At 66.3% G+C, this 55,073-nt stretch carries 62 protein-coding genes (1 of these 62 running past the window's edge); 35 read left to right on the top strand and 27 right to left on the bottom strand.

Annotated features, from left to right (window positions below; all coding sequences use genetic code 11):
- Both KXS11_RS18105 and lnt read left to right on the top strand, forming a co-directional pair.
- Window positions 1–250, top strand: the final stretch of a protein-coding gene (locus KXS11_RS18105) for a multicopper oxidase family protein (RefSeq protein WP_437387090.1). Its footprint begins 1,091 nt before the window's first position; 250 of the gene's 1,341 nt are visible here — the last part of the coding sequence; its start codon lies beyond the left edge, outside the window; it ends in the stop codon at window positions 248–250.
- Window positions 251–299: 49 nt separating this feature from the next.
- Window positions 300–1,772, top strand: coding sequence for an apolipoprotein N-acyltransferase (gene lnt, locus KXS11_RS18100; protein WP_437387089.1), 1,473 nt, complete (start codon window positions 300–302; stop codon window positions 1,770–1,772).
- Between the two features lie 27 nt (window positions 1,773–1,799).
- On the opposite strand, the gene KXS11_RS18095 is transcribed toward lnt, so the two are convergent.
- The 6 genes from KXS11_RS18095 to KXS11_RS18070 all read right to left on the bottom strand — a co-directional run bounded on the left by KXS11_RS18095 (window position 1,800) and on the right by KXS11_RS18070 (window position 6,910).
- Complete coding sequence (locus KXS11_RS18095; protein WP_437387088.1) at window positions 1,800–2,543, bottom strand: cytochrome c biogenesis CcdA family protein; 744 nt, start codon at window positions 2,541–2,543, stop codon at window positions 1,800–1,802.
- Window positions 2,544–2,567: 24 nt separating this feature from the next.
- On the bottom strand, window positions 2,568–3,170 hold the full coding sequence (locus tag KXS11_RS18090) for a TlpA family protein disulfide reductase (protein WP_437387086.1): 603 nt from the start codon (window positions 3,168–3,170) through the stop codon (window positions 2,568–2,570).
- Entirely contained in the window at window positions 3,167–4,066 is a 900-nt protein-coding gene (locus KXS11_RS18085) for a F510_1955 family glycosylhydrolase (RefSeq protein ID WP_437387085.1), read from the bottom strand. Before KXS11_RS18085 ends, KXS11_RS18090 begins: the two co-directional genes overlap by 4 nt.
- 40 nt (window positions 4,067–4,106) lie before the next feature.
- Window positions 4,107–5,333 (bottom strand): M23 family metallopeptidase, encoded by a 1,227-nt coding sequence (locus tag KXS11_RS18080; protein ID WP_437387084.1) that lies wholly within the window; start codon window positions 5,331–5,333, stop codon window positions 4,107–4,109.
- A complete protein-coding gene (locus tag KXS11_RS18075) occupies window positions 5,330–5,983 on the bottom strand; it encodes a M23 family metallopeptidase (RefSeq protein ID WP_437387082.1) in 654 nt (217 codons plus the stop codon). Before KXS11_RS18075 ends, KXS11_RS18080 begins: the two co-directional genes overlap by 4 nt.
- Before the next feature lie 333 nt (window positions 5,984–6,316).
- Window positions 6,317–6,910, bottom strand: a complete 594-nt coding sequence (locus tag KXS11_RS18070) for a DUF305 domain-containing protein (RefSeq protein ID WP_236555604.1) — start codon at window positions 6,908–6,910, stop codon at window positions 6,317–6,319.
- Window positions 6,911–7,557: 647 nt separating this feature from the next.
- Between KXS11_RS18070 and KXS11_RS18065 the strand changes: the two genes are divergently transcribed.
- The 4 genes from KXS11_RS18065 (at window position 7,558) to KXS11_RS18050 (ending at window position 11,099) form a co-directional block, all read left to right on the top strand.
- Window positions 7,558–8,835 carry an integrase core domain-containing protein gene (locus KXS11_RS18065; protein ID WP_437387081.1) on the top strand — a complete coding sequence of 426 codons (1,278 nt, stop codon included), beginning with the start codon at window positions 7,558–7,560 and terminating at the stop codon, window positions 8,833–8,835.
- Between the two features lie 441 nt (window positions 8,836–9,276).
- Window positions 9,277–9,486, top strand: a complete 210-nt coding sequence (locus KXS11_RS18060) for a type II toxin-antitoxin system HicA family toxin (RefSeq protein ID WP_437387080.1) — start codon at window positions 9,277–9,279, stop codon at window positions 9,484–9,486.
- Window positions 9,487–9,497: 11 nt separating this feature from the next.
- Window positions 9,498–9,935, top strand: a complete 438-nt coding sequence (locus tag KXS11_RS18055; RefSeq protein WP_437387079.1) for a hypothetical protein — start codon at window positions 9,498–9,500, stop codon at window positions 9,933–9,935.
- Window positions 9,936–10,001: 66 nt separating this feature from the next.
- Window positions 10,002–11,099 carry a hypothetical protein gene (locus KXS11_RS18050; RefSeq protein ID WP_437387078.1) on the top strand — a complete coding sequence of 366 codons (1,098 nt, stop codon included), beginning with the start codon at window positions 10,002–10,004 and terminating at the stop codon, window positions 11,097–11,099.
- Between the two features lie 46 nt (window positions 11,100–11,145).
- Here the strand turns inward: KXS11_RS18050 and KXS11_RS18045 are convergent, their stop codons facing one another.
- From KXS11_RS18045 to KXS11_RS18035, 3 genes are read right to left on the bottom strand one after another with little or no spacing between them, the layout of a single operon-like run.
- Window positions 11,146–12,270 (bottom strand): hypothetical protein, encoded by a 1,125-nt coding sequence (locus tag KXS11_RS18045; protein ID WP_437387076.1) that lies wholly within the window; start codon window positions 12,268–12,270, stop codon window positions 11,146–11,148.
- On the bottom strand, window positions 12,267–12,791 hold the full coding sequence (locus KXS11_RS18040; RefSeq protein WP_437387075.1) for a hypothetical protein: 525 nt from the start codon (window positions 12,789–12,791) through the stop codon (window positions 12,267–12,269). Before KXS11_RS18040 ends, KXS11_RS18045 begins: the two co-directional genes overlap by 4 nt.
- Window positions 12,788–13,060, bottom strand: a complete 273-nt coding sequence (locus KXS11_RS18035; RefSeq protein WP_430894025.1) for a hypothetical protein — start codon at window positions 13,058–13,060, stop codon at window positions 12,788–12,790. The genes KXS11_RS18040 and KXS11_RS18035 overlap by 4 nt, the downstream gene beginning before the upstream one ends.
- Window positions 13,061–13,205: 145 nt before the next feature.
- On the opposite strand from KXS11_RS18035, the gene mobF reads away from it, so the two are divergent.
- On the top strand, window positions 13,206–16,550 hold the full coding sequence (gene mobF / locus KXS11_RS18030) for a MobF family relaxase (protein WP_437387074.1): 3,345 nt from the start codon (window positions 13,206–13,208) through the stop codon (window positions 16,548–16,550).
- On the opposite strand, the gene KXS11_RS18025 is transcribed toward mobF, so the two are convergent.
- The 11 genes from KXS11_RS18025 to KXS11_RS17975 form a co-directional block, all read right to left on the bottom strand.
- Complete coding sequence (locus KXS11_RS18025) at window positions 16,547–17,821, bottom strand: hypothetical protein (RefSeq protein WP_437387073.1); 1,275 nt, start codon at window positions 17,819–17,821, stop codon at window positions 16,547–16,549. The two genes, mobF and KXS11_RS18025, sit on opposite strands and share 4 nt — an antisense overlap.
- A 61-nt stretch (window positions 17,822–17,882) precedes the next feature.
- On the bottom strand, window positions 17,883–18,221 hold the full coding sequence (locus tag KXS11_RS18020; RefSeq protein WP_437387072.1) for a DUF4913 domain-containing protein: 339 nt from the start codon (window positions 18,219–18,221) through the stop codon (window positions 17,883–17,885).
- Entirely contained in the window at window positions 18,211–18,450 is a 240-nt protein-coding gene (locus KXS11_RS18015) for a hypothetical protein (protein ID WP_437387071.1), read from the bottom strand. The genes KXS11_RS18020 and KXS11_RS18015 overlap by 11 nt, the downstream gene beginning before the upstream one ends.
- Complete coding sequence (locus tag KXS11_RS18010; RefSeq protein WP_437387070.1) at window positions 18,447–20,150, bottom strand: type IV secretory system conjugative DNA transfer family protein; 1,704 nt, start codon at window positions 20,148–20,150, stop codon at window positions 18,447–18,449. The genes KXS11_RS18015 and KXS11_RS18010 overlap by 4 nt, the downstream gene beginning before the upstream one ends.
- A gap of 2 nt (window positions 20,151–20,152) precedes the next feature.
- A complete protein-coding gene (locus KXS11_RS18005) occupies window positions 20,153–21,715 on the bottom strand; it encodes an ATP-binding protein (protein WP_437387068.1) in 1,563 nt (520 codons plus the stop codon).
- Window positions 21,712–23,229: an SCO6880 family protein gene (locus KXS11_RS18000; RefSeq protein ID WP_437387067.1), complete on the bottom strand. Its 1,518-nt coding sequence runs from the start codon at window positions 23,227–23,229 to the stop codon at window positions 21,712–21,714. Before KXS11_RS18000 ends, KXS11_RS18005 begins: the two co-directional genes overlap by 4 nt.
- Window positions 23,222–24,187 (bottom strand): hypothetical protein, encoded by a 966-nt coding sequence (locus KXS11_RS17995; RefSeq protein WP_437387066.1) that lies wholly within the window; start codon window positions 24,185–24,187, stop codon window positions 23,222–23,224. Before KXS11_RS17995 ends, KXS11_RS18000 begins: the two co-directional genes overlap by 8 nt.
- A gap of 223 nt (window positions 24,188–24,410) precedes the next feature.
- Window positions 24,411–25,082, bottom strand: coding sequence for a hypothetical protein (locus KXS11_RS17990; RefSeq protein WP_437387065.1), 672 nt, complete (start codon window positions 25,080–25,082; stop codon window positions 24,411–24,413).
- Between the two features lie 59 nt (window positions 25,083–25,141).
- Window positions 25,142–25,447, bottom strand: a complete 306-nt coding sequence (locus tag KXS11_RS17985) for a hypothetical protein (RefSeq protein WP_437387064.1) — start codon at window positions 25,445–25,447, stop codon at window positions 25,142–25,144.
- Window positions 25,444–26,100: a hypothetical protein gene (locus tag KXS11_RS17980; RefSeq protein ID WP_437387063.1), complete on the bottom strand. Its 657-nt coding sequence runs from the start codon at window positions 26,098–26,100 to the stop codon at window positions 25,444–25,446. The genes KXS11_RS17985 and KXS11_RS17980 overlap by 4 nt, the downstream gene beginning before the upstream one ends.
- Before the next feature lies 1 nt (window position 26,101).
- Window positions 26,102–27,229, bottom strand: coding sequence for a MinD/ParA family ATP-binding protein (locus KXS11_RS17975; RefSeq protein ID WP_437387062.1), 1,128 nt, complete (start codon window positions 27,227–27,229; stop codon window positions 26,102–26,104).
- A gap of 399 nt (window positions 27,230–27,628) precedes the next feature.
- Here KXS11_RS17975 and KXS11_RS17970 point away from each other — a divergent pair, with 399 nt between their 5' ends.
- Window positions 27,629–27,937: a helix-turn-helix domain-containing protein gene (locus tag KXS11_RS17970; protein ID WP_159880474.1), complete on the top strand. Its 309-nt coding sequence runs from the start codon at window positions 27,629–27,631 to the stop codon at window positions 27,935–27,937.
- Window positions 27,938–28,114: 177 nt separating this feature from the next.
- Entirely contained in the window at window positions 28,115–28,570 is a 456-nt protein-coding gene (locus KXS11_RS17965; RefSeq protein ID WP_437387060.1) for a phosphatase PAP2 family protein, read from the top strand.
- Here the strand turns inward: KXS11_RS17965 and KXS11_RS17960 are convergent.
- The gene (locus tag KXS11_RS17960; protein ID WP_437387058.1) at window positions 28,499–29,242 is read right to left on the bottom strand and encodes a hypothetical protein; all 744 of its coding nucleotides are present in this window, start codon (window positions 29,240–29,242) and stop codon (window positions 28,499–28,501) included. The two genes, KXS11_RS17965 and KXS11_RS17960, sit on opposite strands and share 72 nt — an antisense overlap.
- 276 nt (window positions 29,243–29,518) lie before the next feature.
- On the opposite strand from KXS11_RS17960, the gene KXS11_RS17955 reads away from it, so the two are divergent.
- The 10 genes from KXS11_RS17955 to KXS11_RS17910 all read left to right on the top strand — a co-directional run bounded on the left by KXS11_RS17955 (window position 29,519) and on the right by KXS11_RS17910 (window position 36,734).
- A complete protein-coding gene (locus tag KXS11_RS17955; protein WP_159880480.1) occupies window positions 29,519–29,770 on the top strand; it encodes a hypothetical protein in 252 nt (83 codons plus the stop codon).
- Window positions 29,771–30,001: 231 nt separating this feature from the next.
- Window positions 30,002–32,032 (top strand): hypothetical protein, encoded by a 2,031-nt coding sequence (locus tag KXS11_RS17950; protein ID WP_437387057.1) that lies wholly within the window; start codon window positions 30,002–30,004, stop codon window positions 32,030–32,032.
- A gap of 216 nt (window positions 32,033–32,248) precedes the next feature.
- Window positions 32,249–32,746: a hypothetical protein gene (locus KXS11_RS17945; protein WP_437387056.1), complete on the top strand. Its 498-nt coding sequence runs from the start codon at window positions 32,249–32,251 to the stop codon at window positions 32,744–32,746.
- A 331-nt stretch (window positions 32,747–33,077) separates the two neighbouring features.
- Complete coding sequence (locus tag KXS11_RS17940; RefSeq protein WP_437387055.1) at window positions 33,078–33,965, top strand: ArdC-like ssDNA-binding domain-containing protein; 888 nt, start codon at window positions 33,078–33,080, stop codon at window positions 33,963–33,965.
- A gap of 76 nt (window positions 33,966–34,041) precedes the next feature.
- Window positions 34,042–34,254, top strand: coding sequence for a hypothetical protein (locus KXS11_RS17935; protein ID WP_437387054.1), 213 nt, complete (start codon window positions 34,042–34,044; stop codon window positions 34,252–34,254).
- A gap of 86 nt (window positions 34,255–34,340) precedes the next feature.
- The gene (gene nrdH / locus KXS11_RS17930; RefSeq protein WP_437387053.1) at window positions 34,341–34,589 is read left to right on the top strand and encodes a glutaredoxin-like protein NrdH; all 249 of its coding nucleotides are present in this window, start codon (window positions 34,341–34,343) and stop codon (window positions 34,587–34,589) included.
- A gap of 54 nt (window positions 34,590–34,643) precedes the next feature.
- Window positions 34,644–35,084 (top strand): hypothetical protein, encoded by a 441-nt coding sequence (locus tag KXS11_RS17925; RefSeq protein WP_437387052.1) that lies wholly within the window; start codon window positions 34,644–34,646, stop codon window positions 35,082–35,084.
- A 75-nt stretch (window positions 35,085–35,159) separates the two neighbouring features.
- Window positions 35,160–35,957, top strand: a complete 798-nt coding sequence (locus KXS11_RS17920; RefSeq protein ID WP_437387051.1) for a ParA family protein — start codon at window positions 35,160–35,162, stop codon at window positions 35,955–35,957.
- Entirely contained in the window at window positions 35,954–36,349 is a 396-nt protein-coding gene (locus tag KXS11_RS17915) for a ParB family protein (RefSeq protein WP_437387049.1), read from the top strand. Before KXS11_RS17920 ends, KXS11_RS17915 begins: the two co-directional genes overlap by 4 nt.
- A gap of 172 nt (window positions 36,350–36,521) precedes the next feature.
- Window positions 36,522–36,734 carry a histone-like nucleoid-structuring protein Lsr2 gene (locus KXS11_RS17910; RefSeq protein WP_437387048.1) on the top strand — a complete coding sequence of 71 codons (213 nt, stop codon included), beginning with the start codon at window positions 36,522–36,524 and terminating at the stop codon, window positions 36,732–36,734.
- 84 nt (window positions 36,735–36,818) lie between these two features.
- On the opposite strand, the gene KXS11_RS17905 is transcribed toward KXS11_RS17910, so the two are convergent.
- From KXS11_RS17905 to KXS11_RS17890, 4 genes are all read right to left on the bottom strand, one after another.
- On the bottom strand, window positions 36,819–36,956 hold the full coding sequence (locus KXS11_RS17905; protein WP_201299446.1) for a hypothetical protein: 138 nt from the start codon (window positions 36,954–36,956) through the stop codon (window positions 36,819–36,821).
- Between the two features lie 485 nt (window positions 36,957–37,441).
- Entirely contained in the window at window positions 37,442–37,891 is a 450-nt protein-coding gene (locus KXS11_RS17900) for a hypothetical protein (RefSeq protein WP_437387047.1), read from the bottom strand.
- Between the two features lie 116 nt (window positions 37,892–38,007).
- Window positions 38,008–38,628, bottom strand: coding sequence for a recombinase family protein (locus KXS11_RS17895; RefSeq protein ID WP_437387046.1), 621 nt, complete (start codon window positions 38,626–38,628; stop codon window positions 38,008–38,010).
- A gap of 132 nt (window positions 38,629–38,760) precedes the next feature.
- Window positions 38,761–39,495, bottom strand: coding sequence for a VIT1/CCC1 transporter family protein (locus tag KXS11_RS17890; RefSeq protein ID WP_437387045.1), 735 nt, complete (start codon window positions 39,493–39,495; stop codon window positions 38,761–38,763).
- Window positions 39,496–39,669: 174 nt separating this feature from the next.
- Here KXS11_RS17890 and KXS11_RS17885 point away from each other — a divergent pair, with 174 nt between their 5' ends.
- The 11 genes from KXS11_RS17885 (at window position 39,670) to KXS11_RS17835 (ending at window position 48,005) form a co-directional block, all read left to right on the top strand.
- Window positions 39,670–41,076, top strand: a complete 1,407-nt coding sequence (locus KXS11_RS17885; protein WP_437387043.1) for an MBL fold metallo-hydrolase — start codon at window positions 39,670–39,672, stop codon at window positions 41,074–41,076.
- Between the two features lie 231 nt (window positions 41,077–41,307).
- Entirely contained in the window at window positions 41,308–41,901 is a 594-nt protein-coding gene (locus KXS11_RS17880; RefSeq protein ID WP_437387042.1) for a rhodanese-like domain-containing protein, read from the top strand.
- Window positions 41,901–42,233, top strand: coding sequence for a rhodanese-like domain-containing protein (locus tag KXS11_RS17875; protein WP_437387041.1), 333 nt, complete (start codon window positions 41,901–41,903; stop codon window positions 42,231–42,233). Before KXS11_RS17880 ends, KXS11_RS17875 begins: the two co-directional genes overlap by 1 nt.
- 47 nt (window positions 42,234–42,280) lie before the next feature.
- On the top strand, window positions 42,281–42,577 hold the full coding sequence (locus tag KXS11_RS17870; protein ID WP_159880508.1) for a rhodanese-like domain-containing protein: 297 nt from the start codon (window positions 42,281–42,283) through the stop codon (window positions 42,575–42,577).
- Between the two features lie 10 nt (window positions 42,578–42,587).
- Window positions 42,588–42,929, top strand: coding sequence for a thioredoxin family protein (locus KXS11_RS17865; RefSeq protein ID WP_437387040.1), 342 nt, complete (start codon window positions 42,588–42,590; stop codon window positions 42,927–42,929).
- On the top strand, window positions 42,926–43,678 hold the full coding sequence (locus tag KXS11_RS17860; RefSeq protein WP_437387039.1) for a sulfite exporter TauE/SafE family protein: 753 nt from the start codon (window positions 42,926–42,928) through the stop codon (window positions 43,676–43,678). The genes KXS11_RS17865 and KXS11_RS17860 overlap by 4 nt, the downstream gene beginning before the upstream one ends.
- Before the next feature lie 151 nt (window positions 43,679–43,829).
- On the top strand, window positions 43,830–44,144 hold the full coding sequence (locus KXS11_RS17855; protein ID WP_437387038.1) for a metal-sensitive transcriptional regulator: 315 nt from the start codon (window positions 43,830–43,832) through the stop codon (window positions 44,142–44,144).
- Between the two features lie 669 nt (window positions 44,145–44,813).
- Entirely contained in the window at window positions 44,814–45,005 is a 192-nt protein-coding gene (locus tag KXS11_RS17850; RefSeq protein ID WP_437387037.1) for a hypothetical protein, read from the top strand.
- 205 nt (window positions 45,006–45,210) lie between these two features.
- Window positions 45,211–45,807 (top strand): recombinase family protein, encoded by a 597-nt coding sequence (locus KXS11_RS17845; protein WP_056865942.1) that lies wholly within the window; start codon window positions 45,211–45,213, stop codon window positions 45,805–45,807.
- A gap of 6 nt (window positions 45,808–45,813) precedes the next feature.
- Window positions 45,814–47,196, top strand: coding sequence for a Mu transposase C-terminal domain-containing protein (locus KXS11_RS17840; RefSeq protein WP_437387036.1), 1,383 nt, complete (start codon window positions 45,814–45,816; stop codon window positions 47,194–47,196).
- On the top strand, window positions 47,196–48,005 hold the full coding sequence (locus KXS11_RS17835; protein WP_437387035.1) for an AAA family ATPase: 810 nt from the start codon (window positions 47,196–47,198) through the stop codon (window positions 48,003–48,005). The genes KXS11_RS17840 and KXS11_RS17835 overlap by 1 nt, the downstream gene beginning before the upstream one ends.
- Window positions 48,006–48,129: 124 nt before the next feature.
- On the opposite strand, the gene KXS11_RS17830 is transcribed toward KXS11_RS17835, so the two are convergent.
- Window positions 48,130–48,516, bottom strand: a complete 387-nt coding sequence (locus KXS11_RS17830) for a hypothetical protein (protein WP_437387034.1) — start codon at window positions 48,514–48,516, stop codon at window positions 48,130–48,132.
- Entirely contained in the window at window positions 48,516–48,815 is a 300-nt protein-coding gene (locus tag KXS11_RS17825) for a hypothetical protein (protein ID WP_437387032.1), read from the bottom strand. Before KXS11_RS17825 ends, KXS11_RS17830 begins: the two co-directional genes overlap by 1 nt.
- 278 nt (window positions 48,816–49,093) lie before the next feature.
- Here KXS11_RS17825 and KXS11_RS17820 point away from each other — a divergent pair, with 278 nt between their 5' ends.
- From KXS11_RS17820 to KXS11_RS17800, 5 genes are all read left to right on the top strand, one after another.
- Window positions 49,094–49,303 (top strand): heavy-metal-associated domain-containing protein, encoded by a 210-nt coding sequence (locus KXS11_RS17820; protein WP_437387030.1) that lies wholly within the window; start codon window positions 49,094–49,096, stop codon window positions 49,301–49,303.
- Between the two features lie 32 nt (window positions 49,304–49,335).
- Window positions 49,336–51,639, top strand: a complete 2,304-nt coding sequence (locus KXS11_RS17815) for a heavy metal translocating P-type ATPase (protein ID WP_437387028.1) — start codon at window positions 49,336–49,338, stop codon at window positions 51,637–51,639.
- Window positions 51,640–51,761: 122 nt separating this feature from the next.
- Window positions 51,762–51,887, top strand: coding sequence for a hypothetical protein (locus tag KXS11_RS17810; RefSeq protein ID WP_437387026.1), 126 nt, complete (start codon window positions 51,762–51,764; stop codon window positions 51,885–51,887).
- A 72-nt stretch (window positions 51,888–51,959) separates the two neighbouring features.
- Window positions 51,960–54,128 (top strand): heavy metal translocating P-type ATPase, encoded by a 2,169-nt coding sequence (locus tag KXS11_RS17805; RefSeq protein ID WP_437387025.1) that lies wholly within the window; start codon window positions 51,960–51,962, stop codon window positions 54,126–54,128.
- A 16-nt stretch (window positions 54,129–54,144) separates the two neighbouring features.
- Complete coding sequence (locus KXS11_RS17800) at window positions 54,145–54,489, top strand: metal-sensitive transcriptional regulator (protein ID WP_437387024.1); 345 nt, start codon at window positions 54,145–54,147, stop codon at window positions 54,487–54,489.
- Window positions 54,490–55,073: the final 584 nt, after the last annotated feature.

Here is a 55,073-nt window from a genome sequence, read left to right as displayed (position 1 = left end):
CGTATCGAGCGGCGAACGGGTGGCTGTGAAGTTTGTGAACACGACCACGATGTGGCATCCCATGCACCTCCACGGGCACACATTCCAGCTCGCTCGCGGCGGTGCCCGAAAAGACACCTCGATTGTGCTCCCCAACCGCACACTCACAGTGCATTTCGATGCCAACAATCCAGGACGATGGCTGACCCACTGCCACAACCTGTACCACGGCGAAGCCGGAATGATGGGTGTCCTTGCATACCTCGACTAAGCGCTCGCTACCCCTGCACTGGGCTGTCCCGGTAACGCTGCTGGGTGGGATGCTCAACGCACTAGCGTTCCCCTCGCTCGGATGGTGGCCCTTGGCGTGGATCGGCACACCGCTGATTCTGCTTTCACTCGTCGGACGTTCAGTGAAAAGCGCACTCCTCGTGGGGGCCGGTGCAGGGGCCGTGTTCTGGGGAATGCATATCTTCTGGCTGACGGTATACCTCGGGCCCGCGCCGTGGGCTGCGCTCGTGATGTTGCAGACCCTGTTTTTCGGTCTCTTCTGCACCCTGATCGCACTCGCCTGGCGATTCACCGACCGGGCGGGCAACCACTGGTGGTTGCGCTACCTCATTGCACCAGCCATCATCGGTGGGCTCTGGGTCGCCCGCGAGACGGTCACGAGCACATGGCCCTACGGCGGCTTCTCCTGGGGTCGTCTCGCATTCTCGCAATCGGAAAGTCCGTTCGGGGACCTTGCCTCCTGGGTCGGAGCGACCGGGCTGTCATTCATCATGGCCGCCATGAGCGCGATGTTCGCTCAGTTTGCCCGACACACGCGGCCGGTGTCGCTACCGCGCAATGTGGGGATAGCGGCCGTGGCATTGACGGTCGTTGTCAGCGTGCCCAGCTTCCCGGTAGTCACCAACGGGACGCTGCGCGTTGGCGCCGTACAAGGCAATGCCGACGCCGGCCTGTTTTCCAGACCAGCGCCGGGCGAGATACTCGACAACCACATTGCCGCCTCCGAACCACTTGTCGGCCAGGACGCGGATGTGGTTGTTTGGCCGGAAAACGCATCGGACATCGATCCACTCCGCAACAACCCTGCAGCTCGTGCGCTCACTCGCATCAGCGAACAACTCGGAGCTCCGCTGATCACCGGAACATTGACCCAATCTGGCACCGACGACTTCAACAGCCTGCTGCTGTGGGACGGCGAAGGTGGTGCTGTCGACCAGTATGACAAGCTGCACCCGGTCCCGTTCGCTGAATACCTGCCGGACCGGGAATTCTGGACCCCTTTAGCACCAGAACTGTTCTCTCTCATTCCCCGGGACTTCACCAGAGGCAGCCGCGACAACATCTTCACCGTCGCGAATCTGCGAGCCGGCCTCGCGATCTGTTTCGACATCGTCGACGATGCGCTGATCCGGCAGATGATGGCGGACGGGGCTCAGATCATCATTTCTCCCACGAACAACGCCGATTTCGGACGTTCGGATCAGAGCATCCAACAGCTCGCGATCGCTCGAATCCGAGCGATCGAGACGGGACGTAGCGTGGTGAATGTTTCGACGGTCGGCGTCTCCGCGATCATCGATCCCTCGGGCCGTACAATGACGCAACTGCCGACATTTCAGCCAGGCACCATGCTCGCGAACGTTCCATTGAGCGACACCGTCACCCCCGCGACGGCAGCCGGCGGACGATTCGATGCGATTCCCACTCTGATCGGGTTGGCTGGGCTTGTGCTCACCGGCGTGATCACACGACTACGCCGCACACCGTCCATGAGCGAGTAGGCGTAAATCGTCCGCGCTGCCATGCCGTCAGATGGGGAGCACGAATCCTCCGATGAGGGCCTGCAGGGAGTAGATCCACGCGGTCCACAGGCCGGAGATCATCAGCACGCCGATCACGATCAGCATCACCCCGCCGGCGATGTTGATGGCTTGGATGTGGCGTCGGAGAAACGCCACGGCAGCGGTCATCCAGTTCAGCCCGAGTGCGATGAGGAGGAACGGGATACCAAGCCCGGCGCAGTAGATCAGTCCTAGGAGCGCACCGCGCAGCACCGATCCACTGTTCAGGCTGAGGAGCGAGATCGCGGTGAGGGTCGGACCGAGGCAGGGTGTCCAGCCGAGCCCGAAGACGATGCCGAGTAACGGTGCTCCGGCCAGGCCGACGGTCGGGCTGGTGGGGAGTTTGAGGGTGCGCTGGAGGAAGGGGATCCCTCCGATGAACGCGAGACCCATCAGCACGACGAGGATGCCGAGCAGGCGGGTGACCAGGTCCTGCCAGCGGATCAGCCAGGAACCAGCGGCCCCGAACAGCGCACCGTAGGTGACAAAGATCACGGCGAACCCGAGGACGAACAGTCCCACGCCGAGGAGCAACCGAGTCCGTGGTCTGGCACTGTTCTGGCTGGTCATGCCGCCGATGTAGCCGAGATATCCGGGGACCAACGGCAGCACGCACGGGGATGCGAACGAGACGATTCCGGCCGCGAGAGCGATCGGGGCGGCGAGGATGAGTTGTCCGTTGAGGACGATGCTGATGAACGTCTCACCCATGACGATGCCCCCGCGGACGCCCGCTCATTCGGGCTCGCTGAGGACGGTGGCGACGATGGCGTCGAGGATGCTGTCGTCGCTGATCTCGCCCAGGATGCGTGCAGCAACCCGCCCCTGCCTGTCGAGGACGAGTGTGGTGGGAACGGCATTGGCTGCGACCTCGCCGGTGAACGCGATCTTGAAGTTGCCGTCGTTCACATCGATCGCCGACGGGTAGGTAATTCCGTAGCTTGTGGCGAAGGTGAGGGCGGTGTCGACTTGGTCGCGGACGTTGACGCCGAGGAACGCGACGCCCTCGCCCTGGTACTTCTCCCAGACTGCCTGGAGATCGTCCGCTTCCGCCCGGCACGGAGCGCAGCCGGCGTACCAGAAGTTCACGACCAGGACGTTGCCCAGGTAGTCGGTTGAAGCTGTGGGTGCTCCGGTTTCCAGCTCGCCCGCGAAGCTGATCGGCTTGCCCCGGTTCTTCGCGGCGATCTCGGTGATGGTGCCGTCGCCACCGATGTAGTTCTTGCCGCTACCCGCGCGATATTGCGCCGCAAGCGGGTCGTTGGCACAACCAGCCAGCAGCACCGCAAGGAGCACGGTGACGACACCGATGCGCGTCCGACGGGTGGGGATGCTCATTCTTGTGCTCCACTGCTGCTGGGGACCATGGTCACGGTGGTGATGCCGAGGTCGTTGCTCGCGGTGATGCCGCGATCGTCGGCGATGAGCAGCCATCCGGGTTCGCCCGGCACCCAACCAATGGCTTCTGGTGTCCCGGTGGTGCGCCCGGAGCCGGTCCAGACGCCGTCTGCGGCCGCCGCAGTCCAGATCTGCCCACTGGTATCAACGCCAAGCAGGCCGCCCTGTCCGGTTGCCGTGACCAGCAGCAGCGCCGGGGCGTCGCTGACCGGCTCGAAACTGTCCCCGCCGTTTCGGCTCTCCATCAACCCGGCAGCCGTGGTGGCATAGAGTCGCTGAGGGTCGATGGTGTCGGCCGCGAGGTCGCGCAGCTCGAGCTGGGCACCAGTGGTCCAGTTGCGCCCGTCATCGACGCTGCGGCGAATGGTGCTGGTGGTGGCGTCGTATCCGTAGATGATCTGGGTGCCGTCGGCCTGGGTGGCGACGTCGAGGTCGTGGAAGTCGGTTTCACCGCGCAAGGAGATCGTCTGCCAGGTTTCAGCACCGTCGTCGCTTGCGATGAGGCCGAGGTTCGGCGGGTTCAGCTCCGGCTGCTCTGCCGGGTCTGGGTGTCCTGAGGCGTAGAGCAGTCCGGGGTCGGCGAGAGTGAATCCCATCGTGTCCTGTGCTCTGCCGGCCACCTGGGTCGGGCTCGTGATGTCGCTGCGGCCGACGCCGAAGAGGTAGGTGTCAGGAAGCGCCCCAGTGGGGAGCAGCCAGACGCCGTTGTGGGTTGCCGCATACGTTTGGCCGGTGCTCGGATCGGCGGCCAGCCCGTGTACGTGCCCGAAGTCCGGGGCCGATTCGGGCGCAGAGCTCGCTGCGGTGCAGCCGGCCAGGCCGGCGAGCAGCAGCACCGCGGCGATAGAGGTGAGAGTGATTCGATGTGTTGGTGGCTTAGCCAAGCTGGACTCCTCGGGCGCTCATGAACGGTTGTGGGTCGATGCGGGCTCCGTCAACACGGACCTCGAAGTGCAGGTGGCAGCCGCTGGAGGCCCCGGTGGTGCCGACGAGGCTGATGTTCGCGCCGGCCGCCACGGTTTGGCCTTCGCGGACAAGGATGGTGCTGTTGTGGGCATACCCGGTCTGGACACCGTTGCCGTGGTCGATGAGCACCCAGTTGCCGTAGCTTCCCAACCAGCCCGCGTAGATGACGGTTCCACCCGTGGCGGCATAGACGCCACGGCCGCAGCCTGCGGCGAGGTCCGTGCCGGAGTGGAAGTCACTGACCCCGGCGACGGGTTTCTCGGGGCGCGGTCCGAACCGATCACTGATCCAACCGGCGACCGGCAACGCCCACCCCTGGTCGCTGAGCTGGCCGGAGTCCAGCGACGGGCCCGCGGCCCCTGCAGCGGCAGCGGCGGCTTCCGCAGCTCGGCGTGCCGCCTCACCCTTGGCGTAGTCCGCTTCGGTTGCCGCTCGGTCCTCCGTCAGGACGCTGAGCTGGGCGGCGAGGGTGGCAGCGTTCTGTTGCTGTTGCGCGAGTGAGGCGGTCAGCGCGGCTGCGGCAGCGGTCGCCTCCGTAAGGGCAGTCTCTGCTTCTATGGCGAGATCGCTGAGGGCATCACGTGCGATGATCGCTTGCGCGGTGATAGCGGTGGAAGCGTTGCGATCCCGGGTCGCGTTGTCGTAGATCTGGTTGGTGCGTTCGCTGAGCTTGCTCATGCTGCTGAGCTTCCCGAGCAGGTCGGCGGCGTTGTCACCTTCCAGAATGAGTGACAACGAGAGGTCGGATGCGCCGGTACGGCTGAGGCTCACGGCGAGACGGCCGGCCTGTGTTGCTGAGGCTGCGGCTTGTTGCGACGCGGCGTCGGCTTGTGCCTGCAAGCTCGCGGCCCGGTACGTGCCCTCGTCGAACGCCGTCTGCGCCGTCTCATACTCCGCCGCCCGGAGCGTAGCGAGGTCTTGCGCGGCACCGACTTCAGCCGTGATCCCGTCAATGAGCGCTTGGATCTGCACGATCTTCGCCTGTGCGGCAGCTTCATTCCCTCGCGCGCTTTCCACATCGGACCAGCTCGGATACTCCTCAGCCGCTGCGGTCTGCGCCGTTCCGAGGATCAGGGCGAGAGCGAGTACCGCGACACTGGCAGAGAACGTTCGGGACCGGGACGTTCGACCGGTCATGATGCTTTGACCCGTTCAGTGAGCCAGGCGAACGGGTCGGTGGGGGTGGTGCCGTCGAGCAGGATTTCGAAGTGCAGGTGTGGGCCGGTGCTCTGCCCGGTGTTGCCGACGTTGCCGACGAGCTGTCCCACCTTGACGGGCTGTCCGACCTCCACCGCAGCCGACCCCTCGAGCATGTGGGCGTAGACGCTGCTGACGAGCTGCCCATCGATGGTGTGGTCGATGACGACGTACACGCCCAGCCCGCCATTGTCGGTCGGTGAGACCTCTCGGACAATGCCGTCGGCGACCGCTTGGATCGGGGACCCAACGCCGGGGTTCATGTCGATGCCCTTGTGGAACGTCGAGCAACCCGAACACGGGGCCACCCGGGGCCCGTAGTCGGTGCTGATGGGCACCCCGACGAGGAAGGGCCACTGGATCGCGCCCGGGTAGTTCGTGTACGTGCTCGCCGTTTGCGCATACGACGCTGTCGTCGGCCCGAGCTCGACCGTGTACCCGTCACGCAGCAGCTCGGTGGCATTGACATGCCCGACCGCGAGGCTCTGCGCGTCCCCGGCCGGTGCGGCCGAGGCGTTGGTGTCGGATTCGCTCGGCGTGGCGAACGCGGGGAGCGAGATGGATGCCGTCATCAACACGACGAACGTCATGGCCGCTGCACCGGCGCCGCGTCGTCCGCTGGTGCGGGCACGCGTGGCCTGCACCTGGGGGGCCGGTTGGGGCTGGGGCCTTCGAGCTTGTCGGCGAGAGTGCGGGAAGGGCTGAGGGGGCGGTGGTGGTGTGTCTCTGTGGCCGGCTTCGCGTTCGGCTCTGAGAGATCGGCGGGTGGGAAACGGTTCACGGGTGAGGTCGTCGATGATGCTTCCTTCGAGATAGCTTCATCCAGGCTCGCTTGGACAGCGTGCAGCCGCTCTGCTGGGTGCCGGCGGGCGCGCGAACACAGTTGCGCGCCCGCCGGCGGATCGGCGTGCCTGGAGGGACGGTTAGAGCGTGGCGAGCAGATCCTGCATCGTTGTGATCTCGTCGGTCTGGGTGGAAACGATGGTCTCAGCCATCGCTTTCGCATCGGCGTTCTTCCCGTCAGCGATCTCGGTCTGTGCCATGTCGATCGCTCCCGTGTGGTGCTTGACCATCTGTTCCAGGAACAGCTTGCTTGCCTCGGCACCGGTGGCTGCCTCGAGCGCCTGCATATCGTCGTCTGACATCATGCCGTCCATGTTGTGATCCATGTCCGACGCGCTCTCCTCGGCGCCCCACTCGCCCAACCACTCCTTCAGTTGGGTGATTTCGGGCTCTTGAGCGTCCTTGATCTGCGTAGCAAGCGCGACGACTCGATCATCGATGCCGTCCTTGGCGAGAATGACGTCGCTCATCTCCACCGCCTGCTCGTGGTGAGGGATCATCATCTGCGCGAACATGACGTCCGCGTTGTTCGACGTTGCCGAAGCGTCAGAGCTGTCGGACGAGCTCGATGACCCCATGTCCATGCCGCCCATACCGCCGCCGGAGCAGCCGGCGAGGACGAGAGCGGTGGTGAGTGCTGCGGTTGCGAGAAGGTAGGAACGTGCCTTGAACATCGTGTTATCCGTTCGTTTGAGCTGGGAATAAGAAATCGGGCCGTAGCGCGGGGATCGCAGTGTCTGCGAGGAACGTCAGGGACCGCCGGCCGGACTCGAGCAGCTGACGGAAGGTCGCCGGGGACGTGGCAAGCAGTAGCAGGCTCGCGAGCGTCAGCAGGAGGACGCACATCATCGCCATGAACGCACAATCCAGCGCGCAACCCTCACCGCAATCCGTCCAACTCGTGTGCGCCTGATCCGCTGCCGTTGCGGCCGGAGCCGGGGCATGGGTGTCGGCGTGTGTGGAGTGAGCCGATGCAGTCATCGGAGCAGCACTCGCGCTCGGGCTCCCGGCGTGCATGACAAACACGCCAATGAGGAGCGCTGCAAGCGCGACGAGAGAGAACAGCATCGACCTCAGACGCGGGGAAGGCATCGGACGAACAGGCGTTCGCGAAGTCGGGACCATTTCACCTCCACAGTCACGCAGTCGGACATATACCCCCACAGAGTACCCGAAGGGGTGCCGTTCCTCGCTGAGAGTGCTCTGACTCTGACCTCACCCACACCCGCACCTGGTCGGGGCCGGGGCAAGACGGCAATCGCTGATGACGGAGCATCTGCCACCACCTGCGCGACCGTATTCACCCGTGAAGGCTCGAGTGGTGACTCCCAACGAACCTATCGATCCTCGTGTCCGTCTCGCGATCGCGCAATGGCCCAGCGACGCACCGCGTGGTGCCGTCTCGACGTTCTGTGCCGAGCATGGCATTTCTCGCAAGTCCTTCTACCAACTTCGAAAGCGTGCCCGCGATGAGGGTCCGGCCGCGGTGCTTGAACCCAGGACCAGGCGACCGAGAGCAAGCCCGTCACAGATACCCGACGAGATCAAAGCGCGTTCCGTTCAGGTGCGTGCTTCACTCGAGGCCTCTGGGCTGGACCACGGGCCGATCAGCGTGCACGACAAGATGCGGACGATGGGGTTTGAGGCGGTGCCGTCGATTGCCTCGCTGGCCCGGATTTTCCGCGAGGCCGGTGTGGCCAGGCTGGAGCCGAAGAAGAAACCCCGATCAGCATGGCGGCGCTTCGTCTATCCGGCGCCGAACGCATGTTGGCAGCTCGACGCCACCGAGTACGTCCTCATCGGTGGGCGCAAATGCGTGATCTTCCAGCTCATCGACGATCACTCCCGCTACGCGGTCGCGTCCCATGTCGCCTGGGGCGAGACCGCTGAGGCGGCTATCACGGTCTTTGACAAGGCGGTCGCCGCCAATGGGGTTCCTCAACGGCTCCTGTCCGACAACGGGGTCGCACTGAATCCCTCACGTCGCGGATTCCCCGGGCAACTCGTGACCCATGTTTCGGCGCTCGGCACCGAGGCGATCACAGGCAAGCCCTACAAGCCAACCACGCAGGGTAAGAACGAACGCTTCCATCAGACCTTGTTCCGCTACCTCGATAAACAGCCACTCGCCGACACCCTGACGACCCTGCAGGCCCAAGTCGACGCGTTCGACCAGATCTACAACACCGAGCGACCGCACCAAGGACTCCCCGGTCGAGTCACCCCCGAGACCGCCTGGAATGCCACTTCGAAGGCTGAGCCTCCCCGCCCCAACCCCGCGCCACAGCTCTTCGCCCGGACAGCCAGCCGAGCCATCCGGCCTGTCCCGGCACCGGCCGATCTGCCCGCAGACATCACCCTCAGGAAACTAAACAGCGCAGGCACCTTCACCCTCGCAAGAGTCATCTACATCGTCGGCGGACAGTATCGACTCCAGCAGGTGCTGGTCATCGTCGACGGTGACAAGATCGCCGTCTCAAACCTCGACGGCGAAATCCTCATCGAACACACCCGCCCAGCGGCCGGCGTGACCTACGTAGGCAACGGCCGCCCTCGCGGCCCGAGGCCCAGGAAGACCGAACCGTCACCGATGTCCTGATAGATCAACTGCCACCGATGTCCTGAGACATCACAGCGTAACGATGGGCACCTCGAGCGCATTCGAACATGTGTTCTAATCTTGTTCCATGGGAGGCAATCGTCGCTACGGCTCGGACGTGTCGCGGGAGGCCGTGAACGCGGCCGTGACGCGCCCGCGCCCCGTCTCGCTCACTGAACAGGAGCGCCAGGCTTCCGGGGCCGGCGTGGAGCTGCCCGAGCGCCCTGAAAAGGTGCTCGCTTGGGTTCGATATCCCGAGAGTGCCGTCCAGGTCGAGGGAGAGGCGGTGGCATTCAACGAGCGCGCCGTGCTGGTCCGATTCCCAATTCTCGGCGGCGGGTTCCAGGAGGCATGGGTGTGGCGGTCAGCTGTGACTAAGCGTCGCCAATAAACTACAAATGCAACTTGTATCGTCAACACAAGTGCTGCTAGTATAGAGTCATGACGAAGCCGCAGAAGTACCGGGACGTGAGCAAGTTCCTCCGCGCGCAGGGGTGGGAGCACATCCGAACGCGGGGAAGCCATCACATCTGGTCCTCGGCGGACGGCACCTCGAAAATCTCGATCCCCGTCCACGGCGACACAGTCAAGGTCGGCATCGTCCGACAGGTGCAGGATGCCTTCAACAACACCCCGAGCAACTGGAACTGAGAGGAATGGCCATGACAATGCAGCTCACAGCGCACGCCACCCGCGACGAGGACGGCACCTGGACGATCACGATCCCGGAACTCACCTCGGCCGCGCCCAGTGGCGCAACGATCATCGCCACCGGCTCCGCGCTCACCTTTCGAGGCGTCAAGAAGGCGGCTTCGGATCTCGCCGCGGTGTGGCTCGACATCGAACCCACAGAACTCGAGGTGACGGTTACGGTCGAAGCGCCCAGCGCGATCGTCCAGCTCGTCACCGAGAGCAACGACGCCAACGCGGCCGGCAAAGCGGCGATTGAGCGCGCCGACACCCTGCGCCGTGAGGCGGCACGCAAGCTCCGCGAAGAGGGCTACCCGATGGAAGCGGCCGGCGCCATTCTCGGCGTGAGCTACCAGCGCGTTCAGCAGCTCGCCGGCCCCTCAACCCGTCTCATGAAGGAATCAGCGTGAGTGTGAGCGTCGTCGAGCTCCGAGACGGCCACGACCTCGTGGCGCGGCTGCTGGGATCGTAGGAACATGACCCAGCGCGGCGAAACGCCACCACTGTGGAAGCAGTTTGGCTTGTACGTCACCCTCGGCGTGATTCTCTACGTCATCGTCGGGGGCGTCGCGCTAGTGACAGTCCCCGACCAACTGTTGGCGAATTGGTTCCCGGACCTCTCCTCGAAGGAGCGAGCCGCGTTCCTCGGCCCTGCAACGAATGCGGTCCTGTTCGCCCTCGGAGGCACGATTGCCCTCGTCGGTGTCGGGCTCAGTCTCTCTCGTCACCGCCAGGAGCTTGAAGCGGCAGCGCGCGATCGTGTACGTCTGCGCAACGACCAGGAGCGTGAACAGTCGCGGCGTCAAGAAGCAGAAATTCAACGCCGCACGGAAACAGAACGCGCACTGCGGGATCGCTTCGTCACCACAGTGAATCTTCTAAGCGATCCATCGCCGGTCAATCGTCAAGCGGCAATCTTCGCACTCGGCGCTCTCGCTGATGATTGGACTGCATTCGGCAAGCGAGACGAGGTTCAGGTGTGTATTGAGGTGCTCACCGGATACCTGCGAGCCCCCCGTTCTGACGACATGCTCCTTCCACTGACCGAAGAGGAACACGCGCAGCTCGACCCTACTGAGCGACGAGAGGCTCAGCGCACAACGCCCCAGGAGATCGCCGTAAAACAAGCTGGCTACTCAGTCATCAAAGACCACCTGAAGACGGAAAATCCATCCAATTGGTGCGACCGACCGCTCAATCTCGACGGCTCACACATCGATTTCATGGTCAATCTGCGGGACTGCGACATCGACGAAGGTGCATACTTCGATCTCCACAATGCCACGATCAGCAACGATGGGATCCTGGCTTTCAGGGACATGACGGTCAGCGGATTCGTGGATCTTGAAAACTTGAAGATCGTTGGGGGGTACGTGGAACTCCGAGACCTGGAGGTCAAAGACGGCGCAGTCGTGACTATCAGCGGCACGACGGTCTGCGCCGACGGTCACGTGTCACTGGAAGGCGCGACGATCAGCGCGCACGGGACTCTGGCCTATGGAGTCATGACGCTCAAAACAGGCGGATCTGTCAACACTCCCGACGGGATTCTTCATGAAGAACCAGGAGTGTAGATGTGTGGTCCACAGGGCTTGCGTCGCAGGCGGATGAACGTGCCCCTCAGCTTGTGATGTTGAGTGGTTGATCGGTGTAGGCGAAGTCGATGTGCACGTGGTTGCACGAGTCCTCGATTTCGGTCAGGTGGGGCCAGGCCTGCCCGCTGCGGCACTGGATCTGTCCGACTCGTGTTCCGTCCGGCGCGACCGACGACAACAGGTCGATGAGCGCGAGGCTCTCAGAGTTGCGACCGTCGAGGGCTGTCCCGCTTACGACGGTGAAGTCCACGCCCATCCCGCCGCCCTTGACCCAGTGGGACGATCCTTCACCGGCACCAAGCAGCGAGCCGGTGCACTGTCTGTTGAGGTCGGACAGGCCGATGCTGCCGAACTTGTCGAGTGCCAGGGTGATGAACTGCAACGTGCGGACGTCGAGCTTGCAGCCCTCGACGGCCGTCCCGTTGGCCATGTTCGTGATCTGCTCTGCGTAGCGCGATTCGAGCAACGTCAGCGTGCCGTTGTCCATCGCCGTTTGAAGGCCCTGCGCGAGCTGCTGGGCGTCGCCTGAGACGCTGCACCCGCCGCCGGCGGAACCACCGCCAAGCTCTGCGAGGTACGCGGTCACTTCCACGGCCGCGGCGCGGAACTTCGTGTAGTGGTACGGGTCGGCGTTGATCTGCACGGCGTTGATCGCGACTGACGGTTCCAGGCCCTCCCAGCCGGCCACGCCGACGAGCCGTTGGTAGAACGCCGTCGCGGCATAGGTGGGGTCCATCACTTGTTCTTTGGTGCCCCAGGACCCGAGGCACCATTGCTGTTGGAACAGGCCCAGTGAACAGGTGGGGGAGCCGTCGGGGTTGGTCACACCGTCGCCCTCGTCGCCGTAGCCGATGTTCACGAGCGAGGACTCCCCGATCGCGGCCTGCACGCCGATGGTCTGTGCGGCCGGCGGGAGGCCCAGCGAGGATGCGGCGTTGACGATCGCGGCTGCGTTCGCGAGCTGCGATTGGGAGAAGCCGGCGACGCTCGCGTCAGCGGTAATCTTCGTCGCGTCTACGACGCCGGTTGCTGCGGCGCAGGCGTTCGCGGGGCTCCCGAGGGACGCCACGGCGAGCACCAGGCCGAGGATGAGCGCGGCCGGCGCTGCGATCGCTGCGGTGATGACACCGGCAAATCCGCGCTGGTTCATTCGGCGGGTGACATTCGCTCGGCCAACCATGGGTCCGTCGTGTACGAGCGGGTGACGTACACCTCGTACATGCCGGCATCGGTGGGGACGTTGATGCGGAACGTGAACGAGTCGTCGCCGTCGCGCACGGCAGGTTCACCGGTGACGGCCGTGCACGGCACGACGGCCGGGTCCACCGTCTCGTATGCGGTGACGCCGCGGGCGGTCAGGAGTGGCGACAGCTCCGCGATCCACTGCGACTTTGGCAGCGTCGGGCGGCAGTACGCGGTGAGGGCATCGAACGCCGCACGGGAGGCGGCGGTCGCCGCGTTCGGGTCCGGTGCGGCTTCGTCGTCGGATGCCCCGCCGGTCGGCGCGATCGTCCCGGGACCCGGGGTGCCGAAGGGGTTCCCCGAAGCGTTCGGCGTCGAGGAAGGTGAGCGGGTGGGGTCGGGCTCCGTTGCGCCGACGCACCCGGTCAGAGTGATGGTTCCGAGGGTGAGCAGCGCGAGGACGCCCCCGGCACGCGCTGCCCGGATCACTCGCCCGTTCCGCTCTCAGGGGCGGCGGTCGGAGCCGGTGCGGCGCGACGGCGCGTGCGCGGCCGCGGAGCAAGACCAAGACTCTTTAGCTCAGCTTCGGTCCATCCAGCTTTGAGTGCAGCCCTGCGGTACTTGCTCGCCTCAGCTTCGGCCGAAGTGAGTGCGTCCTGCACCCGGCCGACCTCAGCGACCGCGGCCTCCAATGCTTCTCCCGCAGCGATCTTCGCTGCAACCTGTTCGTGGACGAGTTCCTGCACTGATTTGGTCATGTACCTCAGAGTACGTGCACCAACAGACCAAGGCAAAGATCCGTTGTGATTCAGCTTCCCAGGTGTCGAACTGCGTTCGAACCTGAAAAGCTTCATAAACGGATGCACGTATGCTACGGGCTTCGCGCCGTAGTAGTCTGCCGGTATGCGCGGCGGGCTGGTGTTCTTTCGAGGGGCGGGAGCCGCTGCGCGCGCCTACCTCGAATCGGACCACTCGCACGCCGATGAGTATTACTTGGCCGACGCAGGAGCGGTCGCCCAGTGGACCGCGTGGGACAGCCGGGGTCTGCTGACGGCTGACGCGACCCTCTCAGGGACCGACTATCAGTCATGGGTTGACTGGAGGGAGCCGGAGAGCGGCGCGAGCCGTGGACGGCCGCGAGAAGAGACCCGCGTCACCAAGGACGGTGAGGTCGTGGTCAACCCGGCGTCGCCGCGATTCGTTGAGATGACCGTCAACTGCGACAAGAGCCTGTCAGTCGCCGCTGCACTCAACCCGACGGTTTCGGCCGCGCTAGACGAGGCACAGGCCGCAGCAGCGGAGGCCATGAACAAGTACATGGCGCAGAACACCGTGACGAGGACTGGGCCGCGCGGAGAGCAGAAGCTCGTGCCCGTGGAACGGCTCGAATCGGTGTCGGTTGTGCACCGTTCTTCGCGTGCCGGCGACCCGCATCGGCACGTTCACGTTCAGTGGAATACGCGCGTGTTCGCGGAGGGCAAGTGGCGGGGCATGCACACCGCTGCGACGTTGAAGCAGCAGGGCGCATTGCGCGGCGTCGGTGAGGCCGCGATCCACTCCCACGACGGCCTGCAAGAAGCCCTCGCAGCGGCCGGGTTCGCGTTCGACCCGAGCACCGGGAAGGTCACGAACCTCGAACAGCAGGCGCGCACGATGTCGAAGCGGGCGAACCAGATTCAGAGCAACCTTGCCCGGTTCGAAGCGGCATGGCGCGAGCAGCACCCAGGGCAAGAGCCGGACGCCGCGGTGCTGCGCCGTTGGGACCAACAGGCATGGGCGTTCGAGCGGCCGCAGAAGGTGCAAGCGACCGAGAGCGCGGAGAGCAAGTGGCTCACCGAGCTGCGCGACGCCGGCCTGCAGGTCGATGGGTTCGAGCCCGTCGAGCTGCCGGCATCTACTACCCTCAACCAGCTCGACCGTGCGGCGATCGCGGAGCACGTTGTCACCGTCGCGGGCGCTCGATCGTCTGCCTGGTCGCTGGCCGATCTTGAAGGCCACATCGGCGTCTTCATCGGTGCAGCCGGCGTCACCGCTGAGCCTGAGCGGGTCGTGGACTACGCCCGCAACATAGCCAAAGAAATCGCGGGGAGCTTGCCGTCGCTGCCCGTCGAAGTGAGCGGCCAGCTGCCGAACTGGGTGCGGCACTACACCAGCGAGCACGTGCAGCGGATCGAGCGGGAACTCCGCGAGGGGTTCGCCGCCCGCGGCCTCGAATCCGGGCTCGCGCTCGACGCCAACGCCAAGCCGTTGAAGGGCCTGAACGCGGAGCAGTCACTCGCCGCCCGGGCGCTGGCGACTCGTGCACCGCTCGTCGTCATCGAGGGCGCAGCGGGGTCCGGCAAAACAACGATGCTCGCCGCGGCGAAGGAGCTGGCCGCACGCGAGGTCGGAGCGTCCGAGGCAACCCGGTTCGTCGTCCTCGCGCCGACGCTGCGCGCGGCGAACGAAGCCGCGGCGTCGATCGGCGCGGCCGCGTCGAGCGCGCACAAGCTCGTCCACGAGCACGGGTTCCGCTGGGACGACGACGGCCGTTGGACGCGCCTCGAAGTGGGCGACGTCGATCCCGTGAGCGGGGCCGTGTACGAAGGACCGTCCGAGGCCTTCACCGTCGATGCCGACACCCGTCTGGTGATCGATGAGGCCGGCATGTTGGATCAGGACCTCATGCACGCGGTGATGACCGTCGCAGACGAGGGCGACGCGAGTCTCGCGCTCATCGGTGACCGAGCGCAGCTGCCGGCGATCGGTCGCGGTGGGGTCCTCGATATGGCCGTGGCGGCGTCACCGCGGCCGCTCGACCTGTCGGAGCTGTACCGGTTCCGCGAGGAAGGGTATGCCGACCTGACGTTGCAGATGCGCGATCGCGAGGCACCCGGCGCGCTGTTCGACAAGCTGCACGAGCGCGGCAACGTCGTCATTCACGACACCGACGAAGCAGCGTGGGCGGCGATCACGAGCGACGTCGCCGCGAAGGCCGAGGCCGGCGCGGCCGTGGCCGTGGCCGTGGCTACGAACGAGCAGGCCGCAGAGGTCAACGCACTGGTGCAAGCCGCACACGAGCGCGCCGGCCGTACGCGCACCCCTGCGGTCGAGGTCGCCGGCAGCGACAGCCTCACCCTGCGGATCGGTGACCGCCTCATGACCCGGCAGAACAGCAGTGAGCTGGGCGTCGCGAACCGAGACACCTGGACGGTGGATCGGGTGCACGAGGACGGGTCCGTGCAGGTCAGTGCCGGCGCACGCGAAGTGCGGCTCCCGCGCGAGTATGTCGAGGAACACACGCACCTGGCCTACGCCTCGACGGAGTACGGCGTGCAGGGTGCGACGGTGGACTACGGCCACGGGGTCGTCAGCGACGGATCGTCCGCTCAGGCCGTGTACGTCGCCGCGACCCGAGGCCGCGCACACAACGCCCTGCACATCGTTGCCGGCGATCGCGCCGACGCCCGCGACCTGTTCGTCACCGCGATGGGGCGCGAGGCCGGCGACCGGGGCACCGCGGCCGCGATCGCGGCCGTCGAGCGAGACGTGGAAGGAGTGGTGTTGCCAGACAGCTACGACCGTGAGCTGCGCGCCGCACGCCTGGCCGCGGAGGACCGAGTGCACCGCGCGGAGGTCCGGGCGTGGGAGAGCGCCCGCGAGCAGTGGCAGAGCCGCCACCCGGAGACGCCAGTGGACGATTACGCCGCCGCGGTGCAGTCCGCCGGCTCCGAGGCAGACGCCGCCACCCAGCACCGGGCGCAGCTCGAAGGGGCTGCCTCGAGCGAGGCCGTCGCAACGGGGGAGCAGCAGTGGGTGACCGACTACGCGGCCGTAGAGCGGGCAGAGAGCGCCGCAGCGTCAGCGTCGGTGTTCCGGCGCGCGGCCGCGCAAAAGGAGGCCGAGGCGGTCCGCAGAGCGTTCGAGGACCGGCACCGGGTTGCGCCGACGCCGCGGCCGTCGGAGGCGCAGCGGCAGGCATGGGCGCGCGCTGCGGTCGCTGTCGGCGCAGGCGAGAAGCTGGGTGCCGCGCGGGCCGCAGAGCAGCGCGCGATCGCGCACCACAACGGGCTGCGCCGCGACCCAGCCCCGACCGCGAAGCAGCCGGCCGCACCGCAGCCAGGCACGCCGGCACAGGAGAAGTCGAAGGATGACGCCTACGCATCACGTCAGGGGAGCGCTGCCGGGCGGGAACAGCAGCGGGACGCCCGGCTGGCGCGTGAGCGTCAGCAGAGCGTCCCGGACGAGTCGCCTACACCCGAGCGCTAACTCAGCGGCGCGATCTTGAAGTAGCCTCGGTTCTCGCGCAGGACGGACCGCGCCTCATCAGCGCTCAACTCGCCGCCACGAACGGACCGCCACAACTTGAACAGCTCACGGGAGTCGAGCACAGTTCCATCGCTATTGTCCGCGAAGTCCGCAACGTCTTCAGCCCGTTCCACCAAGGGGTCTGGCCGCTGTGATGGGTCCATTTCCCGGTGCGTGTTGACGACGTACCACGCGGCGTCCGGCATTTTCTTCTCGGTAGCCGCATACATCGTCATGGCGCGTTGAACCTGCATCAGATCGTTGGACTTCGCGGCTCCGGTGTACCCCTTCACCTCGACAACCGCGGTCCAGGCACCATCGTTCACTCGCAGATCCTCCCGTTTTTTTCCCTTGTGTTGCGGCATCTGATCGGCGTCGATCACGTCAAATCCCAGATCTTGAAGCATGCGTTGCACGACGGCAACAAGGTCCTCACCCGTCGCTTCAAGGATCTTGCGATCGTTGTCTCCATCGATGCGTGCCGATTCCACCTGCTCCACCAGAGTGGCTCGTTGCATCGCCGCTTCAGCCCGTCGCGCGTCCTCTTCCTCGTCGAAGTCGATGAGGGCTGCGCGAGCACGCCGTTCATCCGGGGAAGCCCAGTCATCCGAAGATCGCCATTCAGCCGTTTCAGGGAACAGATCAGGGCGGCGTGTGCGCCAACGCGAAACTGCGTAACGGAACCAGTCCGCGAGATGAGAACGCGCGGACGCCGGGAGCCAAAGGGTCGATTGGTATCGGTCGGCCGACTCCGGGTCATTGTTGTTCTCAAGAATCGCCGCGAGGACGTAGGGCCTAGAAAGCTTCTCGTACAGGAGGGGGTACGCAGTGTGGGCTGGATCCACGGGGAGGTTGATGCCTCTATATCTGGCACCGGCTTGGGGTACGCAGCTGTTCCGAACGAGGGCCGCGAGCCTCTCTTTCTCGGCGAAAGGCGTGATTTCCAGGTTCCTAGCCGGCTTGTCCTGGAGCCATGACCTCGAATAGGGACTAGCTCCATACTCATCAGCTTGCTCGACTGGCGGCGGCATGAACATGATTCGGAATCGCACAGGCGAATAGGCGAGCATGCGTGCGTTTGTCGTCAGCAGCACGTCGTGTTCTTCAGGGTGCCAGTGTGAGTGCATTTGCTCCAGCCCTCCGCAAAGTGGCCGGAGAACGGCCATTTCGGCGTCGCTGAAACCATCCGCCATGACGCGGGGGTACGGCACTTGCTCAAATAGTTCGTTCATCTCGACACATCTTGCCGGTTCGAGGACGCTGCTGGGGCCGTGTATCTGCTCCGGTCAAGCGTTAGCCCGGTTGGCCCACCGAGTCGAGGCGTGCGGGCTCGATGTGTTTGAACTCGCACGAAGCGAATACACCACCGTCGTGCCGAGCGACCAGACGCGGCAGGTGATAGTCGAGGACGTCGCGGATGAACGTGTGCAGTTCGGCGTCCTCCCCAGCGATCATCCGTTGCCACTCGTCCTGGATCGCTGCGAGGCGGTGCACGGCATCGGGGTGCTCGCGCCAGCTGGCGCACCACACTTCGTTCTTGCCGAGGGTGGTCAGGCGCGCCAGGAGCACGCCGTCGACGAATTCAGCGAGGCCGGCGGGGACGTCGGTGAGGGGCAGGTGTTCAGACAGCATCGGTAGAGCCTTCCGGGGTGTTGAGCGTGGCTTGGATCAGGTGCCCGTGCTCGTCGATTTCGGTGGTGTAGCGAGGGTCGGCGGCAAGCAGTCGAGCGCCGAGCTCACGGAGTGCGATCGGCGCTGCGCCGTCCTCGATCCGCTCCACAGCAGCAATGTGGGCGTAGAAGTCATCGACGGTCGCCAGCGGGATCTCCACCGTCAGCGTGGGGTAGCTCTCGGTGGTCATGCGGCGTCCTCCAGAGCCTCAGCGTCGTTGTTCGCGGGTGTCCCCGCGGTGGCGTGGAGCTTCACGAGCGCTTTGTCCTCCCACCACGGGACCGCCCGCACGAGTGCCGGCCGACACCCGGACGCGAACACGACCATGCGGCCGAGCGAGAGGGAAGCGAGGTCGGCCACGTCCATGATCCGCTCGGACCGGCGGGACCGGCTGACGGTCCGCTGACCGTTGCTCGTGCTGGCGGATGACTCGTTGTACTCGTAGTCTCCGATCAGCTCGGAGAGGTCGCGCAGGAAGGCGTTCGAGGCGTTGCCGCCACCGAACACCCGGACGGTGGAGGACGCCCAGAGCTGACCGAAACCGGTCACGCCCCACACGTTCTCCCCTTGCTCCTGCGACTGCAGGATGGTGATCACGATGATGCCGCGGGAGCCGTAGTGGCTGTACTTGTCGGGCAGGTCCGGGATGCGGCAGATGTTGCCGGCCTCATCGAGAATCGCCATGAACGGCACCCGCATACGCCCGGAGGGTTCAGCCTTCGCGGCGTTCTCCGCGGCCGTCAGGACCGCCTTGGTGAGTGCGGCGACGAGGGGGCCGGCCGAGCCGGGTCCTTCCTCGCTGAACAGGTAGAGCGTGTCGGCCTTGGCCACGACGAATTTCTCCGGGTCGAACTCGGGAGCGCCTGGGATCGGCTGCACCCACGCACGAATCGAGTCGGACGCGAGGAAGCCCAGCGCTTCGCGGGCATATGCATAGACACCCGACCGAGTGCGCTCGGTCAGGTCCACCATCGCCTGAATCCGGGACGCGAGGTGCGGATACTCCTCCTTCAAGGCGAGCTGCGGGATCGGGTTCTCGGGGTGGTTCAGCCATTCGAGGACCGTCGGCAGGTACTTTCCCGACACGGCCGCAGCGAACAGGTAGTCCGACATGAGCGTCCGCCCGTTCGACGAGAAGAACGGGTCGTCGTTGCCGGCCGCGCCGTAGGTCGCAGCTGCGAACACCGCGGCGAGGGCCGCGGCATCCTCCGTCGTGCGGACCTTCGCCAACGGGTTCCACCAGGTGTCGTATCCGCGGTGTGCGGAGGCGAGGCGCTGCGGGTCGAGGACGTGGACTGTCCCGAGCGCGGCCCGGGCCGCGAGGGTGTCAGCGAGAATGTCGGGCTTCATCGACGTGATGAGGCACGTCCCGGGCGCTGCGAGCACGTTGGGGATCACGGTCGCTGCGGATTTGTTGCGCCGTGGTCCTGCGATCAACGTCACTGTGTCTTCGTAGGAGGCCCGGACGGGCACCTTGCCGGCGACGGTGTAGCCGACGGTCACGCCGACGAACTCGGCCGGGATACCCATCCGGGCATGGCGCTTGCGCAGTGCCGGCGGTAGCAGCGGGGCGATCGCGCGCCCGGTTCCCATCTTCGGAGCCGCCCGGTCGGCCGGCGTCCGGTTCCTCGCTGCCCGCACCGCGGCAACGATCGCCAGCACTGCAATAGCTAGGAAAATGGCGCCGATGAACACCGCGGCCGCGGTGTGAGCGCCTGTCCACGGGTCGCCGCGACGGATCGCTCCGATCGGGTCAACGAACGCCAGGCCGGCCCCCGACAACCAGGCTGCGATCGTCCAGATGGACGCCACGCCGGCAGCAACCGCCACCGCGCACAGGAGCGCGATGACGGGAGCGGCGGATTCGGTTCTACGTGTGACTGCGGACATGGTTACGCCCCCCGGCGGATCAGGTCAGCGCGCCGCTGTTCGCGGAAGCGCTCATCGGTGATGTGAAGGTTTCTCTGGGTCGGTGTCTGCACCATCTGCACCGGTACCCCCGGCCGGCCCTCGACCTTGAACAGGATCTTTCCGGCACCCGGAGGGGCCTCGCTCGCGTCGCCCACGTCCTGTGATCTGCGGGGCGGCTTGCCCCACGCAGACGCGGCGTTGAAGCTCGACACGAGCTGAATCTCTTTGTCGGTCAGCGGCTTCACCTTCGACAGCTCGTGCAGGTCATCAGTCGTCAGCGCCATGAGCCCCAGCAGGCCGGAGCGCTCTGCAAGCCCGCGCGCCTTCTCCCGGTCCTCCGGGTCCGGGAGGGACATCATGTCCTTGGGTGAGTGGGTGATTTTCATCTCCGCAGTGCCCTTCGAGCGGTTCGTGCGCGACAGCGCGTCCACTCGGTCAACGATGCCCTTGGCAGCTCGCATCGGGTGCCAGAACTCATCCATGAGCGTCGTGTACCCGGTCCATTTGACCGCCGGCACGTAGAAGTCACCGGCCTCCGCTGCCTCCGCAGCGCGGGCGGTTTCGTGCTTGGCCAACTCCCAGTGAGCGTCGATCGCGTCCATACCGAGCGACCACGAAATGAGCATCGCCGTGGACAGCAGCGTCGTAGCGTTCTCCGGGATCGAGGACGTATCGAAGCAGAACCCTCCCCGGTTGCCCGGGTCAATCTCGACCGACTCCGTACCACCAAGCAGCCGGCCGAGGTCGCCGGAGAGCAGCGCCCCGATCGAGTCGCCCAGCGCCGTGTACTTCTCTTCGAACCCCTCAGCCGAGCGCTGCCGTGCAACGGACAACACCCGCTCAGAAGGGGCTGCGAATGCTCGAGCGAGGTCACCGGTAACGGGGGTGTCGTCGCGGTCCAAGATCGACTGGACGAGCGCCTGCACCACAGCGTCCTCCGAGTCCCGGAGGGCGTGGCCACGGCTCACCCGGAGGGCGAGCTGCGCTTGCTTGATGACCTTCCACACCGCCAGCTCCCGCAGCTCTGCGCCGGTGGCCCCACCGATACGCGCAGCCGCCTGACCCAGTGGGCCGAGCGACAGGAGGTTCAGTTGGTGGCGGGCGTTCGGACCGAAGTCGAACACCGCCCCGCCGGCCTGCTCGACCAGCGGGGTGTGCTCGTTGCGCTTCAACGGGTTGAACACCGCCGGGACCAGCCCGCGGCCCATCTGGCCGAGGATGATCGTCTGAGCACTAGTGGACTTTCCAACGCCGTTGATGCCGAACAACATCATGGACGGCGACGAGATGATGCCCTCCCGGTAGAGCGCCTCATGATCGATTGCAACGGCCGTGTGAGTCAGCAGATCGGTCCCAGAAGGCGCACCGGAAACCGGACGGGCAGTGCCCGCAGTGAATGGGTAGATGCCGTTCGCCTGAACGGAGGACCCGTACCAGAGCGGCGCGGCCGGAATGCGTCCCCACCGGCCACCGCCGTGGCCGGCGAACCCGGCGCGGGTGAGCGCGCGGGGGCGTGAGCGCGCCCACGCCGGCAGGCGCTTCATGACATGCCCTTCATGATCGTTTCGACCTGCGACTCGTGCAGCCAGGGCAGCACGCCGAGCGGGAGCGTGGTGTGGAACGCCGGGCCCGAGTCGTAGTCGCAGAACCGGTACGAGAGCGCCGACTGTGACAGCAGCGACTTCATCTTCACCAGCGCCTCCCGATACGCCCGCTCGTCGGCCTCGAACGTGGCCGTAACAGCGATCGCGAACCGTGTCACCGAAGCCCCCTCCGTGACCTCGGATTCCAGCTTCCCGGCCTTCGCCATCATCGCCTTGTCGTGCGCCGTCAGGCGAGCTTTGGCGGTCGCCGCGGTCGATGCGCTCGCGCCCAATCGCTCGACCATTTGCACGGTCTTCTCCGGCGAAACCGCCCGGTAGAAGATCGCGACCCGCTTCCGCAAGAACCGCTCTGACGGGCGGAACAACGCCGACATGGTGTCCTCGGTGATGTGCAGTTTCGGCGGGGCCAGCACGAGTGCTGTCATCGACGCAACGCCGTCGTGCAGGCAGATGCGCTTGGCCTCGTCATCGAAGTAGTCGGGGCCAGCCTGCGTCACCCGGAGACCGGAGTGCTGCCCGCGCAGCGCGTCACTCGCGAACTCGGCCGAGCGCTCGGGGTCGTAGGCGACACGCAGCCCCTCGGCCAGGAGTTCGCTGGTGGCAATGGTGACGGCTCCGCCGCCAGCGTTGCGGAGCGCATCGACTTGATACGGCAGTTTGGACGCGACCTCGGCCACGGCGTCCTCGACGGAAGCCGCCAGAGACGGGATCGACCAGGACAGCGTGACCCACGTCGCTACCTCGGAGTATTTCGCCGGCAGTTCCTCGCCGGCTTCCAAGCTGTGACGACGGGCGACCTCAGGGGCATCGGGGTCGATGTCGGACACGATGCGCTCGATCAGGGGCCCCTTGTCACGCAGTGCCGACTCAACGACGACCGTCGCCCCGGCCAGCGCCTCATCGGCGGACAGCGAGGCGATCCAGCCGCCGTAGGCAACGACGTCCCGGTCGATCATCTGCTGTGTCTGCATGTCGGTGCCGTCGGCGTTGCAGGACAGCACCGCCGTCAGCGTCTTGGTCCGCGGGTTGTGCAGCAGCGTGAACGGCCGGCCGAGGCCGTCGGTGCCGTCGATTTCGCGAAGGTTCGCGAGGATGCCCGGCAGCGAGGTGATCGCGTCCGTCGGCAGGGTCGAGAACAGGCCAGAGTTGAACCTCGTCTCACCACGGTCGGCGCGCATTACGCCGGACAGCGCCGTCATCACACGGTCCGCGATGGTGCGGCCGGTCGCGTCTCCCCCGAAGCGGATGACGAACACCAGCTCGAACAGCAGCGCAGCGCCGACCAGGATCACGCCCTCCAAGAACAGGCCGCGGGTCGAGATCATCGCGCCGACCACCAGCGACCCGATCAGCACCGCCCAGCCGGGCACTGTCAGCCCGCCGAGGGTCATGCGGGTTGTCGGCAGCCATACGCCGAACCGCACCCGCTGCGGAGCTTCTGTTTGCTCACTCATCGATCATGTCCCCCACTCCCCGGCTCCCGCCGGGCATCGCGTTTCCAAGATCACGGGCGGCGTCCCAACCGGACCGCCCAGAACCCGAGGATCCCGAACTACCAGACGAACCGGACCCGCCGGCCGTACCGGCTCCACCCTTTGAGCCAGAGCCGCCGGCCTGTCCTGCGCTGCCCGTGGCACCAGGCGCGCCTGCACTGCCGGCAGCGCCCGAGCCGCCGGCACTTGCGGCGGACCCAGCGGCTGTGGCCGCGCTGCTACCGCCCTTGGCCGCGGCCGCAGCGGCAGGAGCCGCAGCGCCCGCCGTGGCCACGGCGGAACCCGCAGCAACCGTCGCGACAACGGCCGTCTTCGCGGCACCCATCGCCATAGCGCCGGCACTCGCTCGGCCCATCGCAGAGGTGATCGGGACGACCAGGCGCATGATGGCCGCCAGCGCGAAGATCGCGAGGATGAACACGGCAATGCCGTACATCGACGCTTCAGCGCCGTCTTTCCCGTCGCGAAACTTGATCGCGAGGCCGTAGATCGCGGCGGCAACCGGTGTGTACAGCAAGAACGCCAGCAGCCACCCGGTGGTCTTCTCCCACATTGCTTCGTGCTTCTCGAACAGCGCCCCCGAAGCCGCGATCGGCCAGAACGGCAGGAGCACAGAGACGGCGATTGCCCGGAGAATCATGATGATCCACTGAATCCCCACGGCCAGCAGCCCGAAGATTCCGAAGATCAGACCCATGGCCACGTTGGAACTGAATGTCGCCGCGTCCCAGAGGACCGCCGGAGTGCCCTCCGTCGCCGCGTCCAGGATCGACTTGGCCAGGGCGTTCGACCCCACCTGCAGAATGCCGAACAGGGTCGTGCCGGCGAAGATGATTCCCAGGGCGCGGAACGTTCTTTTGGCGGCATCTCCGAGGTGGTCACCCCGCGCCGAGAGCATCGTGCGGATGCCGGCGACCATGAGCCCCAGCGTCAGCAGGACAGCCTGAATTGGCAGAGCGATAGTGGCGAACCAGTCCGCTGTGGAACCGCCGACAACGCCGTCTAGACCCGAGTTGATCCAGGACGTGAAGAACCCGTTCCACAGGTCATTCGCGCCAGCCAGGACGTCCTTCGCGAACTTCTCCAGCTCGCCGCCGACGAGGTTCGAGACGCCGCAGGAGACGTCGATCAGACCGCAGTCGTCAGCCATTGCCGGCAGCCGTCCAATCGGTGAAGTCGCCGTCGCGCTCGTCGGTTGGCTGACCGGTCGAGCCGTTGTCCAGCGGCTTCAACTTCCAGTCACCGTCAGCCCACACCATCGGCGCAGGAATGCCCCGGTAGCCCGTGGTGCTGCCAGGGGCTCGGAGGACGAGGCGGATCGACGCGCTATCGCCGTCGTACTGTTCAACACGGAAGCCGACGAGCGAGAATCCGTTCTCCTGCATCTGCCGGGCGATCGGAGAGTACGCATCCGGTGCGGTGTTGGCCAGCACGTAGTCGCGGCCCGGGGAGTCAGCCAGGTAGAACTTGGCCACGTCGAGCTGTGTCCGATCGGTGGTCGAGAAGTTGATCGCGACGGCGGCGAGAGCTGCACCGACCGGCGAGTGCTCGAAGCACGAGGCGAATCCCTCGGTCGTCTCGGTCGGTCCAACGGTGTCCGACACCGGCCAGGTGACGCCGCTTACCGTTGAGACTTCCCAGCGCAAGTCGGCCGGCACCTTCCGGTTGTCGCTGGGCGGTGCCTCGCAGCCGATCCCAGCCACTTCCGTCGGCGTCGCACTCGGAGCCGGCTTGGTGTTGGCCGGGCTCGACGTGTTGGCCGCGTCGGGTTCTCCGTTCGGAACGAGGAAGATCACCAGCACGGCGATCAGCACGAACACCAGGAAGACGATCGCGGCCCACATGGTGACTTGGTTCGTCCGTCGGCGGTCCATCAGACCCCCCCAGGGGTGCAGCCGGTCGGCGTGGCGAGGAAGATCGAGACGATGCCGGCCGCAGCGGAGACGACGATCAGGCCGGCGATGAACCAACCGAGCTTGCTGAGCATTTCGCCACCGTCGCCGCGGCGGGCCGAGTAGAACATGCCGATGCCGATCATGATCAACGCGATGACGCCGAGCGAGACCGCGACGATCCTCATCCAGAACACCCCTGTGTCCAGAGCATTCTGCGCTGCTTCCGGCATGCAGTACGGGGCGGCGACAATCGAGGTCGATACCGCGTCGAGAACTTCAATCATGGTGTGTCCTTCCAGGTGCTGCGGATGCCCGCAGCGGTCTTCGCTGCGGCTTTTGCCACGGCTGGGGTGTGTGAAACGGTGAGCGTCCCGCGGAGCGCGGGAATCCACGGGGCACGGACGATCGGAGCGACGCCGGAGAGCACCTTGATGCCGCGCCGAACGTCCGTAGGTAGGGCGCCGGGGGCGTCAGGGACCATGAGCACCGCACCGGCCCGATGCGTGAGCTTCTTAGCCGCCTCGACGCCCTGCAAGGTGGTCCGAGCGACGACGAGCAGCCGGCCGCTGTAGCTGCCCGGGTCGGCCAGCTCGACACCATCGAGCAGTTCCGTCCAGGTGCTCACGCCGGAGCCGTGGTGAGCGCCGAACAGGTGCCAACCCGGTTCGACCGCTCCCCCGCCGGTCGCCGGCCGCAGCCAGTGCAGGATACGCGGGTCGGTGAGGGCGTTCGTCGTGACCGCTCCGTCCGCGCCCAGGGTGAGCGTGAAGGGCTCTTGACAGGTCGGGCGCACGTTGAGCTCGACGACTGTTCCGCCGGCCGCAGGCACCGCCTCGAGTACGGTTCGGGCGGGGTGCTCGCCCGCCGGAACCTCGACGGTTCGACCGTCAACGGCCCACATCGGCCCGTTCAGCTGCGCGAGGGTGACCATCGACATGTCAGAGCCCATCGACGATCGCCGCCGTCGCCGCGAGGTACGCGCGCTGCGTGGCCGGTGCCAGGTTTTCGTAGACGATTTCGTCGCCCTCCGACAGCGCTTCGTCGTAGGGCACGTTCACGACGTCGCGGACGTAGTGGCCGAAGTGCTCCGCGATGTACCCGCGTCGCTCGTCGCTCGCTTTGTCGCGGTTGCTGCCCTTGCGTGCCGGCGCGGCCGGCTCGGTGAGGATCAGCACGCCGCGGGCGAGCTTGGACTCCAAGCCCTGCGCGATCAGAATGTCCACGGTCGCGGCGAGCTTCTTCGTGGAGTCGCGCTTATTCAGCGCGACGAGCACGATTTCGTCAGCGATTTCCACCGCAGCCTGCCAGGTGCTCGCCGTGGCAGCATTGCCGGTGTCCACGAGGATCAGGTGGTAGAACTGCCGCAGCATCCCGTGCAGCTGCACGAACGCGGCACCGTCGATCACTTCCTGGTTCGACGCCTCGTTCTGCGAGACGAGCGCGTGGAACCGGTTCTCACCCTGCGGCCGCATGTAGTTCGTCAACTCGGGCGAGTTCGACGGGATCGCGAACCGGTCGATGTTGGCCAGGAGGTCCGTCGCGGTGTTGTCGTGCGACGCCGCCATGGACAGCTGCTCTAGCGTGCCCTGGTTCTCGTTGTTGTCCCACGCCAGCACGTTCCCGCCGCGCACCCGGCCCAGCGTCGCGCCGACCAGGAACGTCGCCGTGGTCTTCGTCGCGCCGCCCTTCAGGTTCACGAACACGATCGTTTTGTGGCCGGACAGTCCCCGCTGCGCGGCCGCACGCCAGGCGCGTCGCTGCAACTCCGCGCAGCTCGGCGGGAGACGGAACGCGTGACCGCTCATCTCGTTGACGACACCCCGCCAACCCTCTTCGGCCGGCCCAGGGGCACGTTCGGCCCTGTGTGACCCGAAATCGGCCGCTGAGGGCTTCCGGCGCGTTTCTGGGGTATTGGTATCAACCTGGACCGGCACGGCCAGCACTGCGTGGCTGGTGGCCCTTGATTCGTCCGACGTCGCCCGCGGGCGCTCCCCCGTCGTCGTGGGTACTTCCTTCGTTGCTTCGTCCGGGTTAGCGGCGACGGCGATCGTGCCCTCCGCGCTCACGGTGAACCAGGTCTCCCCGCCCTCACCAGAGCTACGCACGAGCACAGGAGCGCCCTGCTCCCCCGCTGCTGCTGCGAACAGGGCGATAGCTGCGCCGTATGCGCTGCCCCCGTCGGCAGCGTGTAGCTGCTCCCCATCGACTCGGACTGTGCCGTCAGCTTCGCTGACAAAATCACGCCACACTGTGGCCCCCTCTAGTTCTGCGCTCGTTACCGCGGCCGGGTGGCCGGAACCAGGCGACCTGAGGGGCCATTAGTCCCCCAAACAACCGACACAACGGCGTCAAATCTGGATATGTACGTTCTAAACAGATTCAGACTATCAAATTTGAGGCTCAAACGAGGAAAATCACCGGTTTGTGCTGCGTGAGGGGAAGCTCCTTCCCTCTACGATTGACAGATGCCCGCATTTCCGAGCGAAACCTACTTACAGCGCGCCCTAGCGCTGGTGCTTCGCTCGCACACGGCTGCGGCTGACGTCACTCCGACCGTGCTCGCTCGACGGGTCGGTCTCAACCCGCAGACCGTCCTGCGGATCTTGCGAGGGCGACGCCCGGCGACGGTCTACGAGTTCCTCGCCCTGTGCAGCGGTCTGGATCTTCCGCACGAGGCGCTGCTCTCCGACGCGATCGAGCGCGCAGCAGTCGCGGAGGCTGACGACGTGTCGGACGCGCAGGAGATCGACGACCGGCTTCGCCGCAACCTCTAGAGCGGCTGGCACTACTGTCTTTGGGTGCAACCTTCTTCGAGCCCGCGCAGTAGCCTCCGTGTCGCCCAGGTACTGTCAGAGATATTCGGGCCGGCACCCCTCCTGACGTTCGCCCTCGTCCAAGCTGGGGCGCAAACCGGGGCGCGCGGCATCTGGACCGCGCTGCTCGGATCGCTGTTGATCGCCGTATTGCCCTACGCCGCGCTCATTCTCCTCGCCCGTTCGGGCCGGGTGAGCGGGCGATTCGTCTCCGAACGACGCCAGCGCGGGCCGATTCTGGCTTGCGTGCTGGTGTCGGTCATCCTCGGGGTATCGCTGCTGATCTGGCTCGGTGCCGGCGCTCAGCTCCTCGCAGTCGGGATCGCCTCGATACTCGGGCTCCTGGTCGTGACAGCCGTGAACCTCGTGTGGAAGCTCTCGATCCACGCCGCCATAGCCGCGTTCGTCGGCGTCCTGCAGTTCACCTATCTGCCGCCCCTCATCGCGGGGGCGCTGCTGCTCGTCCCAGTCGCAGTCGGCTGGGCCCGTGTCAGGGAGGGCGCACACACTCCCCTCCAGGTCCTAGCTGGGTACGGCAGCGGCGTTGCCGTCTTCCTCTGCTACCTGCCGATCCTGGCCCTGGTAACGAGCTAGCTCGAGCCCCACCGACCCCGCGAGGAAGAACCCGACCGCGATCCAGGTCGGAACGGTGTAGACCCCTCCGACGTCGATGCCCGGGATCAGTTCGAGCGCCTGGATCGGGAGCGTCAGCACCGTGATCGAGAACGCAGCCACCTGTAGCGCCGAAACGACGCGCAGCGACCGAGAACGCTTCTGATTCGCTACGGCGGCAGCCATCGGTGGGATGATCGCCAACGCGATGAAAGCCGGGTACACCCGGCCCATCGTGCCGTAAGCGGTGATCGTCCACTGGCGATCCACCGCGGACATGCCGCTCGCACTGTCCGACGTGTCGCTCAGGGCAAAGAACAGAATCGTGAGCCCGAGCACGAGAGCAAGAACCACCAGGCCCACCGGGCCCTTGATGAGCCGTCGAGCCCGCTCACCAAGGTGGGCGTCAGCCAGGCCCAGACCGATGAAGAAGAACGCTGCGGTCAGCATCAAGTGCAAGATCAGGTTGGCGACGTTGTGGCCACCCAGCAGTCGGTCGATCACGAGGTACGGCTGTGGGATCGCGAGGCCGATCGCGAGCGTGAGCAAGAGCGTCGCGACGAACGCGTTCGTGCCCTCGCCTCGGAGCAGCCGAGGCAGCTTGGTTACGAGCACAACGCAGCCCACAGCGAACAACGCAGTGATGATCGTCAATTGAGTGGCCTCCTCGTGGGTACTAACTAGTACACAACGGGTTCACCACCCCAGGCGGCCCTGCGGGGGTAATCACTTAACCCAATTTCTTGTCCGGCTGTCAGATTTGACTGTGACCGTCACTATTGACGTAGAGAATCCAGTATCGTGGCCCGCATGAATGGGACGATCGTGGCGACCGCCGGCTCCGCCGGCCGCGCACACGTCCGCAACACGGAATCCGACACGCCGCGAGGGCGACTGTTAAGCGGTCCCTTAACGCGGGATCATGTGTCCATGACTCAGGGGACCAACGCAGGTGTGAAGCGTAACCGTCTCGCTACCGGCACGACGGCGAAGACTCGCAAGGTCTACCTCGACCCGACGACCGATGCGGAGCTGTCCGCCGTGTGCACAGCGTCCGGCAACGTCTCCCGCTCGCTCTACCTGGAGCAGCTGCTCGCCCTGGTCCGAGCTGAACACGGGAGCCTGCCCGTGTTCTCGCCCACGCTTGAAGTGACGGAGGCCACCGACTCAGCCGCCGCTTAAACGAAGAAGCCCGGTGCTTTCGCACCGGGCCCCTCAAAGATTCGTAGCTCAGAACCTGCACCGACCAAAGTTTCGGTTCGAGCTAATCCCCTAGAAACAGATCCGGATCCGCCCGGAGGTTTTTCCGTACCCACCCACTGGAGGTGATGGAGCCATAGTAACGCACGAGGACACGGTTGTGTCCGTCTTTCTGAACCCTGCGCCCGGCGTGTCCATCGCCAGGGTGCGCAAATGCTGAACCTGAGCACTCGCCACGGTGCCTCCGCCGAGTCGTGGACCCTCACCGGCGCTCTGAGCCCCCGGCCGACCGTCCGCGTTGCTGCCGTCGATGCCTACGGCGACGTCATGAACACCTACACCGGCTGGCAGCGCATCACCGGGACCGAGCCCGCCCGCCCGTGGGCGGTCTACCTCGCCGGCCGCGATGGGCTGTTCCGTCTGCTCTGCTTCGACCTCGACGCCAAGACTCCCGGCGCGGCCGCCGCAGCTGCTCGCGACGCCGACGTGCTCGCCGGCCTCCTCGTCGACGTCGGCCTACAGCCCGTCGTCTGCGCCTCCGGTCCGTCCGGCGGCCGCCATGTCTGGGCCGCCCTGGCCGAAGGCGTCGACGAGCGCACCGCGGCCGAGCTGGCTCGCTTCGCGAAGCACGTCTGCCCGACCCTCGACACGTCGCAGCTCAACAACGCGGCCACCGGATGCGTACGGCCGCCAGGGGCGCCGCACCGTGCCGGTGGTCACTCCACCGTCCTCAGCGGCGAGCTGCGCACGCTCACTGAACCCACGGGCACCGTGGCGCAGGTTCGCGCCCTCACGCAGCGCCTCGCACGCCTCGTCGACGACGCCGAGCCCGCCCACACGATTGACCCCCACAAACCCCTGCCACTCGACGATCACTCCCGGCTGTTCCTGCCCGGCCCGCGTCGTGAGCTCGCGGCCGTGAGCGCGGCCGCGCTGCGAGAGGATGCCGCCCACGGCGACGCCTCGGCAATCCTTTGGCGGGTGCTCATCGGAGCCGCGGCCGCCAGGTGGCGGCACGCCGACGTCGCCGCCCTTGTCGACACCGCGCCCGGCCTGGAGCACGTACGCAGCTACCGCGACGGCGGCACCCGCCGCACACGCGGCCGCACCGACGCCGCCCGAGTACTGCGCCGCCAGTGGGACAAGGCCGTGAAGTTCGTGGCCACGACCGATCGACAGATCGGGGACGATCCCACATTCGACCGCCGGGCCGGCGCGATCGCCGCTCACGTGCGCGAGCTGCAAGCCCGCGCTGATGCCTCAGCCGGCCGCTGGACCCGCGGAGGCGGCCCTGCCGATCGCCGCATCCTCGACGTCCTCTGCCTCATCACCCTGCAAGCCCTCAGCGCCGCTGTGGAGGCCGACACCCGCCGCCTGGCCCTGTTGGCCGGAGTGGGGCGCGAGACGGCGCGCACGGCGCTCCTGCGTCTCTCTGATGACGGATGGATCGCTCACGTCCGCGCAGCCGATGGACCGCACGGCGCGCACTGGACGATCGACCCCGCGCAGGTTATCCCCAACTCCCAGTCAGACGTCGGTCACAAGCGGACCCGCGCCCCGCAGGGGCCGGGGCCGCAAGATCAACTCCCCCCGATGACTACTGGTGCCGCCGAACGTACATCCCTCCTCGCAACTCTCACTGACCGGACGACTGCCGCTGCACATGACCTCTTCACGCTGGGACGTCCTGCCCTTGGCCACCACGCTGGGAACACCTACGCCCGAACCAGCTCCGAACCTCAGACCCTCGATGACCTCAGCCGTGCCACCGGAGCCAGCTTCACCCGAACCGCTCTCACCCTCGACCGGCTAACGTCGGCCGGCGTGCTCGTGCGAACCGCACAGGGCTGGCGCAGGACCGCCGTCGACCGGCGTCGAGCCGCTGCCGTCCGAGCCGGGGTCGACGGCAGCCTGGCCCAGCGAGCCGAGCGCTACAGCATCGAGCGCGAACTGTGGGCCTGGTGGCGTGCCGAGGACACCTGGATGCGCGCACCACGGCGCACCAGCTCGAAGCGTCGACCAGGCCGCGGACAGCTCGCCCTCGTGCCCGAGGACGGCACCAACGCCTACGGCCCGCACCCTCGCCGCGGCGACGGTCGGTTGGACTGGCGAGAAGCGCGCCGCGTCGTCCAGGACGAACGCGGAGGGGTCGCCCAGCGTGCTCCGGTGTTCGACCGCACCGAGCCCCTCGACGCCACCGAGCAGATGCTCAGCGACCTACTCGGAGCCGTACGGATCGCCTGACGCAAAAAGACGCGCAAGATCCCTGACACCTTGTCGTGACCGAGCCCGCTCATCATGTCTCCCCGCCCCCAATGTGCACAGCCCAGCTATCGCAGGGCTGGCCTGCACACAGTGGGGACGGACAGCGCCCAATCCGGTTCGATACAGTCAACCGAGGGGGCATAGATGACATCCCAGAGTTTCGACACGCTAGTGCGGGCGGTCACTGATGCGTCCGTGTCCAACGCCTGGGCCACGGCGGTCCAGGAATGGGAAGTCATTGAGGTCGAGGAAGACCCAGCCGGCCGGGGAGTCTGCGTCTGTGGTCAGCAGAATCTCGTCCAACTGTTCACGATCGAGAACGTCAACAACCAGGCAGTTCTCTACCCAATCGGCAGCACGTGCGTCAATCAGTTCGGCCGCAACGATCTGAATCGGCAGGTTGACCTTCTCGGCGACCTGTTGGCGCTGCGGAAGACCCTCCGCGACGGAAAGTCGATCGAACTCACCGCCGACCACTTCTCACGAGCGATGCTCGAGTACTTCTGGTTTCAGGACGTGTTCACTCCCGATCAATGGAACAACCACGACGGCGAAGGCGACTACGAGTTCCTGTTGAAGATGTTCAACAAGCGTGACAAGGACGCCATCAATCGTCGTCAGCAAGCCAAGATCTACATGCTCCTCACTCAGAAAGTCTTGCCGTTCGTGGCCTCTGACTCACGGATGAAGTAGTAGCACAGGGGCGGCCGAGGGCCGTGCTCGACAGCCGCTGCGCGGCCGGCTCCTGTCGCGCCTGCGGCGCTCGTTCTTTTACCGTGAAGCCTTCGGCAGCATACGGTCGGCCAGGCTCCATGCAAGCGGCTACGCCGCCGGCTCCCCCGAGACTTTCCCCCCGCGTCGCTGCGCTCCTTATTTCGGCCAGAAACTCTCTCCTCCCCCGCCCTTCGGGTTGCACTCCACCAGGCGCTCCCTAGCGGCGGATAAACCGCCTTCACGGCAAAAAAACGTGGAGGGGGGTCGGGATGGCGGCCCCAATAGTACTAATACCGTTGGAGGTAGTGAGATGGTCCGCAAGGTCAAGAACACCAAGAGCCCCGAAGAGCGTCGCGCCGAGGCCGAGGCGCTGCAAGCCACTATCGCGGAGCAGGTCGAGGAGCTGCGCGAGTCCGAGGTGTGGGCGCGGTTCCTGACGTTCGCCCAGTCGTTCCACCGCTACAGCCTGGGTAACCTCCTGCTGATCTTCGCCCAGTGCCCCGAAGCGTCATACGTCGCCGGATACCGGACATGGCAGAAGCTCAACCGCCAGGTGCGCAAGGGAGAGACGGGCATCCGCATTTTCGGCGGGCGTGACGTCCGCGAGACGGTCGAGAACGAGAAGACCGGCGAGGAGGAGGAACAGCGCCGCGTGCGATTCTTCCCGGTCTCCGTGTTCGAGCTGGGACAGACCGACCTTATCGACGAGGACGAAGGCGACCCGAGCAACATCGCCCAAACACTCACCGGAGACGATCCGGCAGGCATCTTCCACGCCGTGACGGACTACCTCACCGGCAAGGGCTGGACCGTCGACCGCGAGCCCATCGCCGGAGACGTCAACGGCTACACCGTCATGGACGGGACGCAGCGCGTCGTGGTCGACGCGGATCTCTCCCCCGCCCAGGGCGCCAAGACCGCGCTTCACGAGGCTGCCCATGTGTTGCTGCACTCCGACGACGAGCCCGGCGAGTACGTAGCGCACCGCGGCATCAAGGAGACCGAAGCCGAGAGCGTCGCCTACATCGTCGCCGGGATCCTCGGACTCGACACCAGCGACTACAGCGTGGGCTACGTCGCCGGGTGGAGTAACTGCGAAGCCGAGACCATCAAGGCCACCGCCTCGAACGTGCTCCGCACCGCGCACACCCTGGCCGACGCACTTACCGAGACCGACGAAGACGTCACCGCAGCCTAGCTCAATAGTACTATTACCGTTGCTTTCGGGCTGCGGTAATAGTACTATTAGGGGTAGGCACAGAAAGGGAGCCACCATGACGAACCGCACCGCCGAGACCGTGACCATTACTACCCGTCCGTGCATGTTCTGCCGCCGGACGAGTGACGTTGAGCTGACGCCTGAGCAGGCCGCCGCCGTTGAGGCTCGCACGCCGATCCAGGACGTGCTGCCCGACGTCGCGCCAGTCACCCGCGAGCTGCTGATTTCAGGCACGCACCCTAGCTGCTGGGAAGAGGCGTTCGGATGACAGGGCAATATCACGACGATGGTAATAGTACTTATAGTACCAATAGTGCTGTGGATGTAGGGAGAGGTCAGGGCACAATGGGCGACATGATCGACAAGGGGCTGGTGGTCTACTCGAAGCCGGGGTGTGTGCAGTGCACGGCCACCTATCGAGCGCTCGACAACGGCGGCATCCCCTATCGCATCGTCGATCTGAGTGAGAGCCCGGCTGCCGTTGAGTACGTCAAGGAGCTGGGTTATCAACAAGCGCCGATTGTCGTTGTCGACGACGAGGACCACTGGTCCGGCTTCCGGCCCGACCAGATCGAGCGCGTCGGCAAGCTGATCCAGACTTGACGCGGCATAGTGGCAATAGTACTATTAGTACTATCAGAGTCGAAGGGAATCAGTATGACAAACCACGAACCAACCCCCTATGACACCGGCGCTCGACTGGAACCGTTCGTCTGGGTTCGCGACGGGATCACCGGCAACGAAAGCCCACGCCCGGCCTCGGCCGACGACTACGGCCGTGTGGACTTCGAGGACGACGCCTCGTGCACGATCGCCACGGCATACATAGCCCGGGAGGGGGAGTCCAACGTGTTGCACGTCGACAGCCTCAGCGACCCGCTTGCCGTCGCCACAGACCACGGACGTGTGCTCGTGCTCGACGAGGACACCGTGGCAGGCCTGGAGGAGTTGCTGCGCCTGGCCGAGCGAGGCCGTGCCGACTTCGAGCACCAGGCGAGCTATGGCGACTACAGCGCCGAAGACCGAGCCGATGCAGACCAGCGCTGGGCCAGCGCCAGAGCAGTAGCCGAGGCGCTGCACCCTCATCTGACGAATTGACACTAATAGTACTATTAGGGTCGCTTGCAAAATGCGACCCTAACGGTACTATTAACCCTATTGGAGGCAATACCCATGACCGCTCAGATTCGCGCCTACTGCAACCAGAAAGGCGGCGTCGGCAAGAGCACGACTGTGTTCCAGCATGCGCGCCGCGCCGTGCTCGCCGGGCTCCGTGTCCTCGCCGTCGACCTTGACCCGCAGGGCAACCTCACCAGCAACGCCACCGCAGAGCCCGTCGAGGGGGACCAGGCGGGCCTAGCGGATGCACTCAGTAATCGAGCCCCCGAGACCCTCCGCGACGTGATCGTGTCGGGTGTCTGGTCTGGCCTCGACGTCGTACCCACGAGCGGCGTCACACTCGGCGCTGTCCGCGACGAGCTCACGATCGCCGGAGCAGGTCGAGAGGTTCGTCTGCGCGAGGCTCTGGCTACCGTCGCGGACGACTACGACCTGATTCTTATCGATTGTGCCCCATCGCTCGACCAGCTCACGATTAACGCCCTGACGGCCGCTCAGAGCGTCGTGGTGGTCACCCACGCGAAGAAGTGGAGCTTGGATGGGCTGTCGCAGCTCCTCGACACCATCGACAGCGTCAGGAGCTACTACAACCCCGCACTGCGTGTCGCCGGGATCGTCGTCAACCAGTACGAAGAGCGCACGGTAGGGGCCCAGCAGTGGCTTACCGACCTCGAAGGCGTGGCCGCGGCTCGCGGCCTGCCGCTGCTCTCCCCGCCGATCCCGAAGCGCGTCGTAATCTCCGACGCCACCGAGGCCTCACGTGGCCTCGACGAGTGGGGGAGTGCCGAGGCGACCGCGCTCGGAACGCTCTACGCCGACCATCTCGCCAGCATCGAAGGAGAGTCCTCATGAACCGCCCAGCGCCCCGCAAGTCCAGCCTGACCGGATCGAACCCCATCGCCCCACCTGTAGCCGCGGCGACCGAACCGGCCGAGGTGGCTGCGCCGCCGGCCTTCGTGGTGAAGGCGCAGAGCAAGCCTGCATCGAAGCCGGCGGCAGGGCCTGTCGAGGGGAAGAAGTACCGCCCCAAGGTGAGCTTCTACCAAGACCCGGCCGACACCGACCGCGTTCGCGGTGCGATCCTGCACACTCAGGTGCAGGAGGGTTCACGGTCGTTGTCGAAGTTCATCGACGATGCCGTGATGGAGAAGGTCGCCGCACTTGAAGCGAAGTACAACGGCGGACAGCCGTTCCCTGCCATTGGAGCGCGTGAGCTGCCCCAGGGGCGCCCCATGGGGGAGTAGCTCCCTCAGCTCGCGAATCACAACCACGCGTCACCAGGCGGCCCGGTGTCCTCTGCGAGAGCTACGCTGAGCGGCGATGGGACCCCCTCCTGTCGCAGGCTCCTGGTCGACGCGCAAGTTCCCCCGCGTGTTGGCTAGGAGCCGTTCTGCGCGCAGCTGGCACGATGGGGCCATGGCACAGCGAACGATCACCACGCTCGTCGACGATCTTGACGGGACAGAACTCGAGCGAGGATCTGGCGAGACTATCCGGTTCGGTGTCGACGGCCGTATGTACGAGATCGACCTCAGCACCGACAACGCTGCAGCGCTCCGTGAGACGCTGCAGCCGTACACGGAGGCCGGTCGACGGAGTGTGGCGGTCCGCTCCCGTCGCCGCAGGTAGGGCGCGAGTAGCCCCACGGCGCAGCAGATTCCGGCACGCAGAAGTGCGGGGCCACTCCTAGAGCAACCCCGCACTTCTCGGTTGCTACTTCTTGCCCTTGCCCTTCTGCGAGAGCGCGCTGCCGGCGACCTTCTTTGCTGCCGCGGATGAACGCGGGTTGCGGAGGATGCCGCTGGCGACCTTGGCGACCTTCGAGGAGGTCTGCTTGCTGTTTCGAGCCATGATTCTGATTCCAATCGTTGGGGTTGCGAGGGGTGGTTGGCCACGAGCTACGAGAACACTCGTGGCCAACCGGAGGGGATCACCCGCCGCGTCTAGCGGCGGGGCCGGATCCGAATTCGGATGGTCCGACGTCGAATGATCTTCATCGGTACCTGCCTCTCTGTGCCTTCGTAATAACCCCTGCGATAGAACGTTCAACCTATCCACGGAGGAAAAAGTTGACAGTTCAGAGTCAAACTCGTATAGTCTTCTACACACCACATGTTATCGTTTGGGTTACCTCCTGCCCGACCTGGACAGGTTGTTGCACCCTCCCAGCCTACACCCGTGGCGGCACCCCGCGCAAGGGGTTATTTGTCGTCGGCTGTAGGCTGGGATTTTTTTATGCCTTGACCAGGGTTTTCCTTGTGGGCATAGTCGAGGTTGCTCCCCGCAAAGTGATTTGAGACGCGCCCGCAGACGCGTTCGCGGCGTCGCTCGGCGCTCTAGGGGAGTAGGAGCCAGACGGCGAATGCGCCGAGCGCGCCGAGCGCAAGCAGTGCCGCACCGGATCGTTCGAGCCCGACGATCGCCGCCTTCCACTCGCCTAGCTGCCGTTTGGAGAACTTGATCGCGTCGGTGGCCTTCTCGGCCTTCAGGTTGTACCGACGCTCCCGCGTGGGGAGAGCGTTCGGCGGGGGTTCGATCAGAGCGCGGCCGTAGGACTCGGCGGTGTCGACCACGCGTCGGAGCTTGTCGACCTGAGGCCGGAGGAGCAAGGAGCTGGCGACCCAAAACGACCCGAATGCGGTCACGATCACTGGTATCCCATTGAGGGCGCGGGGCGAGAAGAGGTTTCCGGCCAGAGCATTGACCAGCCAGAGAGCAACAATGACCAACCAGGCGGGGGCCAGCGAGAGTACTACGTGCACGCCGGTAGTTTTCGGGATGTCCATCCGCAGGGCTTCATCGAGCGCCGTGCTCTGTTCGAGGGTGTTGGAGTTCTCTCGCGTTGCTGACGCTATCGACCTCCGTCCGAACAGTCGACGGAGCGTGCTGCGAGTGCGTGACATCAGGTGTTTTCGACGGTCGGAAGCGCGGGTGTGATGGGGTCGCCCTTCAGCCTCGCTCGCTCAACCGCTCGATAGACCGTTGCGACACCAACCGCGTATCGCCGCGCCAGCTCGTGCACCGAATAGTCACCGGAGTGAAACTCGGCCACAAGGTGGCCTTCTGTGGCCGGCGTGAGCTTCGGGGCGCGTCCGCGAAGCCGGCCCTTCGCCTTCGCGACCCGCATGCCCTCGCGTGTACGAGCGCGGATTAGGTCCGCCTCGAACTCCGCCACCATCGCCAGCGCGTTGAACAGCAGTCGACCGGTCGGATCCTGAGGATCATGCACGCTGTCCCCGATTCGCAGCCGGACGCCTTTCTGTGTCAGTTCGTCGATCAGGTCACGTGCATCCGGCACCGATCGCGCCAACCGATCGAGGCGGGTGACCATGAGAGTGTCTCCGGCGCGGCACGCCGCCATTGCCTCCCTGAGCGCAGGACGGGCCCGTGTTGATCCCGTCAGCCCCTCGTCCACGTAGAGGACGCCAGGAGCGACGCCGGCAGCTGCGAGAGCATCCCGCTGCATCGTCGCGTCCTGTCGATCGGTGGACACGCGAGCGTATCCGACGAGCACTCCGGGCATACTGAAACCTTCCGTTTGGGGAACCATCACCGGAAGTATTACCGGAACGGGTCATACGAGAACTGTGATTGACAGCGCTTCGTGGCGGCGTTTTGCATCGCTTATTGGCGTCGCAGTGGTCGTGAATCGGTTCTACACGGCGCCAGAGGTGCCGAGCAGCGATCCGATCAGGAATGTGGCAGCGAGAGCCAGAGCGCCGCCGACGACGATGCGGATCACCGGGCGCAGAGCCGGGCTGCCGCCGACCCGTGCGCTGATGTATCCGGTCGCGGCGAGAGCGATCAGCACCACCATGAAGGTCACCGGAACCCTCAGCTCCGGCGGAGGGAGCAGGATCGCCAGCAGCGGCAGCACGGCGCCGAGGAAGAACGCCAGCGCTGAGGCGCCGGCGGCGGCGAGCGGACTGGCGACCGCTTCCTCGTCCAACCCGAGTTCCGCTTCCAGGTGTGCGGTCAGAGCGTCGTTCTCGGTCAGCTCGCGGGCGACCTGATGCGCTGTCTCCGGGGTCAGGCCGCGCGCCTGGTACAGCCAGGCGAGCTCCTCGAGCTCCCCGGCAGGATCCTCCGCCAGCTCGACGCGCTCCTTCGCGATCAGCGCACGTTGGCTGTCGCTCTGGCTGCTCACCGACACGTACTCGCCGAGCGCCATCGAGATTGCCCCGCCGACCACGCCCGCGACCCCTGCCGTCAGGATCGGCGCCGTCGCGGTCGTCGCACCGGCGACGCCCACGACGAGCGCGGCGACCGAGATGATGCCGTCGTTCGCGCCGAGCACTCCTGCCCGCAACCAGTTCAGTCGCCCCGAGATGGCACTGTCGTGCGGCTCCGCGCGGGGAGAGGAGGGCGGAGGTGCTGAGGCGGTCGACATGGGGGTCATGCAAGCACCGCGGCCCTCGGATCGCCAGCCAGGACAGGCTGCCCAACTGACGCAGCATTCCCTGATTGCGCTCGGAGGGTCCGGAACCCCCGCCCGGCGGCCACGCTCGACAAAATACCCCCGGGGGTATAATTTGATCATGAGTTCCTACTGAAAGGGGAAGTGATGCTGCTCGAACGCTTCTACGACGACGACCTCGCCCAGGCGAGCTACCTCATCGGCTGCCAGGCCACCGGAGACGCGGTGGTCGTGGACCCGCGACGGGACGTCCAGGTCTACCTCGACACCGCCGCCCGCAACGGGATGCGCATCGTCGCGGTGACCGAGACCCACATCCACGCCGACTACCTCTCCGGCACGCGCGAGCTCGCCCGCGCCACCGGCGCTGAGATCTTCGTTTCGGGGGAGGGCGGCGTCGACTGGCAGTACGGCTTCGACGCGACCCGGCTGCACGACGGTGACGTCATCCCCATCGGCAACCTGCGCCTGCAGGCCCGCCACACGCCCGGTCACACGCCGGAGCACCTCGTGTTCCTCGTCAGCGACGGCGCCCTCACTCAGGACCCCGGCTACCTGCTCTCCGGCGACTTCGTGTTCGTCGGCGACCTCGGCCGCCCCGATCTGCTGGATGAAGCGGCGGGCGGTCAGGACACGCGGTTCCAGGGCGCGCAGGACCTCTTCGACAGCCTCAAGCGCGTCCTCCTCACCCTTCCCGATCACGTGCAGATCCACCCTGCGCACGGCTCGGGCAGCGCCTGCGGCAAGGCGCTGGGCGCGATCGCGTCGACCACCGTCGGCTACGAGCGCCTCTACACCTGGTGGGGTCCCTACCTCGCGGCGGATGACCGGGACGGGTTCGTCCGTGAGCTGCTCGACGGGCAGCCCGATGCGCACGCCTACTTCGCCCGCATGAAGCGCGAGAACCGCGATGGCCCGGCCGTGCTCGGACCCCTGTCCGAACTGGCGGCGGTGACGTCCGAGGACGCCGCCGAGCTGCTCCGCGACGACGACGTGATCCTGGTGGACACCCGTCCCCCGGCCGACGTGCGCGCCGGCTCGGTACCCGGTGCTCTGGCGATCCCCGCGACGGGGAAGACCGCCGCGTGGGGTGCCTGGGCGGTGGACCCGGAGCAGGAGAAGCGCCCCCTCCTTCTCCTGGTCGATGGGCCGGAGCAGGCCGATTACGTGCGCGATCACCTGATCCGCGTCGGGATCGACTCCTTCGCCGGCTACCTCACGACCCTCGACGGGCTCGAGACGCGACCCTCCGCCACCATCGCCCCCGACGAGGTCGAGGACGTCGAGGACGCCTTCGTGCTCGACGTGCGCGAGGCGAGCGAGTACGCCGCCGGGCACGTCCCCGGAGCGACACGGATCGGCGCGGGACGCGTGCTGTGGGAGACCGACCGGCTCCCGAAGGACCGGACGATCATCAGCTACTGCCAGAGCGGCGCCCGGAACATCATCGCCAGCCAGGCGCTGCGCCGAGCCGGGTTCCCCGTCATCGAGATCGAGGGCAGCTACCTCGGCTACTCCCGCGCTCAGCAGAACGCCGACGCACCCACCGCCTGAGACACCCTCCTCACGGCTTCCCGCCCGCCGCGCCCGACCCTGGCGCGTCCTACTCACGCGCCCGAACTCGGGCGCGGCGGGCGGACACCGGCCCGAGCGCGAGTGTCCCCTCGCCGGACTGCCGGGCCCCGCCGCCCGGCATCTCACCCGTGCCGGCCACGGCCTACCTCTTCGCTTCCAACCATCGGCGACGCCCGCCTTCGGTGTTTCCGCGCTCTCGAAAGGGCAACCATGACGACTACTTCTTTCCCTCTCACCGTCGACTCGAGCACCCTCCAGCAGTGGGTCAGCGAGCACGAGGACCTGCTCGTCATCGACGTGCGCTCCGCAGCTGAGTTCGAGTCGCTGCACATCCGCGGCTCCTTCAACGTGCCCCTGCCGCTGCTGTCCGAGCACACCGACCAGCTCGCCGAGCGCCTCGGGAGCCGCGTCGTGCTGGCCTGCCAGTCCGGGGTCCGTGCGGAGCAGGCTCGACAGCGCCTGGCCGCGACCGGCCTCACCGGCGTCTACGTCCTGGCCGACGGGGTGCCCGGCTACGCCGCCGCCGGCGGCGACGTCGTCCGGGGTGCTGAACGGTGGGCGATGGACCGCCAGGTCCGCTTCGCCGCCGGCGTCCTCGTCCTCCTGGGACTTGTCGGCGGACGCATCATCGGGTCTCCGCTGCGTCTGCTGTCCGGCGCGATCGGGGCGGGTCTGACGTTCTCGGCTGCGGTGAACAGCTGCCCGATGGCCTCCGTCCTCGGACGACTGCCGTGGAACAAGGCTGTCGTCGAGCCGACAGCCACCGGCGCCATCACTCAGATCCCGGTCCGGAGCGCAGCCTGATGGGTCTACTCGACCGCCTGTTCCGCCGCTCCTCCCGCACCGTCTCCGTCGCGCAAGCGAAGGAGCTCGTGCTCTTCGGCGCGACCCTGGTCGACGTGCGCACCGCACAGGAGTGGCGCACTGGCCACGCCGCAGGAGCGAAGCACGTGCCCCTGGACACGTTGCAGAGCACGAGCGCAGGGATCCGGAAGGACCGTCCCGTGGTGCTCATGTGCCAGTCCGGCGTCCGCTCCGCATCCGCGGCACGCCTTCTCGCCGACCGCGGCTACACCACCCACTCCCTGCGCGGCGGGATCACCGCCTGGCGCTCCGCCGGCGAACCCCTCCGCTGACCCCTCCCCGCGAGGCAGCACCCCGCTCACCACTTGAAGGAGAACCGATGAACGAGATCACCGTCACCGAAGCCGACCGTCGTCGTCCGACGAGCCAGATCCTCGACGTCCGCGAAAACGACGAGGTCGCCACCGGCATGATCCCCGGCGCCCTGCACGTGCCGATGGGGCAGCTGGGGCAGCGCCTCTCCGAGCTCTCGCCCACACAGCCGATCATCGTCGTCTGCCGCAGCGGACGCCGCAGCGCCGCCGCGGCAGCCGCACTCGCCGGCGCCGGCTTCACCGCCGACACGATGGCCGGCGGGATGGACGCCTGGACCCTCGCCGGCCTCCCCACCACCTGACCTCGGACCGATGACCGTCCACACCCTCACCACGGACACGATCGACACCGAGACGACAGCGCACGACGTCGCTCTCATCAGCTACGGGGCGAGCTGGTGCGGTCCCTGCCGAGCCTTCGCACCCGTGTTCGCGAGCCTCTCCGAGCACTACCCGTCGGTCCTCTTCGCCACCGTGGACATCGAAGCCGAACCGTTTCTCGCCCGAGCAGCCGGAATCCGCTCCATCCCCACAGTCCTCCTCCTGCGCCGTGGCGAGGTGGTGCGCCGCCACTCCGGCGTCCTCGCCGCCGCGGCCCTCGCCGACCTCGCGGAGAGCGCCCTCACCCACCCGACGATCCGGAAGACCGCATGAGTCTCATCTCCCTCCCTCTCGGGCTCCTCATCGGAGCGGTCCTCGGTCTGGTCGGCGCCGGCGGCTCGATCATCGCCGTCCCCGCCCTCGTCTACGGCGTCGGTCTGTCGACCGACGAGGCCGTCCCCGCATCCCTGATCGTGGTCGGACTGGCCGCGCTCACCGCCGTGATCCCCCGACTCCGACGCGCGATCGACTGGCGCACCGCCGCCCTCGTCGGCGCCGCAGGAATCCCTGCCGCGTGGGTCGGCTCCCAGGTCAACAAAGTCCTCGACCCGGACGTGCTGATGCTGCTCTTCGCCGCCCTCATGGTCGCCGCCGGCATCCGCATGCTCACCGCCCCACCCACCGGACACGACCACCGGGTCCGCCTCTACGCACTCCGCGCCATCGGAGTCGGCCTGGTCGTCGGATTCCTCACCGGCCTGCTCGGCATCGGCGGGGGATTCCTCATCACCCCGGCTCTCATCCTCCTTCTCGGCCTGTCCGCCGGCACCGCGGTCGGCACCTCGCTGGTCATCATCGTGATCAACTCCGCCGCCGGCCTCAGCGCCCACCTCCCCGGCGCCGCCCTCGACTGGCCCGTCATCCTCCTGTTCAGCGGCGCAGCGATTGCCGGATCCCTCGTCGCCTCCCGCTACGCCTCCCGCCTCCCGGACAGAACCGTCAAGATCGTCTTCGCCGTACTCGTCCTCCTCGTCGCCGTGTTCGTCGCGTTCGTCAGCATCGCGGGACTCCTTACCCGCTGACGCTCTCGCAACGAGACGGCCAAGCGATCGAGAATCGCGCCACAGCCTCAATGTCGATACCCCCAGGGGTACTCTGATTCGGAAGCTGCCACATACCCGCAGCATCAGATCACTCGACGCGCACCACGCGCCGCGAACAGGAAGAACGAGCATGACCGACACCGCTGGCCAACTCCACGACACGGACGCCATCCGGAAGATCGCGAACCGCCTCAAGCGCGCGCAGGGACAGCTCACCGCCGTGATCACCGCGGTCGAGAACGGCGGCGACTGCCGAGACGTCGTCACCCAGCTCTCCGCCGTCTCCAGCGCCCTGGATCGGGCAGGCTTCGCAATCATCTCCACCGCCATGCGTCAGTGCCTCATCACCGACGACGCGGACTCCGCCGACGACGACGCGGCTGACGCCCCTCCGCGCAAGCTCACCGTGGAAGAGCTCGAGAAGCTCTTCCTCACCCTCGCCTGAACTGGCACAGCAACGCGCCGCAGTTTGCCTTCTGCCACGGCGGAGGAACGCACATCGCTGATGCGGTGCCGCGTCAGCTTCCGCCGGGTCCTGTCCCGCGAGCGCATCGCACTGATGACCCACGGACCCGCCGCCGACACCTGGCGAGACACGATCTTCATCGAGCGGCTTCGACCCGACTAGTCGGCGTTCGACGCCATGCCGGGTCCTTGACTTCCGACAAGAACTGAAATCTGTAGGCTCGCGCTAGGCCGCGACGTGGCTCCAGATCGGTGAGTAGACGTTGCCGTCCCCCTCGTTTCAAGCCATACTGATGACGCATGGATACACGTGCGCCCGAAGCCAGCCACCCGGCTGGCTTTCTGCGTTAACGGGCGGTACGCGCCTCAAGCAGGCTCTAGACGCTCCTCGGTCGCGGCGCCAGGCCGCGGCACTGCGATTCTCAGCGGAACGATGTCACCCCCTACCTTGATGATGGGCACTCGATCTGTCGCCCGACCAGCCGGCCTTGAGCCGGCTTTTTTCATGCCCAGGATCCGAGCAGTTCGCGCTCTCCTGGCCCACTCCTCTCCTGCCGGCACCCGAATGGTTGCCGGTAAGGAGTAGAACCGAGTCGACCGGCTCGGTGCCATCTGGACGCGCTCGTGCGTTCACCCCGCGGAGGTCACATTGCTGAACTCGCTGATCGAGATGCTGCTGAAGGAGGTGGACCCCAACGTCGCGCTCGTGTGCATCACGAGCTACTGCGGACTCCGATTCATGGTGAAGAAGATCGAGGACTTCCTCGTCATCTTCCTCCCTAGCAAGGAGCCCGCTCGACGCAAGGCCCTCCTCCAGCGAAGCCGACGCCCCAAGGCGTAACTCGAAATCGCCCCTCCTCCGTGGAGGGGAGAGCTCTGTCTACTATCGCCTCACAAAACAGTAGCTTTCTGAGACGCATCGTCCGGCGATCGTTCAACGCTCAGTGGGTCCGGGTTCTCGGGACGTCGGCCGTCTCGGAAAGACGTCTTGCCGTATTTCGTCTCAGGAGGGGATGCGGAGGGTGTTTCCGAGTCAGAATGAGCTCGTGAGGCTTCTGGGTTATACGCGTGTGAGTACGTCGAGTCAGGACGCGCAGCTGCAGCTCGACGCGCTCGTCACCGCCGGCGTGCAGAAGCGCGACGTCTTCGCGGACGTCACCTCGGGGAGCAAGACCGCGATCGAGCGGACCGGGATGAAGAAGCTCCTCGAGTACGCCGAGGACGGCGACACCGTGGTCGTCTGGCGAGTCGACCGCCTCGGCCGCTCCCTGATCGACGTGCTGAACACGGTGAACCTGCTGCGCGAGCGCGGGGTGCAGGTCCGGTCGATCTCGGACGGCATCGACCCGTCGACATCGACGGGCCGGCTGATGTTGAACATGCTCGCCACGCTCGCGGAGTACGAGCGGGAACTCATCGTGGAACGGGTCAACGCCGGTATCGCGGCCGCCCGCGCGAACGGCACCCGATTCGGCCGGCCTCTGTCGGATCCGGTCGTGATCGCGGACAAGCTCGCGATCGCCGCAGATGCGCGAGCGCGCGGTCGCACCGCCGAGGACGCGGCTCGTCTCGTCGGGTGGAGTCGCGCGACGCTCTACCGCCACCAGCAGGCCCACGCGGCCCGCGAGAGTGCAGCGATGTAGCGACTGATGGACGGCCTCGAGCGGTGGCGGATCCTTCGACTTCACGTCGAAGATCAGGTCCCCCTCGCGGCCCTCGCCCGCGAGAGCGGCATCGGCACGCGGACGCTGCAGCGCTGGCATCAGCTCTATAAAAGGGACGGGCTCGCCGGGCTCGACGACACTGCGAGGACGGACAAGGGCGGCCGGCGCACGGATCCGGCGACCGTCACCGCCATCGAGCGGCTCGCCCTGACCCGGCCTCGACCGTCGATCGCGACGTTACATCGCCTCACCGCCAAGGAGTGCCTGCGCGACGGCCGGCCAGCGCCCAGCTACGCGACCGTCCGTCAGATCGTGCAGGCCCTCGACCCCGCGCTCGTCACCCTCGCGTTGGAGGGCCCGGCTTCCTATCGCGACCGCCACGAGCTGGTGTTCCGCCGTCGCGCGGAACGGCCGAACCAGATCTGGCAGGCCGACCACACCGAACTCGACATCCTCATCGTCGGAGCGAACGGCAAGCCCGACCGCCCCTGGCTGACGACCGTCATGGATGATCACTCCCGCGCGATCTGCGGCTACATGCTCTTCACCGGGGCACCCTCGTCGCTGAACACCGCTCTCGCCTTGCGGCAGGCGATCTGGCGGAAGACCGACCCGGCATGGGCGATGTGCGGGATCCCCGACGTGCTGCACGTCGACCACGGCTCCGACTTCACCAGCCACCACCTCGAACGCACCGCCGTCGAGCTGCACCTCCGGCTCATCTTCTCGACCGCCGGCCGACCTCAGGGGCGCGGCAAGATCGAGCGCTTCTTCGGCACCATCAACACCGAAGTCCTCCCGACCCTCCCCGGCCACCTCGGCCCCGGGAACCGAAGCCCGCAGCCCGTGCTCGACCTCCCGGGCGTGGACCAGGCGATCGGCGCCTTCATCGCCACCTACAACCAGCGCACCCACCAGGAGCTCGGTATCTCCCCGCGCGACGCGTGGGTCGCGGACGGCTGGATACCCCGCATGCCCGACACCCTCGACGAGCTCGACGGCCTGCTACTCACCGTCCCGACCCATCGCACTGTGCAGCGAGACGGCATCCACTTCCAGGGGCAGCGTTACCTCGCGCCCACCCTCGCCCCGTTCGTTGGACACACCGTCACCATCCGCTACGACCCCCGCGACCTCTCCGAGATCCGCGTCTACGACCACGACACCTTCCTCTGCGTCGCCGTCGACGAAGCCCACCCCAACATCCGCCTCACCCTCCGCGACATCGAAGCCGCCCGCCGCGCCCGCCGCCACGAACTCCGCCGCACCATCAACGACCGCATCCCCACCGTCGCCCACCGCGAAGAACCCCACCTCGCGGACCCCACCCCGCGCAAGAAACGACTCCGCACCTACGAGGAAGAGTGATGACCCAGACCTTCATCGCCACCAAGGAACACCGCCGCTTCACCGAGTTCGCGAACGCGGTGAAGAAGGAACGCACCATCGGCATCTGCCACGGCGACGCCGGAGTCGGCAAGACCAACTCCGCCCGCCGCTACGCCAACTGGGACACCCTCGAGCCCTACATCACCGCGTGGGGCCCACGGAGCGAGGACGACGCGAAACACAACGCGCTCGCGCATCGCTCCCGCACCGTCTTCTACACACCCGAGGTACTGCCGCGACCCAAGGACCTCATGCGAGAGATCGGCAAGTGGCAGGCTCACCTCGGCATTTGCATCGATGAGCACCTCCGCACCATCGGGAAGGTCGCCGGCGTGCACAACGGCGACACCACTCGGCGGGTCGAGATGCTCATCGTCGACGAAGCCGAGCGGCTCACGCCCACCGCGCTCGAGCTGCTCCGCGACGAACACGACCGCACCCACCTCGCGATAATCCTGATCGGCATGCCCGGCATCGATCAGCGCTTCCGCCACTACCCCCAGCTCTACAGCCGCCTCGGCTTCTCCCACCGCTACCGCGCCCTCGGCCGAGACGAACTCCTCTTCGTCCTCGACCGACACTGGAAACGCCTCGGACGCACCCTCAACCCCGACGACTTCACCGACGCCCAAGCCATCGCCGCCATCGAACGCATCACCCGCGGGAACTTCCGCCTCCTCGAACGACTCTTCCCCCAGATCAGCCGCGTGCTCAAGATCAACGAACTCGAGACGATCACCGACGACGTCATCGAAGCTGCCGCCAGCGTCCTCGTCATCGGGAGCTGACCGGCGCCACCGAGCGATCAGAGAACGCCGCCATCGAGCAAGCAACTCCACATACGAGAACGTCGCCACGCGGTCGAAGACTCGATGGCTAGGTGTTCCGGTGAACGATCGGCTACCGGAATGGCTACCCGTTGATGACCGGCGGCGTGCCAGCGGGGGTGACTGACCATCGAAGGACGCCCGCGCCCTCGGGATCCAGCTCGAAGTCTTTCACTCGATGGGCCATCACTTCGATGTCGTGACCGATGGAGCAGTGGGTCCCGTTCCAGTTCCAGTGAGGCAGGTAGGGGGCGGGGTGGCCCTTTATGCGGACGTACGGGAAGAGGTCGCTGGGGTACTCGCTCGTGAAGGCCTGATAGAGACCGAGCAGCGCCCCCTCGATCACCTTTGCGGGCGTGTCCTGGGGGAATACTGCGAGTGTCGAACCGGGAGGCGTAGTGGGCCAGTTTGAAGAGGCGTGGCCCTGAGTGTGTGACCAAGTGATAACCCAGGCCGACCGCGTTTTCTTCATTAGGCAACCCAGAGGGCAGCGAAGTTGCCGGCGGTACCGATCAGGATTCCAGCGACCAGCACTATCACCGCTCCTCGTTGGCGTGCTCGGGAGTCGAGGAGGAAGGCGATTACGTCGCCGGCAGAGTCGTTCATCGTCGATGCACCGTCTGCGCCACCCCCGTCGATCGTGTTCCGATTCGGGCTAACTGCGAGGCGGCGCGCCGTCTGCATCTCTAACAGGATCAGGAGGACGCCAGCGAGCTGTAGAAGTGCGGCGGCCGCGAACAATGCGCCGGCGATCGAGCGTGGGAGTTCCATGCGCAAAGCGTAACGATGGGCTGTTATGTCTCAGGACATCGGTGACAGTTCTGCATCAAGGCATCGGTGACAGCCAGGGTCATTCTGGTGGTGACACTCCGGTTGAGCAGGAGGCGCCACGTGCGGTTCTGTCGCGGCGGCTGGCTTCGGCGCAGATTTCGTGGCGAGCGCGTGCTGCAGTACGCCGTCCCGCTCCTTGACGGAATACCAGCGGGGGGTATGATGTTCTCCTGAGAGTACCCCTATGGGGTATCTGGATCGAGTGAAGGAGAACAGTTATGAGCACCACTGAGTACGCGGTGACCGGGATGACCTGCAGTCACTGTGAGCGGTCCGTCACCGAAGAGGTTTCGCAGATCCCCGGCGTCAGCGCCGTTGATGTCTCTGCCGCTTCCGGCCGTCTGGTGATCACGACCGAGGCCCCTGTGGAGGATGCTGCGGTGCTGGCTGCGGTCGATGAGGCCGGCTACGCCGCGACTCGCGCCTAGCCACCCGCACTTCCCGGACGTTTGGAGACCTGATGCCTCACCCTGATGCGACCGCTGACCGTGGCGTGGAACTCGACATCGGCGGCATGACGTGCGCGTCGTGCGCGATGCGAATCGAGAAGAAGCTGAACCGGCTCGATGGGGTGACAGCGACGGTGAACTACGCGACGGAGAAAGCACGCGTGGCCGTCCCGGCCGGGTACGACGAGCAACTACTCATCAGCGAGATCGAGAAGACCGGATACACCGCAGCTCGGCCGTCAGTGCCGGCCGAGCCGGCCGACGCTGACGCGCCTGATGCGGAACTGACGAGCCTGCGGAACCGCCTGATCGGTAGCGTGATCCTCACGGTGCCGGTGATCGTGCTCGCGATGATCCCGGTGCTGCAGTTCACGTACTGGCAGTGGCTGTCGTTGACACTCGCGGCTCCGGTAATCGTGTGGGCGGGCTGGCCTTTCCACAAGGCCGCGTTCACGAACCTGCGCCATGGTGCTGCAACAATGGACACGCTGGTGTCGGTCGGAACGTTGGCGGCGTTCGCCTGGTCGCTGTACGCATTGTTCTTCGGCATGGCCGGAATGCCCGGCATGACGCACGGATTCGAGTTCACAGCCGACCCGCTGGGCGGATCGAGCAACATCTACCTTGAGGTCGCTGCCGGGGTGACCATGTTCGTGCTCGCCGGGCGCTACTTCGAGAAGCGGTCCAAACGACAAGCCGGTGCGGCATTGCGTGCGCTGCTGCAGCTCGGCGCGAAGGAGGTCGCCGTGCTCCGCCAGGGGCGTGAGCTCCTGATCCCGATCGAAGAATTGTCGGTCGGTGATGAGTTCGTGGTGCGGCCGGGTGAGAAGATCGCGACCGACGGCGTCGTGGTCGACGGTCGCAGTGCTGTGGACGCGTCGATGTTGACGGGCGAGTCGGTGCCGGTCGAGGTCTCCGAAGGGGACGCGGTTGCTGGAGCGACGGTAAACGCAGGGGGCAGGCTGGTTGTGCGTGCGACGAAGATCGGCACACACACCCAGTTGGCACGGATGGCGCAGCTGGTCGAGGACGCTCAATCGGGCAAGGCTGATGTGCAGCGGCTCGCCGACCGTCTGTCAGGAATATTCGTCCCGATCGTATTCGCGCTGGCGGTCATCACTTTCGCCGGCTGGTTGCTCGCCGGGTGGCCGCTCGAGGCGGCCTTCACCTCGGCGGTCGCGGTGTTGATCATCGCTTGCCCGTGCGCGCTTGGACTCGCGACACCGACGGCACTGCTGGTCGGCACCGGCCGTGGAGCTCAGCTCGGCATCCTCATCAAGGGTCCTGAAGTACTCGAGTCCACGCGCCGTATCGACACCATCGTGCTGGACAAGACTGGAACGGTCACCACTGGGCGGATGAGTGTCCGCCAGGTGCTCCCGGCTGCCGGCACGTCGACCGAGGAGCTGCTGCGGATCGCGGGCGCTGTGGAGCACGCCTCCGAACACCCCATCGCTCGTGCCATCGCCACTGAGGCTGCCACTCATGGCGAACTCCCACCGGTTGAGTCGTTCCAGAACCGGGAAGGACTGGGCGTCGAGGCGATCGTCGAACAGCACTCGGTGATCGTCGGACGTGAAAGCCTGCTGGCCGACTGGTCACTGGAGCTGCCTCCGGAGCTCACCGAGCAGAAGGCAGCTGCCGAAGCCAACGGGGCGACCGCCGTGGCCGTCGCCTGGGACGGTCTGGTGCGTGGCATCATCACCGTCGCGGACGCGGTCAAGCCCAGCAGTGCCGAAGCCATCGCCGAACTTCGTCGGCTCGGTCTCGATCCGATCCTGCTCACCGGAGACAACCGGTCCGTCGCGGACCGGATTGCCAGTGAGGTCGGCATCAGCACGGTCATCGCGGAGGTCCTACCCGAGGGAAAGGTTGACGTGATCCGTCGCCTGCAGGCAGAAGGTCGAAGCGTGGCGATGGTCGGCGACGGTGTGAACGATGCCGCAGCCCTTGCCACCGCTGACTTGGGGTTGGCGATGGGCACGGGAACGGACGCTGCTATCGAAGCAGCCGATCTGACCCTCGTGCGCGGCGATCTGCGCGTCGCGGGTGACGCCATCCGTCTGGCCAGGCGTACGCTCGGCACCATCAAAGGCAACCTGTTTTGGGCGTTCGCGTACAACGTCGCAGCGATCCCCCTGGCTGCCTTCGGTCTGCTGAACCCGATGATCGCCGGCGCGGCGATGGCCTTCTCCAGCGTCTTCGTCGTCGGCAACAGCCTCCGACTGCGCAGCTTCTCCAGCCGCATCACAACCTCACCGTCACCGACGGCACTCCGAGACACCACGTCCGCAACCGAAAGGATCGCCGCATGAGCGACAACTGCTGCACCCCAACCCACCAGCACACTGCCGCATCCGCCCCAGCAGGCCGGGATCTGCTCGCCGGAACCCCCACCACAGACGTCGCGGAATGTCCCGTGATGAAGGGCCGCACGGTGGTGAAAGCCACCGCCGAAGCGGCTGGCCTCGTCCGCGACTACGACGGCAACCGGTACTGGCTGTGCTGCGCCGGATGCGGGCCGGCGTTCGACGCCGACCCAGCCCGCTACGCCACGGCCTAACCAAGCCGCCTCACCCACTGACGCACCCCCCACGGAGCACGTCCCCGAACATCCACCGGCGAAGGAACCACCATGACTGACCACACCGGGCACCACACCCCGACACCACCTCAGGCGCCCACCGAGCACGCACCAGCACCGCACGGGGAGCACACGGGACACGCCGACCACGGCGAGCACCCCGACAACGCTCACGCCGGGCACGGTGGGCATGCCGGCCACGGGGACCACGTCGGTCAGTTCCGGCGCCTGTTCTGGATCATGCTCGTGCTCGCGGTCCCCGTCGTGGGGTTCTCGCCGATGTTCGCGATGATCCTCGGCTATCCGCTGCCCGACGCGGCATGGGTGGCGTGGATCTCCCCGGTGCTGGGCACTGTCATGTATGTGTGGGGAGGGCGACCATTCCTCACCGGGGCGGTCGGCGAACTGCGCACCCTGAAGCCGGGGATGATGCTGCTGATCGCGTTGGCGATCACGGTCGCGTTCCTCGCCTCCTGGGGCGCATCGCTCGGGCTGCTGGACCATGAACTCGACTTCTGGTGGGAACTCGCCCTGCTGATCGTGATCATGCTCCTCGGACACTGGATCGAGATGCGCTCCCTCGCCCAGACAAGCTCCGCCCTCGACTCCCTGGCGGCACTGCTGCCGGATGAGGCGGAGCGGGTCGAAGGTGACACCACGGTGACCGTCGCGCCCGCTGATCTCCGCCTTGATGATGTGGTCGTCGTGCGGCCGGGTGGGCGTGTGCCGTCGGATGGGCAGATCGTGTCCGGCTCGGCGAGCATGGACGAGTCGATGATCACCGGCGAGTCCAAGACCGTGCGTCGCAGCGAGGGCGACCAAGTCGTCGCCGGCACCGTGGCCACCGACTCCGGCCTGCGGGTCCGAATCACCGCGGTCGGTGAGGACACAACCCTGGCTGGCATCCAGCGCCTCGTCACCGAAGCCCAGAACTCCACTTCTCGGGCGCAACGGATCGCGGATGTCGCGGCACGGTGGCTTTTCTGGTTCGCGTTGGGCGCCGGCATCATCACGATGATCGTCTGGAACCTGATCGGGCTGCCCGATGAAGCCGTCGTGCGAACGATCACTGTCCTCGTGATCGCCTGCCCGCATGCGCTCGGGCTGGCCATTCCGCTGGTCGTCTCGATTGCCACCGAGCGGGCAGCGCGCGGCGGTGTCCTGATCAAGGACCGGCTGGCGTTGGAGAGCATGCGCACCGTCGACACGGTGCTGTTCGACAAGACCGGCACCCTCACCAAGGGTGAACCCACCGTGACCGCGATCGAACCGGCCGGCGACCTCACGGCAGACGACGTCCTCGCCCTGGCTGCTGCAGCCGAGACGGACTCGGAGCACCCGTTGGCGCGCGCCATCGTGACCGCAGCAACCCACCGAAGTCTGATGGTGCCTCGAGCCACCGACTTCTCCTCCTCGCCCGCGGTCGGCGTGTCCGCGACCGTCGACCGAACTCGCGTGCAGGTGGGCGGGCCGAACCTGCTCGAGCAAGCGCACCGAGCCGAGCTCCAGGTCGCCGACGAGTGGAGGCAGGACGGCGCGATCATCCTGCACGTGCTCCGCGATGGTGACGTCGTCGGTGCGCTGAAACTCGCCGACGAGATCCGCGAGGAGTCCCGGCAGGCCGTCGACGCACTCCACGCGAGCAACGTGCAGGTCGTGATGATCACGGGCGACGCGGAAGCCGTCGCGAGGTCCGTCGCCACCGAACTCGGCATCGACCGCTACTTCGCAGGCGTCCGGCCCGAGGACAAGGCCGACAAGGTGAAGGAGCTACAGAGCGAGCACCGCCGGGTGGCGATGGTCGGTGACGGTGTCAACGATGCTCCGGCTCTCGCACAAGCCGATGTCGGCATCGCGATCGGTGCCGGCACCGACGTTGCGATCGCGTCAGCAGGCGTCATCCTCGCCTCATCCGACCCACGTTCCGTGTTGAGCGTCATCGAACTCTCCCGGGCCAGCTACCGGAAGATGCGGCAGAACCTCTGGTGGGCCGCAGGCTACAACCTCATCTCCGTGCCGCTTGCCGCTGGCGTGCTGGCCCCGATCGGGTTCGTGCTCCCCATGTCTGTCGGTGCGATCCTGATGTCACTGTCTACGATCGTCGTAGCGTTGAACGCGCAACTGCTGCGTCGCCTGCAGCTCGACCCCGAGACGAGCGCCCGCACAGCTCTGGCCCAGAGCCCCCACAACACGCGAACTCCCGCCGCCGCAAGCAGGTGATCGAAGGAAGACGAATATGACCGACACCGCCCCAGTCCACGATGCCGTCCCTGCTGCGGACGCTTCGTCCGAGCAACCGCATCATGGGTACATCACCGACAAAGACCGCTACCTCACCCGGTTGAAGCGCATCGAGGGGCAGGCGCGCGGCATCTACCGGATGGTCGATCAGGAACAGTACTGCATCGACATCCTCACACAGGTCTCCGCGCTCACATCCGCGTTGGAGAGCGTCGCACTCGGGCTGCTGGACGACCACCTCAAACACTGCGTTGTGGATGCCGTCAAGCTTGGCGGTGAGGAGGGCGAAGCGAAGATCAAAGAAGCCTCAGACGCCATCGCCCGCCTGGTCCGCGCCTGACGCACGTCGGCCCTCCTCGGCGACACCTGGCCGACGTCGCAGACCGCACTTGAAGTGTCTGGCTATTTCTCAGCCACTCGCGCCTCGCCGCCGGTACTCTCAGGGGGTATACGTAGTCGGCCTCAGCTGGCGCGTCCAATACGGCCGCACGGGTCTGGAGGTGACATGGTTTCGTTCATCCGAGCATCAGCTCAACAACCACGTCGCCGTGGCCTTCGTCTGATGCTCCTCGGCGTCATTGCGCTCGGGGCGCTCCTACTGAGTGTGTTGGTCATGCATTCAGGAGCAACGTCGCTTTCGACACCCGCGCCCGCCCCCCGCCCAGCAGCAGCCGATACAGCCATGCTCCCCAGTGCCGCCGACAGTGGCACATTCGCGCCAACTCCCGCCCTTGCGGCATCGACGACTTGCGGGCGGTTCTGTGAACTTGATTGCGCGTTCATGGCGATGATGTGCGTCCTCCTGCTGACGCTCGCGAGCCTGCTACTGCTTGCCACGTCCCCGGCGACCTTCCGTCAGCTGCTCGAGTCCGGCCGGCGGTCCCTGACGTTCCTCGCAGACACTGCGATCCCCGCGCTACGGCC

This window comes from Plantibacter flavus (assembly GCF_051487245.1).
Lineage (GTDB): Bacteria > Actinomycetota > Actinomycetes > Actinomycetales > Microbacteriaceae > Plantibacter > Plantibacter flavus_B.
Note: the sequence above shows the minus strand (reverse complement) of the source record. Positions and strands in the feature narration are given on the sequence as shown.

Excerpts from the sequence above, each read along its gene's own strand:
- mobF (WP_437387074.1), top strand. The coding sequence starts at position 13,206 with ATGCGCGGCGGGCTGGTGTTCTTTCGAGGGGCGGGAGCCGCTGCGCGC.
- KXS11_RS18035 (WP_430894025.1), bottom strand. The coding sequence starts at position 13,060 with ATGACCAAATCAGTGCAGGAACTCGTCCACGAACAGGTTGCAGCGAAG.
- KXS11_RS18015 (WP_437387071.1), bottom strand. The coding sequence starts at position 18,450 with ATGACCACCGAGAGCTACCCCACGCTGACGGTGGAGATCCCGCTGGCG.
- KXS11_RS17840 (WP_437387036.1), top strand. The coding sequence starts at position 45,814 with ATGGACGGCCTCGAGCGGTGGCGGATCCTTCGACTTCACGTCGAAGAT.
- KXS11_RS17925 (WP_437387052.1), top strand. The coding sequence starts at position 34,644 with ATGACAAACCACGAACCAACCCCCTATGACACCGGCGCTCGACTGGAA.
- KXS11_RS17805 (WP_437387025.1), top strand. The coding sequence starts at position 51,960 with ATGACTGACCACACCGGGCACCACACCCCGACACCACCTCAGGCGCCC.
- KXS11_RS17820 (WP_437387030.1), top strand. The coding sequence starts at position 49,094 with ATGAGCACCACTGAGTACGCGGTGACCGGGATGACCTGCAGTCACTGT.
- KXS11_RS18095 (WP_437387088.1), bottom strand. The coding sequence starts at position 2,543 with ATGGGTGAGACGTTCATCAGCATCGTCCTCAACGGACAACTCATCCTC.
- KXS11_RS18000 (WP_437387067.1), bottom strand. The coding sequence starts at position 23,229 with ATGAGTGAGCAAACAGAAGCTCCGCAGCGGGTGCGGTTCGGCGTATGG.
- KXS11_RS17905 (WP_201299446.1), bottom strand. The coding sequence starts at position 36,956 with ATGGCTCGAAACAGCAAGCAGACCTCCTCGAAGGTCGCCAAGGTCGCC.
- KXS11_RS18090 (WP_437387086.1), bottom strand. The coding sequence starts at position 3,170 with ATGAGCATCCCCACCCGTCGGACGCGCATCGGTGTCGTCACCGTGCTC.
- KXS11_RS17900 (WP_437387047.1), bottom strand. The coding sequence starts at position 37,891 with ATGGACATCCCGAAAACTACCGGCGTGCACGTAGTACTCTCGCTGGCC.
- KXS11_RS17895 (WP_437387046.1), bottom strand. The coding sequence starts at position 38,628 with ATGCCCGGAGTGCTCGTCGGATACGCTCGCGTGTCCACCGATCGACAG.
- KXS11_RS17910 (WP_437387048.1), top strand. The coding sequence starts at position 36,522 with ATGGCACAGCGAACGATCACCACGCTCGTCGACGATCTTGACGGGACA.
- KXS11_RS17915 (WP_437387049.1), top strand. The coding sequence starts at position 35,954 with ATGAACCGCCCAGCGCCCCGCAAGTCCAGCCTGACCGGATCGAACCCC.
- KXS11_RS18050 (WP_437387078.1), top strand. The coding sequence starts at position 10,002 with ATGACCCAGCGCGGCGAAACGCCACCACTGTGGAAGCAGTTTGGCTTG.
- KXS11_RS17995 (WP_437387066.1), bottom strand. The coding sequence starts at position 24,187 with ATGGTCGCCGGCATCCGCACGATGCTCTCGGCGCGGGGTGACCACCTC.
- KXS11_RS18025 (WP_437387073.1), bottom strand. The coding sequence starts at position 17,821 with ATGAACGAACTATTTGAGCAAGTGCCGTACCCCCGCGTCATGGCGGAT.
- KXS11_RS17890 (WP_437387045.1), bottom strand. The coding sequence starts at position 39,495 with ATGTCGACCGCCTCAGCACCTCCGCCCTCCTCTCCCCGCGCGGAGCCG.
- KXS11_RS17855 (WP_437387038.1), top strand. The coding sequence starts at position 43,830 with ATGACCGACACCGCTGGCCAACTCCACGACACGGACGCCATCCGGAAG.
- KXS11_RS17885 (WP_437387043.1), top strand. The coding sequence starts at position 39,670 with ATGCTGCTCGAACGCTTCTACGACGACGACCTCGCCCAGGCGAGCTAC.
- KXS11_RS18075 (WP_437387082.1), bottom strand. The coding sequence starts at position 5,983 with ATGACGTTCGTCGTGTTGATGACGGCATCCATCTCGCTCCCCGCGTTC.
- KXS11_RS18070 (WP_236555604.1), bottom strand. The coding sequence starts at position 6,910 with ATGTTCAAGGCACGTTCCTACCTTCTCGCAACCGCAGCACTCACCACC.
- KXS11_RS17970 (WP_159880474.1), top strand. The coding sequence starts at position 27,629 with ATGCCCGCATTTCCGAGCGAAACCTACTTACAGCGCGCCCTAGCGCTG.
- KXS11_RS17830 (WP_437387034.1), bottom strand. The coding sequence starts at position 48,516 with ATGAAGAAAACGCGGTCGGCCTGGGTTATCACTTGGTCACACACTCAG.
- KXS11_RS18020 (WP_437387072.1), bottom strand. The coding sequence starts at position 18,221 with ATGCTGTCTGAACACCTGCCCCTCACCGACGTCCCCGCCGGCCTCGCT.
- KXS11_RS17860 (WP_437387039.1), top strand. The coding sequence starts at position 42,926 with ATGAGTCTCATCTCCCTCCCTCTCGGGCTCCTCATCGGAGCGGTCCTC.
- KXS11_RS17920 (WP_437387051.1), top strand. The coding sequence starts at position 35,160 with ATGACCGCTCAGATTCGCGCCTACTGCAACCAGAAAGGCGGCGTCGGC.
- KXS11_RS17935 (WP_437387054.1), top strand. The coding sequence starts at position 34,042 with ATGACGAACCGCACCGCCGAGACCGTGACCATTACTACCCGTCCGTGC.
- KXS11_RS17865 (WP_437387040.1), top strand. The coding sequence starts at position 42,588 with ATGACCGTCCACACCCTCACCACGGACACGATCGACACCGAGACGACA.
- KXS11_RS18005 (WP_437387068.1), bottom strand. The coding sequence starts at position 21,715 with ATGAAGCGCCTGCCGGCGTGGGCGCGCTCACGCCCCCGCGCGCTCACC.
- KXS11_RS17985 (WP_437387064.1), bottom strand. The coding sequence starts at position 25,447 with ATGATTGAAGTTCTCGACGCGGTATCGACCTCGATTGTCGCCGCCCCG.
- KXS11_RS17870 (WP_159880508.1), top strand. The coding sequence starts at position 42,281 with ATGAACGAGATCACCGTCACCGAAGCCGACCGTCGTCGTCCGACGAGC.
- KXS11_RS18060 (WP_437387080.1), top strand. The coding sequence starts at position 9,277 with ATGACGAAGCCGCAGAAGTACCGGGACGTGAGCAAGTTCCTCCGCGCG.
- KXS11_RS17815 (WP_437387028.1), top strand. The coding sequence starts at position 49,336 with ATGCCTCACCCTGATGCGACCGCTGACCGTGGCGTGGAACTCGACATC.
- KXS11_RS18045 (WP_437387076.1), bottom strand. The coding sequence starts at position 12,270 with ATGAACCAGCGCGGATTTGCCGGTGTCATCACCGCAGCGATCGCAGCG.
- KXS11_RS17825 (WP_437387032.1), bottom strand. The coding sequence starts at position 48,815 with ATGGAACTCCCACGCTCGATCGCCGGCGCATTGTTCGCGGCCGCCGCA.
- KXS11_RS17980 (WP_437387063.1), bottom strand. The coding sequence starts at position 26,100 with ATGTCGATGGTCACCCTCGCGCAGCTGAACGGGCCGATGTGGGCCGTT.
- KXS11_RS17955 (WP_159880480.1), top strand. The coding sequence starts at position 29,519 with ATGACTCAGGGGACCAACGCAGGTGTGAAGCGTAACCGTCTCGCTACC.
- KXS11_RS17940 (WP_437387055.1), top strand. The coding sequence starts at position 33,078 with ATGGTCCGCAAGGTCAAGAACACCAAGAGCCCCGAAGAGCGTCGCGCC.
- KXS11_RS18010 (WP_437387070.1), bottom strand. The coding sequence starts at position 20,150 with ATGTCCGCAGTCACACGTAGAACCGAATCCGCCGCTCCCGTCATCGCG.
- KXS11_RS17835 (WP_437387035.1), top strand. The coding sequence starts at position 47,196 with ATGACCCAGACCTTCATCGCCACCAAGGAACACCGCCGCTTCACCGAG.
- nrdH (WP_437387053.1), top strand. The coding sequence starts at position 34,341 with ATGATCGACAAGGGGCTGGTGGTCTACTCGAAGCCGGGGTGTGTGCAG.
- KXS11_RS17880 (WP_437387042.1), top strand. The coding sequence starts at position 41,308 with ATGACGACTACTTCTTTCCCTCTCACCGTCGACTCGAGCACCCTCCAG.
- KXS11_RS18055 (WP_437387079.1), top strand. The coding sequence starts at position 9,498 with ATGACAATGCAGCTCACAGCGCACGCCACCCGCGACGAGGACGGCACC.
- KXS11_RS17875 (WP_437387041.1), top strand. The coding sequence starts at position 41,901 with ATGGGTCTACTCGACCGCCTGTTCCGCCGCTCCTCCCGCACCGTCTCC.
- KXS11_RS17800 (WP_437387024.1), top strand. The coding sequence starts at position 54,145 with ATGACCGACACCGCCCCAGTCCACGATGCCGTCCCTGCTGCGGACGCT.
- lnt (WP_437387089.1), top strand. The coding sequence starts at position 300 with ATGCTCAACGCACTAGCGTTCCCCTCGCTCGGATGGTGGCCCTTGGCG.
- KXS11_RS17950 (WP_437387057.1), top strand. The coding sequence starts at position 30,002 with ATGCTGAACCTGAGCACTCGCCACGGTGCCTCCGCCGAGTCGTGGACC.
- KXS11_RS18080 (WP_437387084.1), bottom strand. The coding sequence starts at position 5,333 with ATGACCGGTCGAACGTCCCGGTCCCGAACGTTCTCTGCCAGTGTCGCG.